Annotated in this window: 52 protein-coding genes (2 of these 52 running past the window's edge); 19 read left to right on the forward strand and 33 right to left on the reverse strand. The window is 64.0% G+C overall.

Features of this window, described 5'->3' with window-relative positions; translation table 11 throughout:
- Together ABFK29_RS22250 and ABFK29_RS22255 are read left to right on the forward strand one after the other, a co-directional pair.
- On the forward strand, positions 1-3 hold the 3' portion of the coding sequence (locus tag ABFK29_RS22250; protein ID WP_005861871.1) for a fumarylacetoacetate hydrolase family protein. Its footprint begins 915 nt before the window's first position; only the last 3 of its 918 coding nucleotides appear in the window; its start codon lies off the left edge, out of view; the stop codon is at positions 1-3.
- 10 nt (positions 4-13) lie between these two features.
- Positions 14-769 (forward strand): maleate cis-trans isomerase family protein, encoded by a 756-nt coding sequence (locus ABFK29_RS22255; RefSeq protein WP_005861870.1) that lies wholly within the window; start codon positions 14-16, stop codon positions 767-769.
- A gap of 296 nt (positions 770-1,065) precedes the next feature.
- On the opposite strand, the gene ABFK29_RS22260 is transcribed toward ABFK29_RS22255, so the two are convergent.
- The 3 genes from ABFK29_RS22260 to dctP form a co-directional block, all read right to left on the reverse strand.
- The gene (locus tag ABFK29_RS22260; protein ID WP_005861868.1) at positions 1,066-2,541 is read right to left on the reverse strand and encodes a TRAP transporter large permease; all 1,476 of its coding nucleotides are present in this window, start codon (positions 2,539-2,541) and stop codon (positions 1,066-1,068) included.
- A gap of 2 nt (positions 2,542-2,543) precedes the next feature.
- Complete coding sequence (locus ABFK29_RS22265; RefSeq protein ID WP_005861866.1) at positions 2,544-3,065, reverse strand: TRAP transporter small permease; 522 nt, start codon at positions 3,063-3,065, stop codon at positions 2,544-2,546.
- Between the two features lie 80 nt (positions 3,066-3,145).
- The gene (gene dctP, locus ABFK29_RS22270) at positions 3,146-4,144 is read right to left on the reverse strand and encodes a TRAP transporter substrate-binding protein DctP (RefSeq protein ID WP_005861864.1); all 999 of its coding nucleotides are present in this window, start codon (positions 4,142-4,144) and stop codon (positions 3,146-3,148) included.
- A gap of 412 nt (positions 4,145-4,556) precedes the next feature.
- Here dctP and ABFK29_RS22275 point away from each other — a divergent pair, with 412 nt between their 5' ends.
- Positions 4,557-5,114, forward strand: coding sequence for a YybH family protein (locus ABFK29_RS22275; RefSeq protein WP_005861862.1), 558 nt, complete (start codon positions 4,557-4,559; stop codon positions 5,112-5,114).
- A gap of 75 nt (positions 5,115-5,189) precedes the next feature.
- On the opposite strand, the gene ABFK29_RS22280 is transcribed toward ABFK29_RS22275, so the two are convergent.
- The 9 genes from ABFK29_RS22280 to ABFK29_RS22315 form a co-directional block, all read right to left on the reverse strand.
- Positions 5,190-5,963 (reverse strand): aspartate/glutamate racemase family protein, encoded by a 774-nt coding sequence (locus ABFK29_RS22280; protein WP_005861860.1) that lies wholly within the window; start codon positions 5,961-5,963, stop codon positions 5,190-5,192.
- A 90-nt stretch (positions 5,964-6,053) separates the two neighbouring features.
- Positions 6,054-6,845 (reverse strand): cyclase family protein, encoded by a 792-nt coding sequence (locus tag ABFK29_RS22285; protein ID WP_005861858.1) that lies wholly within the window; start codon positions 6,843-6,845, stop codon positions 6,054-6,056.
- Positions 6,842-8,080, reverse strand: a complete 1,239-nt coding sequence (locus ABFK29_RS22290) for an SDR family NAD(P)-dependent oxidoreductase (RefSeq protein WP_005861856.1) — start codon at positions 8,078-8,080, stop codon at positions 6,842-6,844. The genes ABFK29_RS22285 and ABFK29_RS22290 overlap by 4 nt, the downstream gene beginning before the upstream one ends.
- Entirely contained in the window at positions 8,077-9,252 is a 1,176-nt protein-coding gene (locus tag ABFK29_RS22295) for a thiolase family protein (protein ID WP_005861854.1), read from the reverse strand. Before ABFK29_RS22295 ends, ABFK29_RS22290 begins: the two co-directional genes overlap by 4 nt.
- Positions 9,252-10,865: an AMP-binding protein gene (locus tag ABFK29_RS22300; protein WP_005861852.1), complete on the reverse strand. Its 1,614-nt coding sequence runs from the start codon at positions 10,863-10,865 to the stop codon at positions 9,252-9,254. The genes ABFK29_RS22295 and ABFK29_RS22300 overlap by 1 nt, the downstream gene beginning before the upstream one ends.
- A 478-nt stretch (positions 10,866-11,343) precedes the next feature.
- Positions 11,344-11,556, reverse strand: coding sequence for a hypothetical protein (locus ABFK29_RS22305; RefSeq protein ID WP_005861848.1), 213 nt, complete (start codon positions 11,554-11,556; stop codon positions 11,344-11,346).
- Positions 11,557-11,752: 196 nt separating this feature from the next.
- Complete coding sequence (locus ABFK29_RS25190) at positions 11,753-11,875, reverse strand: hypothetical protein (RefSeq protein ID WP_415857464.1); 123 nt, start codon at positions 11,873-11,875, stop codon at positions 11,753-11,755.
- Positions 11,876-12,069: 194 nt separating this feature from the next.
- Positions 12,070-14,049, reverse strand: coding sequence for a tripartite tricarboxylate transporter permease (locus tag ABFK29_RS22310; RefSeq protein WP_040604922.1), 1,980 nt, complete (start codon positions 14,047-14,049; stop codon positions 12,070-12,072).
- 141 nt (positions 14,050-14,190) lie between these two features.
- Positions 14,191-15,303 carry a tripartite tricarboxylate transporter substrate-binding protein gene (locus tag ABFK29_RS22315; protein WP_005861842.1) on the reverse strand — a complete coding sequence of 371 codons (1,113 nt, stop codon included), beginning with the start codon at positions 15,301-15,303 and terminating at the stop codon, positions 14,191-14,193.
- A 179-nt stretch (positions 15,304-15,482) separates the two neighbouring features.
- Between ABFK29_RS22315 and ABFK29_RS22320 the strand changes: the two genes are divergently transcribed.
- Both ABFK29_RS22320 and ABFK29_RS22325 read left to right on the forward strand, forming a co-directional pair.
- Positions 15,483-16,154 carry a response regulator transcription factor gene (locus ABFK29_RS22320; protein ID WP_005861839.1) on the forward strand — a complete coding sequence of 224 codons (672 nt, stop codon included), beginning with the start codon at positions 15,483-15,485 and terminating at the stop codon, positions 16,152-16,154.
- Entirely contained in the window at positions 16,151-17,527 is a 1,377-nt protein-coding gene (locus ABFK29_RS22325; protein WP_005861837.1) for a sensor histidine kinase, read from the forward strand. The genes ABFK29_RS22320 and ABFK29_RS22325 overlap by 4 nt, the downstream gene beginning before the upstream one ends.
- A 165-nt stretch (positions 17,528-17,692) precedes the next feature.
- Here ABFK29_RS22325 and ABFK29_RS22330 read toward each other — a convergent pair whose 3' ends face one another.
- Positions 17,693-19,189: an MFS transporter gene (locus ABFK29_RS22330; protein WP_040604921.1), complete on the reverse strand. Its 1,497-nt coding sequence runs from the start codon at positions 19,187-19,189 to the stop codon at positions 17,693-17,695.
- A 101-nt stretch (positions 19,190-19,290) separates the two neighbouring features.
- On the opposite strand from ABFK29_RS22330, the gene ABFK29_RS22335 reads away from it, so the two are divergent.
- The 6 genes from ABFK29_RS22335 (at position 19,291) to ggt (ending at position 24,702) form a co-directional block, all read left to right on the forward strand.
- Positions 19,291-19,863: a TetR/AcrR family transcriptional regulator gene (locus ABFK29_RS22335; RefSeq protein WP_005861833.1), complete on the forward strand. Its 573-nt coding sequence runs from the start codon at positions 19,291-19,293 to the stop codon at positions 19,861-19,863.
- A 223-nt stretch (positions 19,864-20,086) separates the two neighbouring features.
- Positions 20,087-20,869, forward strand: coding sequence for a transporter substrate-binding domain-containing protein (locus ABFK29_RS22340; protein WP_040604920.1), 783 nt, complete (start codon positions 20,087-20,089; stop codon positions 20,867-20,869).
- Between the two features lie 71 nt (positions 20,870-20,940).
- Complete coding sequence (locus ABFK29_RS22345) at positions 20,941-21,636, forward strand: ABC transporter permease (RefSeq protein WP_005861829.1); 696 nt, start codon at positions 20,941-20,943, stop codon at positions 21,634-21,636.
- Entirely contained in the window at positions 21,633-22,349 is a 717-nt protein-coding gene (locus ABFK29_RS22350; RefSeq protein ID WP_005861827.1) for an ABC transporter permease, read from the forward strand. The genes ABFK29_RS22345 and ABFK29_RS22350 overlap by 4 nt, the downstream gene beginning before the upstream one ends.
- Positions 22,346-23,089, forward strand: coding sequence for a GntR family transcriptional regulator (locus ABFK29_RS22355; protein ID WP_005861825.1), 744 nt, complete (start codon positions 22,346-22,348; stop codon positions 23,087-23,089). The genes ABFK29_RS22350 and ABFK29_RS22355 overlap by 4 nt, the downstream gene beginning before the upstream one ends.
- A gap of 23 nt (positions 23,090-23,112) precedes the next feature.
- Positions 23,113-24,702, forward strand: coding sequence for a gamma-glutamyltransferase (gene ggt / locus ABFK29_RS22360; RefSeq protein WP_040604919.1), 1,590 nt, complete (start codon positions 23,113-23,115; stop codon positions 24,700-24,702).
- A 9-nt stretch (positions 24,703-24,711) separates the two neighbouring features.
- Here the strand turns inward: ggt and ABFK29_RS22365 are convergent, their stop codons facing one another.
- The 3 genes from ABFK29_RS22365 to ABFK29_RS22375 are packed head-to-tail and all read right to left on the reverse strand — an operon-like array spanning position 24,712 to position 28,723.
- On the reverse strand, positions 24,712-25,737 hold the full coding sequence (locus ABFK29_RS22365; RefSeq protein WP_040604918.1) for a histone deacetylase family protein: 1,026 nt from the start codon (positions 25,735-25,737) through the stop codon (positions 24,712-24,714).
- 12 nt (positions 25,738-25,749) lie between these two features.
- Positions 25,750-27,756, reverse strand: a complete 2,007-nt coding sequence (locus ABFK29_RS22370; protein WP_040604917.1) for an ABC transporter permease — start codon at positions 27,754-27,756, stop codon at positions 25,750-25,752.
- 10 nt (positions 27,757-27,766) lie between these two features.
- Positions 27,767-28,723 (reverse strand): ABC transporter substrate-binding protein, encoded by a 957-nt coding sequence (locus ABFK29_RS22375; RefSeq protein WP_005861817.1) that lies wholly within the window; start codon positions 28,721-28,723, stop codon positions 27,767-27,769.
- A gap of 243 nt (positions 28,724-28,966) precedes the next feature.
- Between ABFK29_RS22375 and ABFK29_RS22380 the strand changes: the two genes are divergently transcribed.
- The 4 genes from ABFK29_RS22380 (at position 28,967) to ABFK29_RS22395 (ending at position 32,909) form a co-directional block, all read left to right on the forward strand.
- Positions 28,967-29,653 (forward strand): GntR family transcriptional regulator, encoded by a 687-nt coding sequence (locus tag ABFK29_RS22380; RefSeq protein WP_005861815.1) that lies wholly within the window; start codon positions 28,967-28,969, stop codon positions 29,651-29,653.
- Positions 29,650-30,429 (forward strand): SDR family NAD(P)-dependent oxidoreductase, encoded by a 780-nt coding sequence (locus ABFK29_RS22385; RefSeq protein WP_005861814.1) that lies wholly within the window; start codon positions 29,650-29,652, stop codon positions 30,427-30,429. Before ABFK29_RS22380 ends, ABFK29_RS22385 begins: the two co-directional genes overlap by 4 nt.
- A 76-nt stretch (positions 30,430-30,505) precedes the next feature.
- Positions 30,506-31,510, forward strand: coding sequence for a quaternary amine ABC transporter ATP-binding protein (locus ABFK29_RS22390; protein ID WP_347100662.1), 1,005 nt, complete (start codon positions 30,506-30,508; stop codon positions 31,508-31,510).
- Positions 31,511-31,541: 31 nt separating this feature from the next.
- Positions 31,542-32,909, forward strand: a complete 1,368-nt coding sequence (locus ABFK29_RS22395; protein WP_005861810.1) for a transaminase — start codon at positions 31,542-31,544, stop codon at positions 32,907-32,909.
- A 50-nt stretch (positions 32,910-32,959) separates the two neighbouring features.
- On the opposite strand, the gene speB is transcribed toward ABFK29_RS22395, so the two are convergent.
- The 7 genes from speB to ABFK29_RS22430 form a co-directional block, all read right to left on the reverse strand.
- Positions 32,960-33,898 (reverse strand): agmatinase, encoded by a 939-nt coding sequence (gene speB / locus ABFK29_RS22400; protein WP_005861808.1) that lies wholly within the window; start codon positions 33,896-33,898, stop codon positions 32,960-32,962.
- Positions 33,899-33,971: 73 nt separating this feature from the next.
- Positions 33,972-34,442 carry a DUF3237 domain-containing protein gene (locus ABFK29_RS22405; RefSeq protein ID WP_005861804.1) on the reverse strand — a complete coding sequence of 157 codons (471 nt, stop codon included), beginning with the start codon at positions 34,440-34,442 and terminating at the stop codon, positions 33,972-33,974.
- Positions 34,443-34,681: 239 nt separating this feature from the next.
- A complete protein-coding gene (locus ABFK29_RS22410; RefSeq protein WP_005861800.1) occupies positions 34,682-36,097 on the reverse strand; it encodes an amidase in 1,416 nt (471 codons plus the stop codon).
- A gap of 155 nt (positions 36,098-36,252) precedes the next feature.
- On the reverse strand, positions 36,253-37,281 hold the full coding sequence (locus ABFK29_RS22415; protein ID WP_005861797.1) for an extracellular solute-binding protein: 1,029 nt from the start codon (positions 37,279-37,281) through the stop codon (positions 36,253-36,255).
- A gap of 19 nt (positions 37,282-37,300) precedes the next feature.
- Positions 37,301-38,104, reverse strand: a complete 804-nt coding sequence (locus ABFK29_RS22420; protein ID WP_005861795.1) for an ABC transporter permease — start codon at positions 38,102-38,104, stop codon at positions 37,301-37,303.
- Positions 38,097-39,008: an ABC transporter permease gene (locus ABFK29_RS22425; protein WP_005861793.1), complete on the reverse strand. Its 912-nt coding sequence runs from the start codon at positions 39,006-39,008 to the stop codon at positions 38,097-38,099. Before ABFK29_RS22425 ends, ABFK29_RS22420 begins: the two co-directional genes overlap by 8 nt.
- Before the next feature lies 1 nt (position 39,009).
- On the reverse strand, positions 39,010-40,071 hold the full coding sequence (locus ABFK29_RS22430; protein ID WP_005861791.1) for an ABC transporter ATP-binding protein: 1,062 nt from the start codon (positions 40,069-40,071) through the stop codon (positions 39,010-39,012).
- A gap of 91 nt (positions 40,072-40,162) precedes the next feature.
- Here ABFK29_RS22430 and ABFK29_RS22435 point away from each other — a divergent pair, with 91 nt between their 5' ends.
- Together ABFK29_RS22435 and ABFK29_RS22440 are read left to right on the forward strand one after the other, a co-directional pair.
- Entirely contained in the window at positions 40,163-40,843 is a 681-nt protein-coding gene (locus ABFK29_RS22435) for a TetR/AcrR family transcriptional regulator (protein WP_005861789.1), read from the forward strand.
- A gap of 509 nt (positions 40,844-41,352) precedes the next feature.
- Positions 41,353-42,006, forward strand: coding sequence for a GntR family transcriptional regulator (locus tag ABFK29_RS22440; RefSeq protein ID WP_005861787.1), 654 nt, complete (start codon positions 41,353-41,355; stop codon positions 42,004-42,006).
- 63 nt (positions 42,007-42,069) lie between these two features.
- Here the strand turns inward: ABFK29_RS22440 and ABFK29_RS22445 are convergent, their stop codons facing one another.
- From ABFK29_RS22445 to ABFK29_RS22480, 8 genes are all read right to left on the reverse strand, one after another.
- Positions 42,070-42,675 carry a glutathione S-transferase family protein gene (locus ABFK29_RS22445; protein WP_005861785.1) on the reverse strand — a complete coding sequence of 202 codons (606 nt, stop codon included), beginning with the start codon at positions 42,673-42,675 and terminating at the stop codon, positions 42,070-42,072.
- Between the two features lies 1 nt (position 42,676).
- A complete protein-coding gene (locus ABFK29_RS22450; RefSeq protein WP_005861783.1) occupies positions 42,677-44,053 on the reverse strand; it encodes an MmgE/PrpD family protein in 1,377 nt (458 codons plus the stop codon).
- A 5-nt stretch (positions 44,054-44,058) separates the two neighbouring features.
- Positions 44,059-45,426, reverse strand: coding sequence for an MmgE/PrpD family protein (locus ABFK29_RS22455; RefSeq protein WP_005861781.1), 1,368 nt, complete (start codon positions 45,424-45,426; stop codon positions 44,059-44,061).
- 20 nt (positions 45,427-45,446) lie between these two features.
- Entirely contained in the window at positions 45,447-46,805 is a 1,359-nt protein-coding gene (locus tag ABFK29_RS22460; protein WP_005861779.1) for an MmgE/PrpD family protein, read from the reverse strand.
- A 29-nt stretch (positions 46,806-46,834) separates the two neighbouring features.
- Entirely contained in the window at positions 46,835-47,563 is a 729-nt protein-coding gene (locus ABFK29_RS22465) for an ATP-binding cassette domain-containing protein (RefSeq protein ID WP_157136574.1), read from the reverse strand.
- A gap of 88 nt (positions 47,564-47,651) precedes the next feature.
- Positions 47,652-48,773 carry an amino acid ABC transporter permease gene (locus ABFK29_RS22470; protein ID WP_050772466.1) on the reverse strand — a complete coding sequence of 374 codons (1,122 nt, stop codon included), beginning with the start codon at positions 48,771-48,773 and terminating at the stop codon, positions 47,652-47,654.
- 5 nt (positions 48,774-48,778) lie between these two features.
- A complete protein-coding gene (locus ABFK29_RS22475; protein WP_005861773.1) occupies positions 48,779-49,978 on the reverse strand; it encodes an amino acid ABC transporter permease in 1,200 nt (399 codons plus the stop codon).
- Positions 49,979-50,060: 82 nt separating this feature from the next.
- Positions 50,061-51,095: an amino acid ABC transporter substrate-binding protein gene (locus tag ABFK29_RS22480; RefSeq protein WP_005861771.1), complete on the reverse strand. Its 1,035-nt coding sequence runs from the start codon at positions 51,093-51,095 to the stop codon at positions 50,061-50,063.
- A 147-nt stretch (positions 51,096-51,242) separates the two neighbouring features.
- Between ABFK29_RS22480 and metC the strand changes: the two genes are divergently transcribed.
- Positions 51,243-52,406: a cystathionine beta-lyase gene (metC, locus tag ABFK29_RS22485; protein ID WP_005861769.1), complete on the forward strand. Its 1,164-nt coding sequence runs from the start codon at positions 51,243-51,245 to the stop codon at positions 52,404-52,406.
- Between the two features lie 284 nt (positions 52,407-52,690).
- On the opposite strand, the gene ABFK29_RS22490 is transcribed toward metC, so the two are convergent.
- Both ABFK29_RS22490 and ABFK29_RS22495 read right to left on the reverse strand, forming a co-directional pair.
- The gene (locus ABFK29_RS22490) at positions 52,691-55,057 is read right to left on the reverse strand and encodes a YbcC family protein (RefSeq protein ID WP_005859861.1); all 2,367 of its coding nucleotides are present in this window, start codon (positions 55,055-55,057) and stop codon (positions 52,691-52,693) included.
- A complete protein-coding gene (locus ABFK29_RS22495; RefSeq protein WP_040604646.1) occupies positions 55,054-56,613 on the reverse strand; it encodes a proton-conducting transporter membrane subunit in 1,560 nt (519 codons plus the stop codon). The genes ABFK29_RS22490 and ABFK29_RS22495 overlap by 4 nt, the downstream gene beginning before the upstream one ends.
- Before the next feature lie 87 nt (positions 56,614-56,700).
- Between ABFK29_RS22495 and ABFK29_RS22500 the strand changes: the two genes are divergently transcribed.
- Positions 56,701-56,798, forward strand: partial view of a LysR family transcriptional regulator gene (locus ABFK29_RS22500; RefSeq protein WP_005859858.1) — the 5' end (the start) only. It continues 790 nt past the right edge of the window; 98 of the gene's 888 nt are visible here — the first part of the coding sequence; its start codon is at positions 56,701-56,703; its stop codon lies off the right edge, out of view.

The raw sequence follows: 56,798 nt of genomic DNA on the forward strand, positions 1-56,798 counted from the left end.
TGACGTGGACAACATGCACAAGACCCTGAAGATCGGGCAGATCGTGCCCTCGTCAAACCTGACGATGGAACGAGAGATCCCGGCGATGCTGCGCGCGCGGGAAACCCTCTATCCGGAGCGGTTTTCCTTTCATTCCAGTCGGATGCGGATGAAGAAGGTCACGAAAGAAGAGCTTGCCGCGATGGACAGGGATAGCGACCGCTGCGCGCTGGAACTCAGCGATGCGGCGGTCGACGTGATGGGCTATGCCTGTCTCGTCGCCATCATGTCGATGGGGCGGGGATACCACCGCGAAAGCCAGACGCGCCTGCATCAGGTGACGGTGGACAACGGCCATCCTGCGCCGGTCGTCAGCTCGGCTGGTGCGCTGGTCGACGGGTTGCACCTGATGGGGGCCAAGCGGGTGTCGATCGTGACGCCCTACATGCGCCCGCTGACCGACATGGTTGCGGATTACATCACGGCGGAGGGGATCGAGGTTTCCGACAGCATCGCGCTGGAGATCCCCGACAACCTTGAGGTCGCGGCGCAGGACCCGATGAACCTGACCGAGATCTACAAGAGCGCGGATCTCAGAAACATCGACGCGCTCGTGCTGTCGGCCTGCGTTCAGATGCCCTCGCTGGCGGCGATCCAGAAGGTCGAGGACGAATGCGGCATCCCGGTGGTCTCCGCCGCTGTGGCGACGACCCACCAGATGCTGACAAAGCTGAACCTCAAGCCGCATGTGCCGGGTTGTGGTGCCCTGCTGTCGGGCAAGTATGTCTGAACGACACTGACCGGATGCGGCCCGGCCGGATGACCGGCGGGCCGCGTTCGACTCCGGCCCGGCTGCGGGCAAGGACTGGCGTTCGACCGCGTGGCCCGCACTCTGCAATCCCCAAATCTCTGAAACGACGCCCCCCACCGCGCGAGATGACACTTTCGATCTCGCGCGATAGGGGTCTTGGCTTGTGCCCTACCAATACGACAATGGCGCGCTCGGGTCGGGCGGGCTGAACCCCGCCGCCGCAAGCCCACCGCCTTGCTGGCGGGCGCTTTCGGCGACGGGTCTCTTCAGCGGTGCTACTTGACCAGGCTCGGCAGCCAGGTGGCGACCGAGGGCACGAGGATCAAAAGCCCGAGAACGGCCAGTTCGATCAGGATGAAGGGAAGCGCAGAATTGATGATCTGGCCGATCCTGATCCCATCCGGGGCAACCCCACGCATGACGAAAAGCAACAACCCGAAGGGCGGCGTCAACAACCCGACCTCCATGGTGATGAGGATCAGCACCATGAGCCAGATCGGGTCGATGTCGTAGACCGCCTGAAGCGAGGACGGCCCCAGCAGGAAGAACGGCAAGGTAAGCAGCAGCATGCTGACCTGATCCATGAAGGCGCCGAGAAAGAGCAGGATGACGATCATGACCAGCACCACAGAGAGCGGCGAAAGATCGAGGGCGGTGACGGCTTTCAGCAATCCTTGCGTGGCGCCGGAAACGGCCATCGCCTGCGTGAAGACAAGCGACCCGGCGATGATGAAGATGATCATCGTGTTCACTTTCGCCGTTTCCATCAGTGCCTTGCCGATCTCGGCCCATCCGAAGTCGGCGCCTTCGATGCCGGTGATCGTGATCCTGTTCTTGAACAGCCGGAAGAACAGGCACGCGCCGAAAGCCGCGAGGCAGCCCATGGCCGCGGCCTCGGTCGGCGACGCAAAGTTCGTCAGGATGCTGCCCACGACAACAACGAAAATGCTGAACAGTGGAAAGATGTAGAGCAGCGTCGGCAGAAAACGGTTCACCGGTCGCAACCAACGGCCGGTGTATGTCCTCGACCACAGGGTGCGGCGCCGGCTGTTGATGGCGATGGTCAAAGGCCGGTCCAGGTAGCTGTAGTCGGTTTCGAACGGAGGAGCCAGATCGGGGTTGAGCCTGCACCGGATGATGACATAGGCGAAGAAGCTCATCGCCATCAGGAAACCCGGGATGATCCCTGCCACCAGCAGCAGGGCCACGGATTTCTGCGAGATGCTGGCCAGCAACACCGCCAAAGCCGAGGGCGGGATCAGCATGGCAATGCCGCCCACGGCCATGATCGGCCCCATGGCGATTGCCGGATGATACCCGCGCCTGAGCATGTCCGGCAAAAGCACCTTGCCCAGGATCGCGGTATTCGCAACGGTCGAGCCGGAGAGCGAGGAAAACACCGTGCCGCCGACGATGGAGACGATGGACAGCCGGCCCGGCACGCGCGAGATCAGGCGCTCGATGGCGCCGATGGCCTTGAAGGCCACGCCGGTCTCGAGCAGGATTTCCCCCATCAGAAGGAAGAGCGCGATGGTTGCAAGGGAATAGGATATCGCCTCGTGGAACTCCATCGGCATGCTCTGCAGCGAAAGAGAGGCAATCGTCCAGTCACCCATGACAGCGAGGCCGCCGATGAACAGGGCCGTGCCGAAGATGTTGGCCGCCATGAATGCAAAGGCGACGGGCAGGCCTAGGAAGAGAAAGAAGCAAACGACGCCAAGCAGCAGCGTCAGGGCCAGATACCATTCCATGATCAGAACCCTATATCAGACGTGGTTTTGTGGTCGGATTGCCCCGCCCGCCGAAAGCGGTAGAGGAACTCGATGGCGAGCATGACGAACGAGACCGTGAAGACGGCGAGGACAATCCAGTTGGGGACTTGCAGGTCCTTGTCGGGCAGCGATCCGAAGGCATAGGCGCTGAGCGTGCCGTTGGCGCCAAAGTAGGCCATGCAGAAGCACAGCAGCGCACCGAACAGATCCACCGCGCGCTCGACCTTCCTTGCCGCCCATTTCGGAAGCGCCGTCAGAAGGATGTCGACCCGCACATGGGCGCCCTTGTAAAGGACCCAGGAGGCCGAGAGGAACACGCCCGCGTAGAGGCCGTATTCCGCGCCTTCGTTCAGCCATTCCAGCCCGCGCAGGCCAAGCTTGCGCGAGAAGAAATCGAACGGGACGAGCACCGCAAACAGCCCGATGGAACCGGCTACACAGATGGCGACAAAGAGATTGAACTTTTCGAAGAGGATTTCGAATCTGTCGATGAGCGAGGCCATGAACGTCTCCGGCTCGTGTTGAAGGCGCAGCCGGCAAACCGCCGCGCGGACGGTCTGCCGGATTTCAGGATCGGATTGGCTCAGTCGGCGGCTGTGAAGAGCTCTTTCAGCTTCGGCCCGGTTTCGGGGTTCTGCTCGATGAACTCGTCCCAGGCGGTTTGACGCGCCATGCCGACCCATTTCTCGGCTTCCTCGCCCTCGAGCGTGATGGTCTCGATGCCGCTTTCCGCAAGCTTCTTGAAGGTTTCCTCGTCCAGCTGCTTTGCGTAGTCGCTGGTGCCCTCCATGCGCGTCTCCATGCCGATCACCACGTCATTGAGGATTGCGCGGGCCTCGTCGCTCAGGGAGTTCCACTTGTTCAGATTGGCGACCGTGTGGATCGAGGCGCGATAGACGCCGGGCTCTACCCGATACTTGGTGACCGGGATCCACGACGGAGAGATGCCGCGCACCGACCAGCCGTAACCGTCCACCGCGCCGCTTTCCATCAGCGTGTAGACCTCGGGCATTGAAGAGCGCTGAACCGTCGCGCCGAGGGCCTTGAAGAAGGCGGTGTAGACGGGCGAAACCCGCAGGTTGAGGCCGGTCAGGTCGGCTTTGTCGATGGCCTTGCCTTCAGCGAGGAACAGATTGAATGCGCCATCGTCGTGGTGGCGGCCAACGAACTTGACGTTCTTCTTGTCGGCAATCTCTTGAAAATAGTCTATGCCGCCGTTTTCGCGCAGCTCGGCAAAGGTCACCTCCTGAAGCCGAAGTGCCGGGGCTTCGGGGATGATGTTACCGAAGAAGGCTTCGGGGCAACCGGCGATGTCATAGGCCCCCTGGGCCATACGCTCCACGACCTGAAACGGGCTGCCAATGGCGGGCGCGCCGCCCAGCAGATTGATCTGAACGACACCTTTGCCCTTTTCGTTGATCTCGCTTACCATTTCTTCGAAGGGCACGCCCGGAGGGGCGCCGATCGGAAAGCAGCTCACGCCGCGCAGCGTGACTTCTTCGGCGGCCAATGGTGTGGCAAGGCAGGCGCCCGTCGCGATGGCTGCGGCGAAGCCTTTCAAGAATGCGTTTCTGGTCATCATCACTTTGTCTCCCTTTGGATGAGATCTTGAAGGGCCGATAGCGCTGCCGTTGTCTTTTTGAGCCTGAAACCAAGCTGTCCCGACGCGGCCTTTTTCATGTTCTTCTTGCGATTCCTTCTATGCCAGTAAGGACGGATCGAATGTATTTTACAAGTAAAAATATTGATTAGCATATTACATGCGAAGGGCATTCTTCCTTGCAGGGTTGGGTTACGGGGCTTTTCGACAGCCGGTATGCCGACATTTTTTTGGGCGTCAGACACAGGACTTGGTCCGACCGAAGTGTCGGGGCGGTAGGGCAGGTCGGTCTCCGGCTGACCGAATGCGCATGATAATCGGCCCAATCCGAAATGGACCGCGCTTTTGCCGGTGACTAGCCTTCTGGCTGGATATGCTCGGAGAGGTCAGAGAGATGTTGAATGCGATCAAGGACAGGGTCCACGAACGGCCTTCGGAGGTTGGTGAAACGCCGGCGACCGCGGCAGGCGGCCTGACCCGCGCGGGGTTTCTCCGCCTCCTCGGGACCGGGCTTTTCGCCGGCGGCGCGGGTCTCTCGGCTACGGGGCTCTTTGCGCAGACATCGAGCGACACAGCGCCTGTCACCGACATCGACAAGGTTTATGACGCGTGGCAAGACCGGTTCAATGCGGGCGACCTCGATGGGTTGATCGCGCTCTACGCCGAAGACGTCACCTACATCAATCCGGACGGAGCCGAATGGATCGGCAAGGCGGCGACAAAGGCCGATTACGCCGAGCTTCTGGCCCTGAAGCCCAGGATCGAGATCGGCGACCGCATCCACGTGGTCCATCAGGACATCGGGCTTTCGACCAATCACTGGACACTCGAACTGACGGACCCCGAGGGGAAAGTGCAGACGCTGACGGGCGGCGGTATCGAGGTTCTGCGCGATTTCGGCGACGCGGGTTGGCAGTTCATCATCGACGATGCCTCGCGCTCGGCTTCGTAGAGTCTGAGGGCGCGCCCCGGTCCTCATGCCGCCGATGGGGCGCAGGATCGGGGTGCAGCTGGAAATCCCTCCGGATTACAGCCCCTTGGGATGGGTCAGGAACTCTTCGATCACCTCCGGCGGCGCCTTCACGAAGTCTCCGGTGCGGCTGACCGACTGGCCGTTGAGCTGCTTCAGGCTGACGGCCATTTCCGCCATCTTCAGCGCGATGGGGATGCCGTTGATCACCGGGGCATCGCCAACGGTGTGATTGTGAAACTGCGAGAACAGCACCATCGGGATGCCGCCGCCCGGGATGACTACGTCGATACCCTGCGCCACCAGAGGCTCGGCCTGCGCGTCGAACAGCGCCTTCACCTCCTGAGCCTTGGCCGCGTCGCCATAGGCGCCAAGGATCTGACCCGGCTCGAAGTGCATCGCATGTACGCCCGTGACCCGTTCGCGCAGACCATATTTGCCGATCTGCTGATGAAACCAGGGGATGAACCGGCGATTGATCGTGACGATCCCTAGCCGCTGGCCCATCTGGCAACACCAGAGCATCGTCGCTTCGCCCAGACTAATCACCGGAATGTCGACGACACTGCGCGCCTCGTACAACCCGGCATCCTGGAAATGCCCGACCAGAACGGCGTCATAGCCCTCGCGCTCTGCCTTGATCGCATTGGCGATCATCTCGCGGGCGCAGCGGAATTCGACAAGCGGGTGCGCGTAGCTGTCGAAGGGGGTGATGCCGTGAATTTCGACGGTCGTCCCCGGAGACTTTGCCGCGTCCAGATTTTCCCGCAGGTGCTCCCAATAGGTGGCGCCGTTTTCGTGATCGACATAGCTTTGATAGAAGATCTTCATGTCAGCTGTTCCTTTTCAAATCGCGCAGGTCACGTCGTCAGGCCGCCAAAGCTGGTGCCGCCGCAGTTCCCCCGGTGATCGCCGACTTCGTCATCCGCGTGTGTCTTGCACCAGGGCGACCACGCGCAGTGGGCTGCCGGAGCCGCCTTCAATCTTGAGCGGGCAGGCGACGATCATCGCGCCGAAGGTCGGCAGCTTGTCGAGGTTGGTCAGGCATTGCAGACCGAACCGGCCGTTGCCGTGCAAAATCGAATGGGCGGGCAGCGGCGGGTTGAAGGCGAAAGCCTGTCCGGCGTCTGTACCCACCGTCTCGACCGCGAGGCCCACACAGTCGCGTTCGTGGACGAGGAATTCGACAGCTGCCGCGTCGGGCCCCGGAGAATGGGCACCGTCTTCGAGCAGGTTCAGATATTCCGGCGTTCCGACGCGCTTGTACCAGTCGGTGCGCAGGGCGATCCAATGGCCCTTGGGGATGGTGCCGTTTTCCGCCTCCCAGGCCTCAAGGAAGGCGCGGGTGAGCACGAAGTCGGCATCCGCCGCTGCCTCGGCCGAGATGTCGATCACAACTGCGGGGGCGACGAACCGCTGCGCCGGGATGGCATCCACAGTGTTTGAAGGCAGGTCCTTGCCCGTCACCCAATGCGCCGGGGCGTCGAAATGGGTACCGGTGTGCTCGTTCATAGAGATGTTGTTCCAGTACCAGGCCGGGCCGTTCTCGTCGTAGCGCGACAGGGTCTCCATCTTGAACGGGGGGCATTGGCCGAACTCGGCAGGCAGCACGATGACCGGAAAATCCGGGCTCAGGGTGTTGGTCAGATCGACGACGCGCACATCGCCCGAGGCGAGCGCCACGGCAAGGTCTGAAAGCACGGTATTGCTCATCTGTTTTCCTCTCGAATGGTCAGAAGCGGGTCGTCCAGCCAGCGCGACAGGACATCTTTCGCCACCTCGTCGGCGCAGATGGTTTCCTGCCCTTGCTGCAAGGCGGTGACGACGGCGCGGGCGATCTGTGCGGGCGCGGTCTTGGGCGGCGGCACGTTCTGGTGCCAGCCGTCGTCGACCGGCCCGGTCAGGACCGACATCACGCGGATGCCGGTCTGCGCCATCTCTCCCCGGAGGCTCGCAAGGAGCGTCAGCCGCGCGGCGGCCGCAGCCGAGGTTCCGGCAAAGCCCGCCCTCCCGGTCAGGCCGTGGACGGATGCGATATCGACGAAGGCGGCGGCAGAGCATTCGACATCGTCGGACCGCGCAGAGAGCGCCGGGGCAAAGCCCTGAGCCAGTCGCATGAGGCCGGTCACTTCGAGATCCAGCCCGGAGTGCAGGTCGCTGGGCTTGCCGCCAAAGCCGACGCCGCCCGGGCGGGCAAAGCCGACGGTGTTGACGACGATCTCCACCCGCCCGCCGAGCTGCCCGGCAAGCGTCTCGACGCTGCGGGTGTCGGTGAGGTTCAGCTTCACGGGCTCGATCCCGTCCATGGCCTCGATCCGCTCTTGCCCCGGATAGCGCATCAGCGGGTCGGCATTGCCAAGGAACACCGTCCGGGCGCCAGCCTTGAGCAGGGCCTCGGCCACCGCCTGTCCGGTCGCGGTGCGCCCGTCGGTGACGAGGATGCGCCGATATTTCGGGTCGGCGGTGAAGACCCGCAGTTGTGGATCGTCGGCCATATGCGGCGTCTCCTGTTCCGGCATGGCAAAAAGCGCCGGGGTTCCGGCCCTGTCGAGCTTCAGAGCGATCCTGACGCGGTCGCCCCGGCCCACATCGCGGTGCAGGTGAACGGTCGCCATCGGCCCCGCATCCAGCCGCGCGGCCCCGATGCGCCAGGGCAGGTGATGCTTGAAGAAGAGGTCGATCGAGCTGCGGATGGTCGTCTCCGCTTCGATCACCGCGCCGTCTGGCCGGTCTTTCCAGCTCAGCTCGCCCCAGCAGGCCGGGCACCGGTCGCGCTGGGGGTAGGTCGCCTGACCGCAGTCGCTACAGACCTGCAGCACGAACCGTCCCAGACCGGCGCGCGCCGCCATTGCCGTGGCTGCTCGGCTGCGCAGGGCAGGGGGCACATGGCCAGCGCGGGTGACGACAAGCGGATCTTTTTTCTTCGGCGGTGTCAGCGGATCGGTCATCGCAGCACCTCCTGCTCCAGCGCGGCAGCCCCGGTACAGACGCCGCGATCGTAGTTCACCAGGCCAAAGCCCGAGATCAGGGCGCGTCTGGCCTCGGGCACCTGTTCACCCAGAGGCTCGTGCAGGATCTGGCGCAGACCTTCGGTGAGGTTCTGAAAGCCGCCCGCCGCCCCGGCCTGACCGGCAGATAGCTGCCCGCCATTGGTGTTGAGCGGCAGCGTGCCGGCGATGGTAAAGTCGGTCTCGGCGATGAATCGCGACAGGGCCGCCTTGTCGCAGAACCCAAGATCCGCAAGCTGCATGGCCACGATCACCGGGTAATCGTCATAGACCTGCACCGTGTCGATTTCTTGCGGGCCGAACCCTGAGGCGGACCAGAGATGGTCGATGTCGCGGGCCCAGCCTCCCCGCACCTGAACCGGATCTTCGGCAAATGCATTGTGCCGCTCGATCGTCGCGGCAACCCGCGCGGTGGAGAGGCCCAGCTCTTCGGCCTTTTCCGGCGTTGTCACGATGAATGCCTCGGCCCCGGCGCACGGCATGACGCAATCGAACAGGTGGATCGGGTCCGCGATGGGGCGGGCCTCCATATATTGCGCGTGGGTCAGCGGCTTTTTCATCAATGCCAGCGGGTTGGAGAGCGCATTGCTGCGTTGCGCGACACAGAGCTTGGCGAAGTCCTCGCGCGTCACCCCGTAGGCCTGCATGAAGTGATCGGCGATTAGCGCGAAGGTCGCGTTGGGGCCGCCAAAGCCATAGGGGTATGTCGCATCCTGCGAAAAGCGCGAAAAGCCCTGCAAGGTCTGGCGGAAGCTGTCGATCTGGTTGGTGTCGGCGGCGACGCAGGCCACCACCTCGGCATCGCCCGCCTGGACAGCACGGGCCGCGCGCCGCAGGGCCATGACGCCGCTCGCGCCCCCTGTGGGAATGTGATCCATCCAGCGCGGGCTAAGCCCCAGATGCTGGACCATACCGACGACCGTTTCCGGCCCGGCCGAGAAGCTGGCAAAGCAGAAGCCGTCGAAGTCCGTCGGCCCCAGACCGGTCCGGCGCGACAGGGCCTTGAGGGCACCGCCAGTCCACCAATGCGCGGTCTTTTCGGAAAACCGAACATACGGAACGGTGACCGGGGCACAGACGGCAACGCCGTCATAGGGTTTTTGCCTGCCCATCAGGTCTTGCGCTTCTTCAGGTGCCGGGTGTCGATGAAACCATCCGCTTCGAAGGTCTTCACCAGGAGATCTTTCAACTGACCCCTTAGGATCTTCTGCGTGGCGGTCAGCGGCAGCGCATCGACGAAGGCGATCCAGCCCGGGGCCTTGTAATAGGCCATCTGGTCCAGCGCCCAGTTGACGATCTCTTCTGCCTTGGCACGGTTCCCCTTTGCGCCGTCGAGGATGACAAAGGCGGCCACTTCGTCGCCCCGCACGTCGTCGGGGGCGGCGGCCGCTGCGCAAGAGGCGATCTCGGGGTGGCGGCCAAGGATCGATTCAACCTCCACCGCCGAGATGTTCTCGCCCGAGCGGCGGATCACGTTCTTCTTGCGGTCGACGAAGTGCAGCGCGCCGTCCTCATCCTGCTGGACCACGTCGCCGGTGTGCAGCCATCCGCCCTGCCAGAGCGCGTCGGTGGCCTCCTGGTTCTTCAGATAGCCCGAGAAGAAGCCGTAGCGGGAATTGTCCCCGGCGCGCCGCACAAGCATTTCGCCACGAGAGCCCGGCGGGACGTCCTGGCCCGTGTCATCGACAACGCGCACCTCCACCTCGGCGGAAGGCCTGCCAAAGCAGGCGGTTCCGATCTTGCGAGGCTCTTCATTGGCGCAGATGACGCCGCCCGACCCGGTCTCGGTGCACGCCCATGCCTCGATCAGCGGAAAGCCGTAGCGCTCTTCGAAGGGCGCATGCAGCTTGGGTTCCACGCCCGCGCCAAAGCCGAAGCGGACGCTGTGGTTGCGGTCTTCCTCGGAGGGCTCGGCCCGCATCAGCATGGGCGGCATGACGCCAAGGTAATGCACCACAGTCGCGCCGCTGTCACGGACCGAGGCCCACCAGCTGCGTGGGTGGAAGCGGTCGAGCAGGATCAGGCAGCCGCCCACCGTGATCATCGCCATCACCGAGACAGCCATCGCATTCATGTGAAAGACGGGCAGGGGGGTGAGCATCCGCTCGCCAGACCGTCGCAGGCTGATGTGGCCCCCGGCCTCGGCGTACCAGTCACCGGAATAGAGGTAGTACTCGTTGGAAAGGATGCAGCCCTTGGGCTTGCCTGTGGTGCCCGACGTGTAGAGCAGGGCGCATTCGGTCTGCGTGTCCGGCTGCGCGTCAGCCGTTGCGGGGCGTATCGCCTGCGGCAGAGGCCCGTCCGGCGTTGTGACAAGGGTGCGAAGACCGGTTTTTTTCACGGCGGCCTCCATTTCGTCGAGCCGGGAAGGCAGGACGATGGCCAGGATCATTTCGGAGTGTTCGGCCAGATACTCCAGCTCGGCCAGCCGCAGATCGGGATTGATCGGCACCACCGAAGCGCCGAGGGCGTTCAGCGCCAGCCAGATCTCCAGAAAGACCGGGCGGTTTTCAAGCAGCAGACCGACGCGATGACCTGTGCCATATCCGGCCCCGGCAAGGCGTTCGCGCCAACGCTCCACCCGGTCCGCCATATCGGCGTAGCTGATTTCACCCGGCGGGATGTCATATGCCTTTGCGGTCTCATCCAGCACATGCAGGAAGGCTGCATCACCCTGCCGTGCGACCGTCTGGCTGAATCGGGTGAAGATCGTTTCGGTGTTCATGCGGGCCTCAATAGATGAGCTGACTGTGGCTGATGGGCGCTCGGGGTGGCGTTCATCTCTCAACCACGAACATCGGCGCCGAAGGCTTGACGTCGATCCGCTTGCCAACTTCGGCCTCCTTCGAACTGGAGGTCATTGGATGACCGATAGCGGACAGAGCGCACCTTGATCTTTCTATATGCATGAGCATATTTTTATACATGAAGAAAAGAGGCGTCAAGATAGTCTTTAGGGCGGATGCGTAGGCGCAGCGCTGTGAGATCAGGCCCACGTTTGGCGGACGCTCCACCAGTCCGGCCGTCACGGGCCTGCGCTATCGGAAAGTGACCAGCGCCTCAGCCTCTCCCAAGCGTTGAGACAAAGCCAGTTCGTCGGGGACAGGATCCGTCCAGACCGTCACCTCGTGACCGGATGGTCGCCCACAGGGCGGCATTCCGCGCGACGTATCGAACTCAGCTTCGAGGATATGGACCTTCGATCAAGGTTCCCTGGATGTGGGAATGTGAGGCTCGGACTCCAGGGCCTGTAATGCGGCGCTGACCTTTTGGCGCTGTGCAAGCAGATGGTTGAACTGGGCGTCACATCCGGAAATCGGCGTCGGGTAGCCGGAGATCTCTGCGGCGATCTGTTGTCTGGCGGCCTGAAGTTCGACTTTGGCGAGCGTGATGCATTCGGAGATGTCGGGGATCATGGAGGCGTCCTTTTCGGTATACTATGGTATACATACTATTGATCCGGTGCAATTCAAGTGCCGGAGCTGGTACTCTGGGGGCGAACACCTCGCCCTTTGCAAGGCGTCTTGCCGTGCGCAGCAAGACTGTGGATCGGCTCCATCCGGAAGTGCGAGGCACGGTTGGCATCAAGGTCGGCGCCGGTTTCGTGACCGGTCAGACCGAAGTCGGCGGCGCATGCGAGGACCATGGGTTTGAAGTCGACCTCCGGTCCTCGATCGACACTTGCGGAAAGAAGCAATCGACGTCGGCATCGGCCGGGCGCGGCAGCATGGCCACCTTGGTGGTCAGAGCCGCCCCGCCACCGATACCGCCGATGTTCGGCGAATGGCCGGAGACCAAGGACTGCCACCAAGCACCTCATCCAGGGTTTCGCGTCCCTGGGACAGATCGGCGGGCTTGAAGTAGGGCCCGCGCGACGTACCGCCGCGCAGGGAGTGGTAGGGGTCGCTGTTTGCGTCGCCACGGGGTTCTCACCGGATCGGCCAGGGCAGGTCGTAGGCACTCTGCAGCCAGCCCGACGGGAAGTTCAGGCTAAGCATGTAGGCCAGGCCCAGGATGAAGGCCGCGGCGCAGGCGGTCATCAGGATGGTCGTGGACCACGAAGCCTTGGCCCGCACTTGCAGGAAGGCCACGAAGAAGACGATCATCGCGATGTAGAAGCCCACAAGCGCCGTCATCACGACCAGCCCTGCGATCCAGGCAGGCCCGGTCCAGAACCAGCTGTTGCCCGCGTTGCCCACGTGATCGCCGACGATCTCGTAATCGAAGAAGGCCGGGTGGTCATCGTGACCGCGCCACAGGTGCACCAGCAGGATTGTGCCGTAGACCGCTCCGACGATGCCGACACCCATCGGGAAGACCGAGCCCAGCATCGAGTGCTGCGAGGCATCCCACAGCGCCATGCTGAAGAACGCTAGCATGGCGACCGCAAAGACGATCTGGATTCCACGGCTGGCGCGCGAGGTGACGACGGTTTCGTCAGTGGGACCGGTATCGTCCACTCGGTTCTTGAGGCCGAAGTAGATCGAGGCCAGCGTCAGCGCGCCGATGATCAGCACACCGGGACGGATCAGGAATTCCCAGCCGTTGAACTGGAGTGCCTGATAGAAGAACGTCTCGGCCTGCGGGGCCAGCACGTAGCCGATCAGCAGTGCGGGACGCGGCCAGCCGAACCGCTTCATCAGGATGCCGATCAGGCCGATGGCCAGCAGCGCCACGAGGTCCGCCAGATCGCGCGTCGCCTGGAAGGCGGCAAAGCAGATCAGAGCGATCATGCAGGGTGCGAGCAACTGGAACGGAATGGCAGTCAGGCGAGAGATCGGACGCGCCAGAGCAAGGCAGATGCCAGCGCCCATGATGTTGGCCAGCGCCAGCGACCAGATGATCGAATAGGTGATGTTGAGGTCGGGGCCGACCATCGACGGGCCGGGTTCGATCCCGATCAGGACCATGCCGCCCAGAAATACCGCCATCGACCCGGACCCCGGAATGCCGAACAGCATCGTCGGAAGTAGCGCACCGCCCTGCATCGCGTTGTTTGCGCTTTCGGGCGCGACCACGCCGCGCGGGTCGCCCTTGCCGAATTGCGAGGTGTCCTTGGCGGTCTGCACCGCGTGGCCGTAGGCAATCCAGTCCACCACAGACCCGCCCAGGCCGGGAATGGCGCCGATCATGCAGCCGAAGCCCGAACAGCGGATCGACAGGAAGATGTTGCGCCACCAGTCCCGAAAGCCCATGGCCCACCCGGAGCCCAACGTATTGCCCTCGGCGATAGAGCTGTTCTTGCGCAGAAGGTCCGAGATCTCCGGGATGGCGAACAGACCCAGGCCGATGATGACCAGCGGAATGCCGTCATAAAGGTATTCGGTGTTGAAGATCATGCGGAATTCGCCGGTCGCCGGAGCGCCACCGATGGAACCGATCAACAGGCCCACGGCGCAGGCGGCCAGGCCCTTCGGCAAGCTGCGCCCCGCCAACACGGCCACCATCGATAGGCCGAAAAGCGCAAGCATGAACAGTTCGGCTGAGCCGAAGAGCAGGATGAGTGGCCGGGCGATCAGCACGAACCCGGTCAGGATCACCGCGCCCACCACGCCCCCGAACAGTGAAGAGATGAAGGCCGCGGACAGTGCGCGCGCCGCCTGCCCCTGCTTGGCCATGGGAAAGCCGTCGAGCACGGTCGCTTGGCTGGCGCTCGACCCGGGTATTCCCATCAGCACCGACGAGAAAGTGTCAGAGGTGGGGATCACGGCAACGAGGCCGATCAGCATCCCAAGCGCCGAAATCGGGTCCATTCCATAAAGGAACGGCACCAGAAGAGAGAGACCGGCGATGCCCCCGAGGCCGGGGATGATGCCGATGACCAACCCCAGCGAGACGCCGAGCAGCATGTAGGCAAGGTGTTGAAGCGTAAGCAGGGCGGCCAATGCCGAAAGCAGGGTATCCATCATGACGAAAGTCTCCAACCCGGCGCGGCAACGCCCCGGGCGATGTGGGATGCGGACAAAGGGTTGGATGGTCGGGCTTCTGCGGCCCGCTCACCTGGAGCGGGCCGGATTGATTGAACCGATCCAGTCGGGGCCGATCAGGCCTCAGTCGTCGGTGCCGAGCTTGACGCCGTAATCGGTCGCCAGCATGTCGACCACCTGCTTGCGCAGCTCGGGGGTGATCTGCGTGCCCTTTTCGAAAAGCGCCTGCGCCGCCTGGCCGGTCACTTGCTCGTAGGTGCCAAGGACGGCTTCCTTGTTTTCCTGGTACTCCGGATCGGCCTTCATCGCCTCGACCGCTGCCTGATAGGCGTCGACGATCTCTTGCGGGGTGCCTTTAGGCAGGAAGACCATCTTCTGGGCCGGGAAACCGGCCGTGAAGAAAGCGAAGTAGGCGTCGTAGCCCGGGCCCTCCGGCGCCTTGCCGGTCACCATTTCATAGGCTTCGCCGAAATGCGGCAGGTCCGGGAAGGTCGGGTCGCGCATCAGGTTGCCGTTCTCGTCGAGAACGCCCCAGCTGAACAGCGGCACCGCGGTGCCCGCATCGACCAGCGGTTGGACGTTCTTGATGTAGGCGGACGAGGTCTGGTAATCGATGTTGGTTTCGCCGCGCTCGAACGCCAGACGTCCGTCGCCGCGGCCCTTGAAACCAAAGACGTGCTGCACGTCCAGGCCCATCAGCTCGAAGCCCAAGAGCGGCACGAGATCCAGCGAGGTCGCGCCCTGGCTGGCGTAGACCAGCTTTTGGCCGGCCAGCTTGGCGATCTCTTCCGGGCTGGTGACGCCGGTCGAAGGCGACGTGTATGCGACACCGCCGGTCGGCGAGGCCATCACGATTTCCCAATCGGCATATTCATAGCGCACGCGCGGGTCGCCCAGCAGGTAGGGGAACTGGGTGGAGCCGGAGGTGCCGAGGATGGTCAGACCATCGGGCTTGGCACGGGCGGCAAACAGGTTGGTCCCCTTGGTCGAGCCGCCGCCGGGCTCGTTCACGACGACCACTGTGGGCTCGCCGGGCAGGTACTTGCCCAGAAGAGGCGCGTTGAACCGCGCCCAGGTGTCCGACCCGCCACCGGCAGAGAATGGAATGATCCATTCGATGGTCTTGCCTTCGAACGACACCTCCGCCATGGCCGACCCGGCCAATGCAAGGGACGCGGCGGCACCGAAGGTCATGGCGATGGCGCCACGGCGGGTGGTATTGAGCAATGCTTTCATGCGGGTTCCTCCCTTTAAGCATAAACTGTTCGGATTTGCAGAAAGGGCGTCATCGCAGATGACCGCAGCTTCCCATGCTCCTCCCAGACACGAGACTTCCGGACGTCCTGACATCCGGGCGACTTGATAAGCTGCACATTAATGCCGCATCCTGTCCAAAACCTGTCCGGCTGGAAGAAATGCGAATTGTCCTGATCGAAGACAACGATAGTCTGGCCAAAGGCGTCGTGAACGCCTTGTCCGACCAAGGTCATGCTGTCGACTGGTTGTCGGACGGGTTCGAAGGCAGCCAGTTTCTGAAGTCAGAGGGCGCCGATCTCGCGATCATAGACGTCAATCTGCCCGGCCTCTCCGGTTTCGAGATCGTGCGCACGCTGCGAGAACAGGGAAGCACGGTACCGGTGATCCTGCTCACGGCGCGGACCGACCTCGACGACCGGATCACGGGGCTGGATGCCGGCGCCGACGATTACCTCGGCAAACCGTTCGAGATGGGCGAATTGGCTGCGCGGATACGGGCCCTTGCACGGCGAAAATCCGACCTGCGGACCGGCGTGGTGAAGATCGGCCACATGCGCTTCGACCGCACGGCGCGCGTCTTGATCGGCCCCGCAGGCCCGATCGACCTCCCCCGGCGCGAACTCGCCCTGTTCGAGTGCCTCCTGGACCACTCCGGCCGCATCGTGTCCAAGGACCGCATTTCCGACACGCTCTACGGGGTGGGAGCGGACGTCGAGGCGAATGCCGTGGAACTGCTGGTTTCTCGCCTGCGGCGCAAGCTGGCGGAAACAGGGGCGACGATACGCACGGCACGCGGGTTGGGATATCTCCTGGACGACGGCTCCAAATGAGCGGCTTGTCGCTGCGAAGCCGGCTATTCGTCCTGATCATCCTGCCGCTGACCGCCATCTCGGCGCTTGCCGGCGTTGCGCGCTTTGTCATGGCCGAAGAAACCTCTCAGCGGCTCTACGACAATACGTTGCTGGCGGTCGCCCTAACGATATCGCGCGACGTGGTCCTCAGCGAAGGGGACGTGCTGACAGAGCAACTGCTGGACTCTCTGACCCAGGCGCTCGGCGACCCGGTATACTACCGCATTGAAGGCCCGGAAGGGCGTTTCGTAACCGGCTATTCCGACGCTCCCAAACGCCCCGAGGGTGCCGAAGTCCTCTCGGGTATCCCGTTTTTTTACGATGCGATGAGCTTTGAAGAACCGGTTCGCGTCGTCACGTTGCGAGAATTCATCGCCGAGCCGCAATTCGGCGGCTGGGTCACTGTCGACGTCTGGCAGACCGTCAACCAGCGCAGTGCCCTGAGCCTGTCGCTGTTGATGCAATCCGTCATCCTTATGGCAATCGTGGTTGCGGCGGCAGCGCTTCTTGTCTGGTTCGGGATCAATCGCGGGCTCAGACCGCTCCTGAACCTGCGAGATGCCGTCGCCCAGCGATCGCCCGATGATCTCGGCCCTATCAGGCGAACGGTTCCGAAAGAGGTAAGAAGTCTCGTCGCGGCAATGAACTCGCTGTTCGCCCGGCTATCGGAAGCCTTCACGCTGCGCGATGCCTTCATCTCGGACGCGGCGCATCAATTGCGCAATCCGGTCGCTGCCATTCAGGCGCAAGCGGAGGCGGCCACAACCGCGCCGAGCGAGGAAGAACTCCGGGTCCGCGTCGAAGAACTGGCCGAGACGGCGCGGCGCACAGGTCGCCTGACACAGCAGCTCTTGTCGATGGAAAAAGCGCGTGGACGCGCTGCCATCAATAAATCGCAGGCGGTGAATGTCCGGGCGTTGTCGGAAACCCTCGTAAAGCGGTTTGCCGAACGGGAACTGCGGCGCGGTGTGTCCGTTTCGTTCCAGATGAGCGGCGAGGAACGTCCGGTTCTGGGCGATCCGGTCATGCTGTCCGAAGCTATCGAGAACCTTTTGGACAACGCCGGCAAGTACGGCTGCCCCGATGGGGGTGAAGTCGAGCTTTTGGTGGAATTTGACGATTCTGAAGTCGTTGTCCGTGTGTCGGATTCAGGACCAGGCATTCCCGAAGACCAGCGCGAACGCGTTTTCGACCGCTTCTTTCGAATGAGTGAAGATGCCTCGGGCGGGTGCGGTCTTGGCCTTGCCATCGTCCGGCAGGTCGCGGAAGTCCACGGCGGATCGGCCCGCGTTGCGGAGTCCACTGGCGGCGGGGCAGTTGAAATTCGCCTCCCGATCCCCCGGCACACCTAATTCCAGCGAAGGTAGGTGGCGGGGTGATCCGTCACCGTCTCCCGGAACATCGCGGGATTGGCAAGTTAGGCTGGAAGAGCCGTAGATGAAACATGGACCTGCTGCCCACACCCTGAAGACCGAAGACAAGATCGAACCGTGTTAAAAGGCCTAGGACGCCGCGCCTCAAACCTGCGGTTGCAGTTTCCTGCGATCGGTCACCAGAGCCATTCTCCAGATGCCGACGGCTGAAACAGTGACGAGCGCGGCGCTCACCAGGATAACGCCGGCGAACGCCTGATCGAAGGCACCCTGTGCGGCAGACCTGAGGAGGTCGCCCGCCGCGTCGTTCAGCCGATCTGCCGCCAGATAGGCCTGATCGATGCTGTCTGCCGCCATGGTAGGAACGCCATCGGGCAGGATCATGGTCCGGGTGTAGAGCGCCGTCATCAAGCTGCCGAGAATGGCGACTCCAAGCGCACCCCCCAGTTCAAACGAGACCTCTTCGATGGACGCCGCCATGCCCGCCCGGCTCTCAGGTGCGGATTGCATGATGACACTGGATGCCGCCGTCATTGCGGCACCGATGCCAAAGCCCATGACGGCCGTCACCGACAGCCAGATCCATGGTGCACCCTGGTACGTGACCAGCAGCAGAGCCAGAGCGACCGCTACAATCGCGAGAGATCCGGTCATGGTTCGGATCGCCCCAATACGCGGCATCGCCATGCCGGTCAGCGGCCCGGCGAAGAAAGACGCCAAGGGGATGGGCATGATTGCCAGGCCGGCCTGAAGCGGCGTCAGACCGACGACCAGCTGCAACCGCTGGGTGAAGACCAGCTCGACGCCGATCATGGCTGCGGCGGCCACCAGTGCTGCGACCACACCGGACGAGAAGCGCGTATTGCGGAAAAGACGAAAATCGACCAGAGGATCGGCGCTCTTGCTCTGGCGGATGGCAAAAGCCGTCAGGGCAATAACCCCCAGACCAAGCATGACCAGGCCAAGGATGGCCGAAGGGGTCCGCTTGGCCAGTTCCTTGATGGCGAAGATCAGACCGATCAGCCCCACCATGACCTGAACCGATCCGATCAGATCGAAGGGATGCGACCGGGCCGAGCGCTTGTCAGCCAGCATGAGCGATCCGGCGGCAAAGGCCGCCAGTGCGATGGGGATGTTGATCAGGAAGACCGAGCCCCACCAGAACCATTCCAGCAGAACCCCGCCGATGACTGGCCCCAACGCTGCACCGCCAGAGGCAATGGCGGCCCAGATGCCGATTGCAAAGGACCGCTCCGCATCATCGGTGAAGGTGACGCGGATGATCGATAGGGTTGCCGGCATCATCATGGCGGCACCCACTGCGAGCAATGCTCGCGCCGCGATCAGGACGGCGGCGGTCGGTGAGTATGCAGCCAGTATCGAGGCGAAGCCGAAGACCACCAGACCTGACAAAAACATGGGCTTGTGGCCCAGTCGGTCGCCCAGCCCACCCATGCCGATGAGCAGCCCCGCCGTCACCAGCGGATAGGTGTTAACGATCCAGATCTTCTCGGTCGCCGTGGCTTGCAAGGCGCGGGTCAGCTGCGGCAGCGCCGTGTAAAGCACGGTCATGTCAATGACGATGAGAAAGAGGGCGCTTGAAACAATGGCAAGCACGAGCCAGCGGTTTTGTAAAAACATGTCTTCTATCCTATGGTCGATGATGCCAGCGTCGCTTGATCTGGACGGCGGTGCCTTGGCTCGCCATATAAATACAGTCGTATCGTAATGAAAGAGTCAAAATGGCCGGACGCCCTCGGAGCATTGACCGTGACAAGGTGCTGGATGCAGCCGAGACACTGATTTCGTCCACCGGTGCAGGGGCCTTGAGCTTTGAGTCCGTGGCAAAGGCAGCGGGCATCACCAAGGGCGGTGTTCAGTATGCCTTTGGCACGCGGGACAAACTGATCCGCGCGATGATCGCCCGCTGGAATGAGACCTTCGATGCCGAGGTCGCGAGGCGCACGGGACCCGATCCGACACCGGCCGAGACCCTGCGCGCCATCGTCGAGGAAACCCGGGACGGCGACATCGAGGACCAGTCACGGATCGCCGTGTTCATGGCAACGGCATTGCAGCACCCCGACCAAATTGCGGAGTTTCGTGACTGGTATCGCGCCAAGCTGGAGCCGCTCGACCTTACGAAGTCCGGGGATCGGAAAGCCGCTTTGGCGTTCATGGCCAGCGAAGCCGCCTTCCTGCTAAGCGCTTTCGGTCTGGTCCATTTCGAGGACAGAGACTGGGCTGCCCTTTTTGACGACATCCTCTCTGAACCCGCCCTGTCCAAGCAGTCGACGGCCAACCAGAGCGACTGAAACGGATCATCTGACACTTTGACGACGCCGCCGATGTTCAGCGCACCCAAGGGACGCTGCTTGCAGCATGCGATCTGCCAAAGAAATGAACAAGTCGCCGTATCGGGCCAGGAAAAGCATGCCCGCGCGCAATATCCCAAACAACATACTTGATTGTATACTATCTGACGGCCCACGCTGAGTGCATGCGGAGAACCGCGCCAGCAACAGGGAACCAGAAAACATGCGAAACCTTCGTTCGACTCTCATCGGGGCTGCCTTCGTGGTGGCGACGGCAGGGGCGGTCATGGCACAGGACCTGCCCGACAGCCTGACTATTGGTACCGAAGGCGCCTATCCACCCTTCACCTATACTGAATCTGACGGCAGCCTTGCCGGCTTCGAAATCGACCTTGGCAATGCAATGTGCGCTCATCTCGAAATGACATGTGACTGGGTGGCGCAGGATTGGGACGGGCTGATTCCCGGCCTTCAGGCGCAGAAATACGATGCGATCATTGCCTCGCTTTACATCACGGATGAGCGGCGCAAGGTGATCGGCTTCTCCGAAGCCTACTACAAGGTGCCTGCCCGGTTCGCGGTGCCGGTGGACAGCGACTTCGAGATCTCAGCCGAAGGTCTGTCCGGCAAGATCGTCGGCACCCAGCGCGCAACAAGTTTCGAACGGTTCATGAACGCGACCATGCCAGACGTCGAGGTTAGGCTATACGGCACCATGGACGAAGCCTATCTCGACCTCGTCTCCGGCCGCGTCGATACGGTGATGGCCGATGTGGTCGCAATGCAGTCGAGCTTCCTGTCATCGCCGGAGGGTGAGGCCTACGAAATGCGAGGCCCCGAATTCACCGATCCGCAGTTCTTTGGCTATGGCGCAGGGGTCGCGGTCCGGCAGGATGACCAGTACATCGCCGACGCGTTCTCTGAGGCGATCAAGGCGCTGCGCGAAGACGGCACCTACCAGGAGCTTTCCGACAAGTGGTTCGGCCTTGATATCTACGGCGGCTGACGGCGCGGGGCCGGCACGACAGGCCGGCCCCAAGAGACCCCATGCCCGGCTGCAACCTGAGGAGATGAGCGATGCCCGATCTTGACGGGTTCGGATGGCTGTTGATTGATGGCCTCAAACTGACCCTGTTCGTGGCGATCGCGTCGATGGCCGGCGCGCTGGTCTTCGGGTTGCTGGCCGCCATTGGCAAGCTCTTTGCGCCACGCCCGGCACGCATCCTGATCGACACCTACACGACCTTCGTGCGCGGCGTGCCCGAACTGGTGCTTTTGCTGATCATCTACTACGGGGTGCCGACATTGGTCCAGAATGTCAGCCGGGACCTGGGCGTTCCCATCACTCTGTCGATCAACCCCTTCGTGGCGGGGATAGGCACGCTGACGCTGATCTACGCCGCCTTCGCCTGTGAAGTCTATCGCGCCGCCTATGCCGCCGTGCCGGTGGGGCAACGCGAGGCCGCCTATGCGCTGGGGCTGAGCAGGGCCGTGACGTTCCGCAAGGTCGAGCTGCCGCAGATGATGCGCTATGCGCTGCCGGGCCTTGGCAATGTCTGGATGGTGGTGGTCAAGGCGACCGCGCTGATCTCGATCATCCAGCTGCCCGAGCTGATGCGCAATGCAGACATCGCGGCGCGGTCGACTCGGCAGCCGTTCACCTTCTTTTTCGCCGCCTGCCTGCTCTATCTGGCAATCACGGCAATCTCGATGTGGGGGCAGGGAAGGCTGGAACGCTGGGCGGCACGCGGCACCACCGAAAGTCGCGCATGATGGATTTCGTTGTCGAGAACCTGCCGCGCTTTCTGGGGGGCGCCTGGCTGACGATCCAGCTGGCTGCTATAAGCTGCGGGCTTGGATTCCTGCTGGCCGTGCCGATCGCTCTTGCACGGCTGTCGCGGAACGAGGTGCTACGGGGGGTTGCGACCTCTTACATCTTCTTCTTCCGTGGTACGCCCCTGTTGGCGCAGCTTTTCCTGATATACTACGGCAGTGGCCAGTTTCGTCCGGCGCTTGATGCGGTCGGCCTCTGGACTTTTTTCCGCGACCCGTGGTTCTGCGCGATCCTGTCCCTGACCTTGAACAGCGCCGCCTATGCATCGGAAATCCTGCGCGGCGCGATACAGGCAATTCCGAAGGGGGAGATCGAGGCCGCAGAGGCTCTGGGCCTCACCCGTTTGCTGCGTCTGCGCCTGATTGTCCTGCCGCGCGCCTTGCGGATCGGCTGGCCGGCCTACAGCAACGAAGTCGTCTATCAGATCCAGGCGACATCTCTGGTCTCGATCATTACGGTTCTGGAGATTACCGGCGTCGCGCGCACGGTCGGCTCCCGCGACTTCACCTTCTTCGAAGCGTTCGGGCTGGCCGCTGTCCTGTACCTTATCCTTGTCTACGGGTTTCTCTACGTGTCCCGCCGTATAGAGATGCGTTTGAACAGGCATCTGGGCACGTCCGGACCCGGACTGGCAACTGGAGGACTCCGATGACAAGCGACACCGACGACCGGCCCCGCGCCGCCCCGAAGAAGCGCGGCATCCTGCGCGAGAAGGCGTTCGAAGATCTGAAGTCCGCGATCCTGAGCGGCACGTTGCAGCGTGGCGAAAGACTGTCGGAGGCCCGTCTGATGACCGATCTGGGGATTGGCCGCACGCCGCTCCGCGAGGCGTTGAACCGGCTGGAACGCGAGGGACTTGTCGTCAGCCAGCCCAACAGCGGATATTCGGTATCCAATCTCGACATCGACGCGGTCTGTCAGTTGCTTGTGGTGCGCGAGGGGCTGGACGCGATGGCCGCCGAGATCGCCTGCGAGACCGCCACCGCGGAAGACCTGTCCGAATTGGCAGGCGTCATGGCCGACATCGACGCGCTTGACGCCTGCCACTCCGAGGAACCCAAAGTGCTGGCGCGGGATCTGGAACTGGGCATCAAGGTGCACGAGGTGATCCTGGCGGCAACCCGCAATGAACCGCTGATCGAGATCACGCAGCGTGTTTACGACCAGCTGCGTCTTGCCCTCTGGGTCGAGGTGCGCTGGGTCAACCAGTGGACAAGGGCGGTCGCCGAACACAGGGCGATCGTCGACGCCATGTTGGCGCGGGACACACCCCGGGCGGTCGAGGCTGCCCGCGCGCACATTCGCGTATCGCGCGCCAATATGCTGACGATCCGCGACATCGCCAAGGCACGCCGCGAAGCTGGGGCGAAAAGAGCGGCACGACAAGATTGACACGAAGAACACAGAAGGCACTCATGCGAGATTTTCACTTTCCCGGCCGATCTGCGGCACTTGCCTGCAACGCGATGGTTGCCACCTCACATCCGCTTGCGACGGAGGCCGCACTGCATGTCCTGCGCGACGGCGGCAGTGCAATGGATGCAGGCATCGCGGGTTCAGCGGTCATGGCGGTGGTCGAGCCGCAGATGACGGGCATCGGCGGTGATTGTTTCGCCCTGGTCAGTGCCGCCAATGACGCAGGCCGGGTTACTGCCTTCAATGGCTCTGGCCGCTCTGCCAGCGCCGCGAGCGCGGAGCAGCTGCGCGCCGAAGGGCTGACCGAAGTGCCGGTCGATTCCATTCATTCCGTCACTTTGCCCGGGGCCATCGACGGCTGGTTCAAGCTGCACGCGCGTTATGGACGGCTTGATATGGAGCGCTTGCTGCGTCCGGCGATTGCGCTTGCGCGCGACGGATACCCGGTGCACGCCCGCGTCGCCTGGGACTGGCGGCAATCGGAACAGCTTCTGGCTTCGCGCGAGGCAAGCCGCGCCGTCTTCATGCCCGGTGGCGCCTGCCCGGCAGTGGGCGACGTCCATCGCCAGGAGGCTTTGGCGCAGACGCTCGAACGGGTTGCGAAGCAGGGACCAGCGGCTTTCTATACCGGCGAGATTGCCGCCGCGATGCTGCGCACTCTGCGCGCCAACGGCGGCGTGCACTGCGAGGACGATTTCGCGGCGGTCAGCGGCGATTTCGTCGATCCGATCTCGACCGAGTACCGTGGGCGCAGGGTGCATCAGGTGCCGCCCAACAACCAGGGCATGACAGCCCTTGTCATGCTGAACCTTTTGTCGGGTTTCGATCTGTCCGCGATGCCGATGATGTCCGCCGACCGGATGCACCTGGAGATCGAGGTGGCCCGGCTTGCCTTTGCAGTGCGCAACCGGCACATCACCGATCCGCATGCCCTGCAGGCCCGCCCCGAGGACCTGCTGTCAGAGGCCTACACCAGTGAGCTGCGGTCGCGGATCAACATGGAGCGGGCGATGCGCGATCCCGGTCCGGTGGAGGTGCGAAAGTCCGACACGGTCTACATGACGGTCGTGGACAAGGACATGAATGCCGTCAGCTTCATCAACTCGATCTTCCACGGGTTCGGCAGCGGCCTCCTGTGCCCTGAAACGGGCGTGCTGTTCCAGAACCGGGGGCATTCCTTCTCGCTTGATCCCGATCATCCGAACGTGCTGGCGCCGTCCAAGCGGCCTATGCACACGATCATGCCCGGCATGGTGACCGAAGACGGAAAGCCGGTGTTGAGCTTCGGGGTCATGGGGGGCGATTACCAGCCCATCGGACAGGCCCGGGTCGTGTCGGCGCTCTACGATCACGGAATGGAGTTGCAGGCCGCGTTGGACCTGCCACGTCTTTTCACCCTTGCCTCGGGCGTCGACATCGAGCGGAGCCTGCCGCCCGAGGTCATGTATGGCCTGATGGAGAAGGGCCATGCGTTGCAAGTGGTGGACGAACCCATCGGCGGGGCGCAGGCAATCGCGATCGATCACGCGCGGGGCGTTCTGATCGGCGCTTCGGATCCCAGAAAGGACGGCTATGCCGCAGGGTTCTGAAGCGGGTGGTCAGCCGCGAAACGGGTGCAAAACCATCGGCACGCAGGTTTCGAGCGCCTCTGTGGAATAGCCCCCCTCCATCGTGAAGACGGTGGGGAGGCCGAGGTCCGCCAGTGCATCGCCGATCCGGGCGAAGTCCTTTGTTGAGAGGGACATCTTGCCCACTGGATCGCCGACAAAGCCGTCGACGCCGAGCGGCACGATCAGATAATCGGGCGAGAACCGCCGAACGTCGGACAGCACCTCCGAGAGTGACGAGAGGAAGGCGTCCCCCTCGCTGCCGACCGCCAGTGGCGCGTTGAGATTAAGGCCCGCGCCAGCGCCTTCGCCACGCTCGTCTGCGTAGCCGGTGAAATAGGGATAATCATGGGCGGGGTCTATGTGCAGCGAGGTGGTCAGCACGTCGCCGCGCGCCCAGAAGACAGACTGCGTGCCATTGCCGTGGTGGGCGTCGATGTCCACTGTCGCTACCCGCGCACCCTGATTGGCCATCCAAGCCGCGGCGAGGGCTGCGTTGTTCAGATAACTCGTCCCGCCCATGAGATCGGCCGAGGCGTGGTGGCCTGGCGGCCGGCAGGCCGCAAAGGCGTGACCCTCGCCCGCCAGAACGGACCGGGCCGCCGCAAGGGCCGCGCCTGCAGCACCGACGCTCGCCATCCACATTCCGGGCGTCAACCCGCTGACGCCGTCGAAACAGAAATGGCCGATCTTGCCCTCTATGGCCTCTGGAATCCGGCCAAAGGCGTTGCGCGTCGGCCAGACGAAGCCGTAGCCGTCAAGCTCCGGGCCGAAGGCGGCTTCCCACTCGGTCCAGGCAGATTTCAGAAAAGCCAGAAAGGCCTCGGAATGGACAAGGCGCAGATCCTCGTGCGCGGCGGGGTCGGCCTCGATCGGGGCCGCGAACCCGTGCCGGTCGAGGCCGCGCAGCACTGCGTCGATGCGGTCGGGTGTCTCGATGGCCGGGACCATCTGCCCCGGCACGAATTCCATCCGTGCCCTGTGGCCAAGGTGAGCGTCGCTGGTGAATATGCGCATTTTTGCGTCCTGTCAGTGTGTTGGCGCCGCGGGCACGGTTGAGGCCTTGCGAGCGACGGCGGCCAGAAGCCGGTCGATGGTGATGGCTATCAGGCAGACCATGGCCCCCGCGACCAGCCCGCGGCCGGGATCGACCCGGGCAAGGGCGGTGATCGTTTCCTGCTCCAGCCCACGCGTGCCGACGAGTGCGGTGACGACGACCATGCTGATGCCCAGCATGATGGCCTGGTTCAGACCCAGCAGCAGACCCGGCACCGCAAAGGGCAGGCGGACGATCCGGAACACCTGGGCTTCAGTCGCCCCGGTGCTGCGCACCGCCTCGATCAGGCTGTCCGGCGCGGAGCGTAGCGCGTGGTCGCAGTAGCGGATGACCGCCCCGACGACATAGGCGGCAATGGCAAGCACGGCAGACACATCGCCCGGCCCCAGCAGCATGACGATGGGCACCAGATAGACCAGCGAAGGCAGGGTCTGGATCAGATCGACCGCCACGTCGATGACAGATTTCGCGCGCCGCGACAGCGCCGACCAGATGCCGAACGGAACGCCGATGGCGATGCCAAGCAGCACGCCAACAAGCACGAGGTGCACGGTGATCACGGCCCGCTCCCAATAGCCGGTCGCGGCGATGATCGCGATCACGGCAGCACTGGCGATGGCCAGACGCGGCCCGCTTGCCGCCCAGCCCACGAGGCACAGCGCGAGGGCGACGCTGGCCCAGCCCATACCCATGATTGCGCCGCGCAGGGGGATGAGCAGGTTCAGCGACAGAAACACCCGAAGCGCCTCTAGCTTTTCGCCCGAATGCAGGTTGACAAAGTCGATGGCCCCGGACCACAGCGGCTCTGACGTGATGGTCAGCGCTTCGGGATAGCGCTGCGCGACGGGCCAGAGAAGACCGGCGAGCGATGGCAAGGCGATCAGGGCGCCGACGATGGCAAGGTCCCGGCCCAGCGTGGATGTCGCATCGTGGCGGGGGCGGCGATGCGCAAGCGCGCTGCCGTAGCGGTAGAGGACGATGGCGAGCAGGGTGATGGCGAGACCGGACTCAAGGCCGCGCCCGAACCGCAGGATCTGAAGCGATTGCAGAACCTCGCCGCCCAGACCGCCGGCCCCGATCATCGAGGCGAGGATCACCATGGCGAGCGTCGTCATGATGAGCTGGTTCAGCCCGATCATAAGCCCCGTCTTCGCCGAAGGGATCAGCATCTTGAGGATGTACTGCCCCTGCGAGGCGCCCGTCATGTCACCCAGTTCCCGGATCTCGGGCGGCACTTGCCGTAGGGCGAGGACAGTGGCCCGCGCCATGGGCGGCAGCGAAAAGACAAGCGTGACGATGACGGCGGACAGCGGGCCGAAGCCGACCAGCAGGACCACGGGCACGAGGTAACTGAAGATCGGCAGCGTCTGCATGACGTCGAAGATCGGCGAAAACACCGTCTCGAGCCGGGGGTGGCGCCAGATCAGCGTGCCAAGCGCCAGACCGATCGCGAACCCCACGACGACGATGAAGGCCACCGAGGCGACGGTCAGCATCGCGTCTTCCCACAATCCGAAGACGGCGAAATAGGCAAGTGTCGCCGCGGTAAGGATCGCGAGGCCACGGCCTGATGCGCCGTACGTGAGAAAAACCGCCACGCCGGTCACGCTGAGCCAGGACAGCGACGGAATCCGCAGGGTTTCGGCGGCGGTTGCACCCGGGATCAGCCAGCCCTTGGTCAGCAGGGACTGGAGGAACTCTAGCGGGATGTTGACATAGGCGCTGAACTCGCGGGTCCAGGCGATCAGCGGCCTGCCTCCGATATCCGAACGGCGCAGGATGTAGGTCAGCCAGTCGGTTGCGGCCTCCTGAAGCGGCAGGACCCACCGCTCCGGCCAGTCATAAAGCGCAGCCGGCAGAACGCCCTGCATCAGGAAGCCCGCCAGCAAGAGGCCCGCCGCGCAGATCATAAGCAGGCGGCTGCGGCTGATGGACGGCCCGGAAACCCCGGCCCGCCCTTCCAGTGTCGATGTCAGCATCGTCCCCGGCCTATTTCAGCCAGCTTTGAACCAGGTCTTCATTCCCGGCCATCCACTTCTGCGCCGCCTCGGCCGCCGACATGCCGCCGTTTTCGATGTCATCGGTCGCTTGCGACACGGCCTCGGTCGTCGTGGTGAAGCGCCGGAAGATCTCTACCGCGTTCGGCGCCCACTCTGCGGTCGGCATGTAGGCGAGCTTGTAAATGGTGCCGGCCTGGAGGTCGCAGTCCCCGATCTCGTCGGGATTCTCGCCCCAGGACGCATCCGTCAGGCAGGCGTCGTCGTACGTCGGGAAATCGACGAACTGGCCGTTGCCCGCGCCATAGAGCCAGTGCGGAACAAAGCCGAAGCCGATCGCGGGCGCGCCGCGTTTGACGGCACCGTCCATCGTGGCAACCATCGCCGCAGCGGTGCCCGGCGGGACGATCTCCACCGGCAGGCCCAAAGACTTCACGCGCTCTTCGTCATAGGGCGACCAGTCCGGCGGCGCGCTGATGTAGCGGATCTTGCCCGGCGCTTCGGGTGACGAAAGCGCCTCGACACAGGCGTCTTCGAGCAGGGCCTTCCAGTCCGGCAGGCCCGGGCACAGCTCGGCGACGTAGTCCGGATACCACCAGCCTTCGCGGATATCGACGCCGACAGAGCCCAGATTCTCGACGTCGGGGCTGGCCAGCGCCGCTTCGGTCAGGTCGGGGGTCGAGGACCAGATTGCCGGCGACATGTGGATGTCACCGAACTCCAGCGCCGTGAAATGGGCGGTGTAATCGGCCTTGATGTATTCGACATTGTATCCGGCACGTTTCAACGCTTCGCCGTAGACATTGGTGATGAAATCGGCATCGGGGATGTTGAATTCGGCCAGTTTGATCGGCTGCTGCGTTTCGGCTTGCAACTCTGCCATGGCGGCGGTGCCGAAGCCGGCGAGCACGCAGGCCGCCGCTGTCAGCTTTGTCGGGATCTTGGGCATGGGAGGACTCCTGCTGGGGTTGTTCTTGTCTTTCTTCAATATCACAAAGCAATCACAGAATATCCGGTTCGGCAAGCGACGCGTAGGAAGCGCGTCCTGAATCCAATGGAGCACGGCGAATTTGCGCAATTAATGGGCGTTATTGGCCGGATTTGGCAGCGCACGCCCACGACTTCGGCCAAAAAACAGTCAGCTCGACCGATTCTGGCTTATTTTGTGATTTTAATGTGATAGAACAGAATCATGAGCATACGTGATGAAATTTTTGAATCGATCCGGCAGGATCTGCTTCGCGCGCGCTGGTCGCCCGGCGAAAAGTTGACGATCCGCGCGTTGGCGGCGGAACATGGTGTCAGCGAGATGCCGGTCCGCGAAGCGATCAAGCTGCTGACCGAGCGGGGATTGCTGGAAGCCGAGGCCAACCGTTCGGCCCGGGTCCCGCTGGTAACGCGCCAGCAGTTCAACGAATACTACGAGATCGCCCTGGAGCTTGAGGGGTTCGCCGTTCAAAAGGCGGCGCGGCGACTGACGGACGAAGACATCGCGGCGCTGCGCGCCTACGACAACAGGCTGCGGGAGGCCCTCCAGAACCGCAACGCCTCTGCCTACATCCAGCATTATAATGCCTTCCTGATGATGGTCTATGAAAAGGCCGGGTCGCGTGCATTGGTCGAGATGATCGAGCGCGCCTGGACCCATACCGCACCGCAGGCGGCGGTCCTGTTTCAAAGCAGCGAAGTGATCGACCTGCTCGACCGGTTCCACCTGAGGATGCTGGATGCTCTGGTTCGACGCGACGGTTCTGCTGCGCGCGATGCGCTGACGGCGGGGCTGGCGCAGATGCAGGGCATGGTGAATGTCCTGCTGGATACGACCGGCGGACCCCAGCAGACGGCGCGCATCCTCGAAACCGAAGGAAGAGAAGAATGACCGACACGACGTCCCCAATTGCACTTGTGACCGGCGGTTCCCGCGGGATCGGACGGGCGGTGGTGCGCCGCCTGCTGGCCGACGGATACGCGGTTCACGCGACCTATCGTTCGGACGAGGCCGCCATGCAGGCCGTGGTGGACGAAGCCGCAACGCAGGGCCAGTCCGTCATCCCCCATCACTTCGACGCGGCGTCGCGGGACAGCCAGTCGGCGCTGGTCGCGGCCTTGCAGGGCGTCCAGTTGCGCGCCGTGGTGCACAATGCTGGCGTGGTCCTTTTCGAGGATTTCAACAGCTTCGATCACGCCATCTGGGACCAGACCGTCGAGATCAACACAACCTCTGTCCTGCGGTTGACTCTCGCGCTGGCCGGTCAGCTTCGGCAGGGGAGTGCCGTGGTCAACGTGGCCTCGACCGACGCCTTCACCGGGGCCTACGCCAGCATGTCATATGCCGCCTCGAAGGCCGCTCTGGTCAACCTGACGAAAAGCCTCGCCTGCAATTTCGGACCCAAAGGCGTGCGGGTCAACGCCGTGGCGCCGGGCTGGATCAGCACCGACATGACGAATGAAGGATCCGCGGGCTCTGCTGCGGTCACGCCACTGGGGCGCGATGGCCGACCGGAAGAGGTCGCTTCCGCCGTCTCCTTCCTGCTGTCGGAGGATGCAAGTTTCGTCACTGGCGCCTGCCTGTCGGTGGATGGCGGCTACAGCTGTTCTGACCCAATCCTTCTGGAAGAGGCCCGTGCGACGCTTGAAAGCGCGGAGGGGGCCTGAGATGTTGGCCAACGCTCCTCTTGACGCAAGCACCGCCAAGATTTCCTGCCGCGGCTTGTGGAAGATCTTTGGTCCCTTGGATGCGTCCCACGTCACGGAGGCCAGATCGGTCGATGCGGCGTTGCAACGGATCGCCGAGACGGACGCGATTGCCGGTGTGGCAGGCGTAGATCTCGATATCCGCGAAGGCGAGGTGTTCACGCTGATGGGCTTGTCCGGTTCGGGCAAGTCGACCTTGCTGCGCTGTCTGGCCGGCCTCATCGAGCCGTCGGTGGGCACGCTCGAATACGACGGTCAGGACCTGATCCACATGGGGCGCGGCGCGCTGCGCACGCTGCGGCGAAACAAGACCAGCATGGTGTTTCAGAACTTTGCCCTGCTGCCCAACCGCACCGTTTTGGGAAACATCGAACTGCCGCTGGAAATCCAGGGTCTCGACAAGGCGCGGCGTCGCGCCCGGGCGCTGGAGATGATCGAGCTGGTGGGTCTTGCGGGGCGCGAAAGCCACTATCCCAGCGAATTGTCCGGTGGCCAGCAACAGCGCGTCGGCATCGCGCGCAGCCTGACGACCGACCCCGAACTGTGGTTCCTGGACGAACCGTTTTCCGCGCTCGACCCGCTCATCCGTCGCCAGATGCAGGACGAACTTCTGCGACTGCAGGCGCAGCTGCGCAAGACTGTGGTGTTTGTCACCCACGACTTCGACGAGGCGGTGAAAATCAGCGACCGGATCGCCATCATGCGCAACGGCCGGATCGAACAATGCGACACGGCCATCAACATCATCGCCAATCCCGCCAACGACTACATCCGCGAGTTCGTCTCGGACGTGGACTGGACGCGGGTTGTGACGGTGGGCGATGTGACCGCGCCGGGCCCGGCAGAGGGCGTTGCAACCACGATCCCCGCCGGCACCACGCTGCGCGATGCAGCGCGAAACCTGCTGGACAGCAATGGCCCCTGGGCTGTGACCGACGACGCCGGCCGAACGACCGGCGTCCTGACCAGACAGGCCCTGTCCGGGGCGCTGGAACGATCGGTGGCACAACAGACGCCCGAAAGGGGCCGTGCCTACGCCTGAGGCGGCGGACAGAGCATAGAAAGGATACGTCTTGGACAGGATAAACAGACCCGCTCTGACGGACCGGCTGCGCGAGGAAACCGCGCTTTTCGCGACGCGCCATCCGGGATCGGCCGCGCAGGCGCGCAATAGCGCCGCCCATCTGCTGACCGGCAACGGCATGAACTGGTGGCGCATGTGGCCCGGCGGCTTCCCGCTCTGCATCCGCGAGGGTCAGGGCGCCGAAGTCACCGATGTGGACGGCAACGTTCTGGTCGACCTGTGCCTTGGCGACACAGGCGCGATGACCGGCCATGCGCCCAAGGGTGCGACCGAAGCCATCGCGGCAAGCCTTTACAAGGGCAGCTCTTTCATGCTGCCGACCGAGGATCACCTCTGGGTCGCGGAAGAGCTGGAGCGGCGTTTTGGCTTCAGCCATTGGCAATACGCGCTGTCCGCCTCCGACGCCAACCGATTTGCCATCCGCTGGGCGCGCATGGCCACCGGGCGCAAGAAGGTGGCGATCTTCAACCACGCTTATCACGGCGCGGTGGACGAAGCGCTGGCCGAGCTGGACGAGAGCGGCGCGGTCGTGCCCAAGGCGGGCAACATCGGCTATGGCATCGCGCCGTCCGAGACCACGAAGGTCGTCGAATTCAACGATCTGGAGGGCGCGAAAGCGGCGCTTGCGGACGAAGACGTGGCGATCTTCCTGGTGGAACCCGCGTTGACCAACATGTCCATCGTGCTGCCCGACCCCGGATTTCTGGAGGCGCTGAGCGAAGCCTGCCGGGACCGCGGCACGGTGTTCCTGATGGACGAGACCCACACCATCTCCGAAGGATATCGCGGCTACACCGGCACCCATGGCATCCGCGCCGACATGATCGTCATCGGCAAGCCCATCGCCTCGGGCATCCCGGCGGCGGTCTATGGCTTTGCCTCGGACCTCGCCCAAACCATCGAAAGCCGCTATCCCGCGCCGGAGGACGAGGATGCATTGGGCATCGGCACGACCCTGACCGGGTCGGCCGTGACACTGGCCGCCATTCGCGGGACGCTGGAACATGTGCTGACCGAAGAGGCGCATCGGCACATGGACGCGCTGGCCGAACATTACGAGGCGGGGGTGAAGAGCCTGTTCGCGGACCTCGGGCTTGACTGGTCGGTGATCCGCATGGGCGCCCGGGTCGAGTTCCTCTACGACAACACCAACCCCCGGAACGGGTCGGACGTGCTGAATTCGTTCAAGGATTACGACCTCAACGCCTATCTGCACGTGGCGCTTCTGAACCGGGGATTCGTGCTGACGCCGTTCCACAACATGGCGCTGATGTGCCCCGCGACGACGCGGGCGCAGGTCGACGCGTTCCACGCCGCCTTCCGCGAGATTCTGGAGCCGGTCGTGGGCCGCGACTGAGCGTCCGCATCTGCCCGGGGCCGCCACTATGGCCCCGGGCGGCGCGCGTCTTACGTTTCGGGCAACACGCAGAGCATCTCGAAGAGATAGTTCGCCGCGATCACCGCGGTGTTGCCCGTGGTGTCGTAGGGCGGAGAGACCTCGACCAGATCGGTGCCGACGATGTTCAGCCCGGTGCAGCCCCGGATGATTTCAAGCCCCTGAATGGTGGTCAGCCCGCCGACCTCGACCGTGCCGGTGCCCGGCGCGAAAGCCGGATCGAGGCTGTCGATGTCGTAGCTCAGATAGACCGGGTGATCGCCGATCCGGGCGCGGATGTCGTCCATCAGCGGGGTCAGGCTCTTGTGCCAGCACGCTTCGGCCGGTGTCACCGTCCAGCCCTTTTCGCGGCCCCAGTCGAAATCCTCGGGACTGTAGCCGCTGCCGCGCAGGCCGATCTGAAAGACCATATCGTCGCGCAGAAGCCCCTCTTCGTGGGCGCGGCGGAAGGGGCAGCCATGGGCTGCCTCTTCGCCGAACATGTGCTCGTTGGTGTCGGAATGCGCGTCCACATGGATCAGCGCCACCGGCCCGTGCTTTTCCGCCATGGCGCGCAGGATCGGCCATGTCAGCGTATGATCGCCGCCAAGGGTCAGCGGCACGACATCGTGGCGCAGGATCTCGCGGTAGGTCTGTGCAATGATCTCGACGGATTTCTTCAGATCGAAGGTGTTGATCGGCACGTCGCCGATATCGGCCACCTGCATCCGCTCGAAGGGGGCGGCCCGCGTGGCCATGTTGTAGGGGCGGATCATCCGGCTTTCGTCGCGGATCTGACGCGGACCCAGCCGGGTGCCCGAGCGGTTCGAGGTACCGATATCCATCGGGATGCCAACGAAACAGGCGTCCAGCCCCTCGGCCGTGGGCTGGGAGGGCAGGCGCATCATGGTCGCGGGACCGCCCATGCGGGGCATCGTGTTGCCGCCAAGAGGTTGGTTGGTCTGGGACATGGTTTTCTCAGCCGAGGTTGGGGGCCACGCCATCGTGCGCCGTCTGGAAGTCAAGGTGATGAAGGGCGGGCGCTCAGTCCACTGTAAAGACGCGGATGACGACGGCTTCGGTCGTGAAGATGCAGGTCGCGACGAAGAGGCGGTCGTTCAGCCATTCATGCGGTCCGGTGGGCGCGTCGAACCGTGGCGCACAGCGGAAGTAGTATTCCCCGGTATCCACGGACTCGCCCCGGTCGAGACGGTCGTTGACCTCTTGCGACGCTTTGAAGAGGCCGATGTTGCAGATGTAGATCGGCGTGCCGTCCTCTGCCTCGAGCGTGTAATGCGCCTCGACCCGGCTGGTGCCGTCCGGGCGGATGTGTTCGAAATCGGCGCCCCCCGGCAGCACGCGGCCCGTCAGCCGGGGGCCGTCCACGCGCCCACCGGTGATGCCGGTGATCCGGCGCTGGCCGTTGGGGCCGGGCGCGCCCATGATGGGCGGGGCGATTTCGGCGGAGATGTCGAAAGCGTGGCTGAGGCCGATGGGGGCATCCGAAAGTGGCATGTGTCACCTGTCCGTTGTTGATGGTCAAAAGGCAGCGCGTGTCCCCCCCTCGGGGTCGGTCGCGGCAAGATCGCGGTCCGTCAGGATCATGTCCGCCAGAAAACCCTGTGTCAGCTCACCTTGCCGGTCTCCCCCGAACGCGGCGGGGGCGGCGAAGTGGACACACCCGTCAAGCCACTTGTTCGCGGTGAGGCGGTTGTCAGGTTTGTCCTCTTTCGGACTTGGCAAGAGGCCGCGCCCTACAGCGGTTTCGGTGTGACGGGGGCGAGCGGTCCGATGCGCGTCTCCAGCGCTTCGGCGGCGGTAAGGCAGCGCTCATCGTCGAACCAGCGCGCGATCAGCTGCACGCCGACCGGCAGCCCCTCGGCCTGGCCTGCGGGCACGGTCAGACCCGGCACGCCCAGCCCCGCCACAAGCGGCAGGGGTCGATAGGCACGGATGATCCGGGCCATCGTGTCCTGATCCACGGTGTCGTGGTCGATGGGCAACGGAGGCACGCAGGTGGTGGGCGTCAGCACCAGTGGATAGGTCCGCAAGAATTCGCCCCAGGCGCGGCGGATCGTCAGACGCCGGATATAGGCATTCTGCACGCCGACCCGATCGAAGGCCGGAAGACTGGCCTCGGTGAATTCGAAGGAGCGGCGGAACCTGTCGTCTCCCAATGCCATGAAGGTCTCTCGTGCCGGGCCGGTACAATCCGCATAGAGCATCGCCATCCAAAGCTCGGCCATCTCGGCGAGATGCGGGGGAGCCGCCTCTTCGACCACATAGCCCGCGTCATCGAGCCAATCGGCGGCTTGGCGTACCACGGCGACCACGGCGGGATCGACGGGCGTGTCGTCATCGCCCAGCCAGACTGCGACACGGCAGGGCTGTCGCGTCTCCAGTGAAACCGAGGGTGCCGGCACCTGATCGGGATCGCGTGGGTCGAGGCGGGACAGCACCGACATCCCCAACCGTAGGTCGCGGGCGGAGCGGGCGATCACCCCTTCGGAGGCACCCAGTTGCAGGGCAAGCCCCATGTCTTCGGTCTGAGACGGGTTGTAGCTGGGGATAAGACCCATGGTGCCCTTCATGGCATAGACGCCGCAGACAGACCCCGGCAAACGCAGCGAGCCCGCCACGTCGTTGCCATGGGCCAGTGCGCCGATCCCGGCGGCGACTGCAGACGCAGCACCACCCGAAGAACCGCCGGGAGATTTCGTCAGATCATGGGGGTTGGCGGTGGTGCCGTGCAGGTCGTTCGAGGCGAACCAGCGATAGCAGAAGGCCGGCACGTTGGTCTGACCGATGATGACCGCCCCGGCTTTCTTCAGGTTGCCAGTGGGAATGCCGTCCTCCTGGGCGCGGTTGTCCTTCAGTGAGAACAGACCGACGGTGGTAGCATGGCCCTTCAGATCGGTGTCGATCTTGGATGTGACCGGCACGCCATGCAGCGGGCCAAGCGGCTCGCCCGCCTTCACCGCCGCGTCAGCGGCATCGGCGGCGGCGAGCGCCTCGTCGTCGAAGCGGTTGACCACGGCATTCAGCGCCGGGTTGACGGCGTCCATCCGGGTAAGCGCAGCCTCGGTGGCTTCGCGGCTGGTGATGCGGCCCGCGCGGATGGCGGCAGCCGTGGCCGTTGCGTCGAGCGTGATGAGGTCGGTCTTGGCCATGGGAACCCTCGTGGCGTTGGGCAAAAGGAGGCGCCGTCCGGAACCGGTTCGGTCCGACAGAGCAGGTACGTCGAAGATGGTGCCCCTGCGCAGGGGTGAGCACAGGGGCAGAGCGGCCCGTCCAGGGGGAGGCGCCGGAATGGGCCGCTAAGGGATCACTTGGTGACGGTGGTCCAGATGCGGCTGTAAAGGTTTTGCACCTCGGGCGAGCAGTTGGTCTGGAACACCGCCTTGTCGGCGAATTCCTCCGGCAGAGTCAGCTCGGGCGCGGCCAGAAGGGCGGGGTCCATGAATTCCTCGCTGCCGGTGATGCCGTTGGTGTAGCCGGTGTAGTTGGACACCAGCGCGGCGTTTTCAGGATCCATGACGAAGTTCTGAAACAGCTTGGCGTTCTCGACATTGCGCGCATCCGCGAGGATGGCGATGTTGTCCTGCCACTTAAGGAAGCCTTCCTTGGGATACCCGTATTCGAAGCCGTCGTTTTCGGCGCGGATGCGGATCGCCGCGCCGTTCCAGAAGACCGTGGCCTGCACGTCCTCGTTAATCAGCTTCTCGAAGCTGACGTAGTCGATCGAAATCCAGTTGGGCTTGGCTTCGAGCAGTTTCTCCTGAGCCGCCTTGAGGATCGCCTTGTCCGATGTGCAGGGCTCTCCGCCGACGTACATGATCGCAAGATCCATGACTTCGGCCATCTGCGGCATGACGTTGATGGTGCCCTTCAGCTCTTCGGGCGGATCGAGGAAGATGGACGAGGTGTCGATGTCGCCGTCATAGACGTCGCGGTTGACCATGACGCCGGTGTAGCCTTCGACCCAAGGGGCGGTATAGGCCCGCTCGGGATCCCAAGGCACATTGGCCCAAGCCTCCGAGACATGCTTGAAGTTCTCCATCTTGCTGGGCTCGGAGCGCAAAAGCAGCTCCTTCTCCAGGTAGACCGGCATGATAGAGGCGCTGACCAGCACGATGTCGAAGCCGTGACCGCCGGCTTCGATCTTGGCCAGCGCCGTCTCGTTGGTGTCGAATTCCGTCACCGTCACCTCGACATCGTAGGTCTTTTCGAACTTCTCGATCAGGTCGGGCGGCGTGTAGAGGCCGAAATTGAAGATGTTCAACGTGCCTTCGGCGTAGGCGGGCAGCGCGTTGGCGGTCAGGGCGGCCGCGGCAAGGGTCAGCTTTGTTTTCATGTCGGTCTCCGGTGTTGGGTCAGTTTCTTTTTCGGGTCAGCAGCCATGACGACGCCACGATCAGAACGCTGATCAGCAGCAGGAGCGCGGAGATGGCGTAGATTTCCGACGTCAGGTTGCGTCTGAGATGCCCCAGAAGATACGTGGGCAAGGTGTCCTGGCCGGGAGATTTCAGGAATTCCGACATCACCACATTGTCCAGCGAAACCACGAAGGCCAGCATGAACCCCGCAAGGATCGCCGGTGCCAGAAGCGGCAGCGTCACCTTGCGGAACGTGTAGAACCGGCCCGCATAGAGATCGGCGGCGGCGGTTTCCAACGTCAAGTCCATGCCCTGCAGACGCGCCCGGATCGGCATGTAGGCAAAGGGGATGCAGAAGGTGCTGTGCGCCACGATCAGATAGGTCAGGCCGGTGTAGCCCGTGGCCTGCTTGATCTGCGCAAAGATGATCAGCAGCGCAATGGCCAGCACGATTTCGGGGACCATCAGCGGCTGGTTCAGGATCAGGTTCACGGTGCCCTCGCCGCGAAAGTCTCGGGTCCGGGTGGTGGCCAGCGCCGCCAGCGTGGCGCAGGCCGTGGCAATCAGCCCGGCAGTCGTCGCAAGGATCAGCGAATTGGTGGCCGCGTTGAGAAAGCTCTCGTTCTGCAGGGCGGCGGCGTACCAGCGCAGCGACACACCCTCCCAGACGCTGACCTGCTCACCTGCGTTGAGTGAGTTCACCACCAGCACGGCCATCGGGATATAGAGCAAAACAAAGCACAGGATGGCGAGCGGGCCGGCACCTGGCAGGCGGCGGATGTCGAACTTGCGGTCAGCCATTGTTGCTCTCCCGCGTCGTGAGGCGCGTGTACCAGACCAGCGCCAGCAGCACCAAGACCGTCAGGGTCAGGGACAGCGCCGCGCCCAGAGGCCAATTGCGGCCCTGCCCGAACTGCATCTCGATCAGGTTGCCCAGCATCATTGTCTTGCCGCCGCCCATGATGCGAGGCGTCACATACGCTCCCAGAGACGGCACAAAGACAAGGATGGAGCCCGCGATAATCCCCGACTTGACCTGCGGCAGCACCACCCGTCGAAAGCAGTAGGGACGCGAGGCGTAGAGGTCGTAGGCGGCTTCGGCCTGACCGAAATCGAACCGCTCGATGGCCGCATAGACCGGCAGCACCATCAGCGGCAGAAAGACATAGGCCATGCCCAGGAGCACCGCGAAATTGGTGAACATCATCTGGATCGGTGCCTCGATCAGACCCAGACCGATGAGCAGCCGGTTCACCAGCCCGTCCGACCGGATCATCTCCTGCACCGCGATGGTGCGCACCAGCAGGTTCGTCCAGAATGGAATAGTGATCAGCAAGAGCCAGACGGCACGCTGACGCAGCGGACGCGTCGCGATGAACCAGGCGGTGGGCACGCCCAGAACCAGCGTGATCAGCGTCGTAACAAGCGACAGCCCAACCGACCGGCCAAGGATCGTCAGGTGCGCCCCCGACAGGCTGACCGTGTCGTCGAAGATGTCACGCTCGAACAGGACCTGGAACCACCCCTGGAGCGAGGGGATCCACTTGACGTTGCCGTAATCGCCGGGCGTCAGGAAGGAATAGACCGCGACCACGCCAAGCGGCAGGATCGAGAACAGGACAATGATGGCGAGCGCCGGCAGGGCAAGGCCCCAGCGGCGCCGGGCATCGGCCCTTCTGGCATGGGTTTCTCCGCGCATCGCCATCTCAGGCTGCGTCTTTCGGCAACAGGTGAATGGCGTCGGAAGGGAGCGCCACCTCTATCCGGTCGCCGCTCTGCCAGGGCACGCCGTCGCGAAGTGCGTTCTGCACCCGCGCCACCAGCACGGAGCCGTCCGCCAGCCGGGTGTGCACATGCGTGTCGGTGCCGAAATAGACCAGCCGGTCCACCGTGGCCAGGAAAGTCAGCGCGCTGCCCTGGGCTTTGCCCAGAACGATATGTTCAGGGCGCACCATGACTGTCACCGCGCCGTCTGCGTGGGCAACGGGCATGGAATCCGAGGTCTGCGCCAGCACCAGCTTGCCGCCGTCGCAACGGGCGTCGAGCAGATTGCTTTCGCCGATGAAGCCCGCGACGAAACTGTTGGCCGGGTTGTCGTACAGATCGCGCGGGGTTGCGATCTGCTGGATATGGCCACCACTCATCACGGCGATCCGGTCGGACATGGTCAGCGCTTCTTCCTGGTCGTGGGTGACAAAGATGAAGGTCAGGCCGGTTTCCTGTTGCAGGCGTTTCAGTTCGACCTGCATTTCCTTGCGCAATTTCATGTCGAGCGCCGACAACGGTTCGTCCAGAAGCAGGATGCGCGGTTTTGGCGCCAAGGCACGGGCGAGGGCCACGCGCTGCTGCTGACCACCTGACAACTCGCCGCTCCTGCGGTGGGCGAGGTGGTCGAGCTGCACGAGCGCCAGCATGCGCGCGACCGTGTCGTCGATCTCGGCTCTGGGCCGGCCCTGCGCGCCGAGCGCAAATCCCACGTTCTCGGCCACCGTCATATGAGGGAACAGCGCGTAGTTCTGAAAGACGGTGTTCACAGGGCGCCGGTTGGGCGGCAATTGCGCAATGTCCTGACCGTCCAGCACCAGTTGCCCGCCGCTGGGTTGCTCGAAGCCCGCGATCATCCGCAGGAGGGTGGTCTTGCCGCATCCCGATGGCCCAAGAAGCGTGAAGAACTCGCCTTCGGCAATCGTGAAACTGACCTCGTGCAACGCCGTCACCTGGGTCGCGCCCTGACCGAAGGTCTTTGTCAGTTTTCGAATCTCAAGCATCGGGTGGTTCCCTGTCGGTTTCCATTATGCCTATTGACCAAAATTTTTTAGTCAATAAGATTTTTAATCGAGTACAAGAAGGTGCGATCAGTTGACGGAAAATGCGGCAGTCAGTGCCAAACCCAGCCTGCGCGACCGCAAGAAGGCGCGGCGCCGGGACGAAATCATCAAAGCTGCTCGCGAACTCTTTGCGCAGCAGGGGATCGACGCCACGACCATGGCGGAGATCGCGGCGGCGGCCGAAGTCTCGCCGCCGACGGTGTTCAACTACTTCGGATCAAAAGACGGCATCCTCGTCGCGATGATTACCGAAGGGACAAAGGACGCCCGCGAAATGGATCGCGGCAAACACCTGCGGCCCGGCGCCGATCTGACGACTCTCATCACCGAGCTGTTCCTGCGGGTGACGACCCGCACGCTGGAAGTCGCCGGCAAACGGGTCTGGCGCTACGCCGAAGCCGCCGCAATCCGCCACCCCGGAACCGACCTGGCGCGCGAATTTCACAACGTTTCCGTCGCCTTACATGAGGTGATCGTCGAAGTCCTGTCCGATATCGCGCTGGAGACCCGCGCCGGCACCGACTGCCCTAGGGACTATCTGGCAAGGATCCTGATCGACTTGTGGATGCCCCTCTTCATTCAGCTGATCACCGCCGAGGACATGTCTCCCGTCGAATATGAAACGACCGTTCGTGCGCGTTTCGAGCCGCTGATCGGCCTCATCTTCACAGACGCCTGCGCCACAGCCCCGACTCTTGTGCAGCACGGTTGATAACGACTGCTGCAGATTTCACGGGCATGTCGCGAACGCACCATTCCGCATGGCCCGCCCATCCTTGGCGTCCACGCTTTCCGTTTCGCTTTGTTCGGGTCTCGGCTCCCTCCTGACCGATGGCGATACCGCCACGGGGTGAGGCGACGAGCGCGGGCGATGATGGCCCAAGTCGTCGCCCAAGAGCCCGCGCGTGCAATCCTAAAGGGCCCACCAAGACGCAGGTGGTGATCGGTCGTCTTGCAGCCGTACGGCGCGCGGGCAGATACGATGACCCGTTCACGGAACGTCCATTCTTCGTCCGGCAACCCACCTCGTGCCGAGCAGGTCGCCACCGCGGAGACCAGCTTGAATCACGATCCGCGTGCCCTGCGTTTCCCTATAGCCAACATGTCCCAGGATCGGCTCCAAAGTGATAAGGCCGCGCGGGACTCGCAATCTCAATCAGGTTCGGGTACAGAAAAAAACAAATGTATGGTGTGTGACAATAGAATGCCGGAAAGAAGACAATGACGCAGAAATCAAAGACGCGGGACGTCAGTCACCGGATCTACGAAGCGGTGCGCGATGCCATCCACAACGGTGAGTTCGCGGTGGGCGAACGCCTGACCGAAGTCGCACTTGCGGAGAAATTCGGCGTCTCGCGCACACCCATCCGCGACGTGATCGCCAAACTCGAAGCGGACGGACTGCTGACCAACGTGCCGCGCCGTGGTCTGACCATCACCAACCTGAGCCATCAGCAGATCGGCGAACTCTACATGATGCGCGAAGTGCTGGAAGGCGCGACGGCACATCTTGCCGCCTACGCGGGCAGCGATGCGGAGATCGCCACGCTACGTGACCTTGTCCAGAGCGAGGAGGCCAGCTTTGGCGATCGCGCGGCCCTGTCGGTGATCAACAAGAAATTCCACCGCCTGCTCGCGCTCGCGGCGCACAACCGATACCTGCTGGCCGCGATCGAGCAGATGTCGATCACGATGTCGCTGCTGCCCAGCCTCCTGACCGAAGGCGAGCGGGCGCAAGTGGCGCATGCGCAGCATCTGGAAATCGTCGAGGCGCTGGAACGTCGCGATCCCGCAGCCGCCGAGAAGGCTGTCCGCGATCACATCCGTTCGTCGCATCAGCACCGGCTCTTGCTCATGCTGCCTGGAGAAGACTGAGCGCCGTCGCCGCGCCCGGAATGAGGGCCTGTCGCGCAGGCCCTCATTCGTCAACCGGGGTGGTCAGTTCAGTGCATCCTCGACATGCTGGCGATAGCCTGCGTGGGTCCGCAGGCGGTCGCGGTAGGCCAGCAGGTTCGGCACGTCGGGCAGAGGGTCCTGTGCGGAGCCTTCCCAAAGGCGCCAGCGAAAGACCGCAGGCGCGATGGCGATGTCTGCCAGCGTCAGGGTGTCTCCGACCAGATAGCTTCGGCCTGCAAGGTGCCGGTCGAGCAAGCCAAATGCCTGCAACGTCGCGGTCGCATCCGCCGTTTGCCCCGCCGCGCGAGCCTTGCGCAGGCGGCCCAGTGGCGGTGTCAGCGAGATGGAGGCCCAGTCCATCCAGCTGTCGATCGTACCGCGCGCAGCTGGGTCGGCGGGCCAAAGCGGGCTTGCAGGTGCCGAAGCTGCAAGGCAGCGAAGGATGGCGTTGGATTCCCAGACAACCTGATCGCCCATCTGGACGACCGGGACCGTGCCGGTGGGAGAAAGGCGGCGCACCGCCTCCGGATCGCGCGCATCGGCGCCCCGGCCCGCCGGTTCCAGCGTGAACGGCTGGTCCAGTTCGTCCATCAGCCAGAAGACCTTGGCGCAGTTGGACGAGTTGCGGCGCCCGTAGACCGTGACCATCTTACTGCCCCTTCCCGACGCCGGGCCCCTCGACCCCTCGCATGAGGTCGCTCAGCCCATCGCGGGGTTTCAGCCCGAGGATGACGGTGAAGGCCGCGTCCGCTGCCTCTTGCCCCAGCACATCGGACGCGCAATCGACGAACTTCCCGCGAAGCGTCTCGTCGCTCATCGGATTTGTCGGGCCGCGCCCGAACTTCGTCGAGGCGGTTGCAGAACGGACGCTACCGTTCCGCATGGTCACGGCGACCTCGCCCAGGTAGGCGTCGTCCTCCCGGTGCGCTTCGGACCGGACCTTGGGCAGGACTTTCGCCACCGGCGCAGTCAGAAAGGCGTCGTCGGCAAAGTCGCCCAGCCGGATCTGGCCCTCGGTCAGGGCCTTGGCGGTCAGAAACTGCACTGAGAACTTGGCATCCAGCCCGGACTTCGGCTCCGGGCGGTTGGTATGGGCAAGGCGCCGTTCGTGGGTGCGCGTGAGGACCGACTGGATCTCTTCCGGTGCAAAAAGCCCGTGCTCGTCGACCAGCGCAAGCGCCGCGTCGATGGCCGAATGCGCGCTGCCGCAGCAGGGGTGCTGCTTGATCGCGATGCCCGGATCGAGCAGTTCCAGCGGCCCGTCCCAGCCGTCGAGGATGGCGTCGGAGTCATAGGTCCCCGCGCCGTTGAACAGGTTGAAGAAGCCGTAGTTGTGCTCGAAGGCCTCGGGGTTGGCGGTCATGCCGTTCTGTGTGAGCAGGGCGGCCAGCACGCCGTTGTGCGCGGCCTGTCCGACGTGCATGGGCTTGACCGGCGTGCCGAAGTTCGACTTCAGCCCCGACGCCATCGAGACCGTCATCGCCAGCGTGTTGGCCATGCCATCGACACCAAGACCCAGCATTCGGGCAGAGGCTGCGGCCGCGCCGAAGACACCGAGTGTCGCGGTCGGGTGCCAGCCCTTTTCGTAGTGGTGAGGCAGCAGACCACGGGCCAGCCGGGTCTCGACCTCGACACCGGTGATATAGGCCTCGACCGTCTGAGCCATCGTCGCGCCCAGGGTTTCGGCAAGGGCGAGAACCGCAGGCACGACCGGTGCGGAGGGATGCCCGCCCATGGTCGTCGAACAATCGTCGAAATCGAGCGCATGGGCGGCGACGCCGTTGATCATCGCGGCATGAAGCACGGAGGCCTTGCGCCCGCCCGCGCCCCAGAGCGTCGCCTCGCCCGGGGCGGCATCGACCTCAAGCACTGTTTCCAGCGCGCGCAGGTACGGAGCCGAGCGACCGGCCAGCGCGACGCCGATCGTATCGGCGATGGCCCGCAGCGAGATATGGACCGCCTCGGACGGCAGGCTGTCCAGCGACAGGCCCATGGCTTTTTCGGAAAGGGACTTGGCAAAGCTCATGGGTCTTATCCTTGTGCCGGAATGGTGGCGGCGGCGATGGCCGCGGTCAGATCGGAGATGCCGTCGAGCCGGTCGAGCCGCATCAACAGGTCAAAGACCTCTGCGGCGCCTTCGGCGCTCAGGCTGCGGCTGGCGCAGTCGAGGAACTTGGCTTCCAGCATCTCCTTGGGCAGCGGCGCTTCGGGGCCGCGTCCCAACGGGCTTTCGATGTATTGGCGGTGCTCGACACCATCGGTCATGCGGACGACCACCTCTGCCCCGTAGTCGGGGAAGTCGTCGGACATCTCTTCCATGCGGATCAGGTTCATGACGCGGGTCACCTCGGGGTCATGCAGGGCGCTGTCTTCGAAATGCTCCAGCTTGACGGCGCCATTTACCAGGCCGCGCGCCACCACATACGGCAAGCTGAACTTGGCGTTGAGCGCGCTGGTGGCGGCGTTGCGCACATGCGGCAGCAGGCGGCGCGGGTGCATGCGCACAACCACGTCTTCGACGCCGGTACTGTCGGGCACGGCGCCGCCCTGCAACGCGATGACCGCGTCGATAGCGGCGTGAACGCTGTAGACGCAGGCGTATTTCTTGATCGAGATCCCGGGGTTCATCAGGTCGAGCGGTTCGCCCCAGCCATCCAGCATCTTGGCCGCGTCGTAGTGGCCCTTGCCGTTGAACACCTCAAGGAAGCCCTGTGGATGTTCCAGCGCGGCGGGGGCCGCATTGACACCTTCGGCGGCCATCAGCGCGGCAAAGAGACCATTGCGCGCGGCAAGCCCGGCGTGGAGCGGCTTGGTATCCGTGCCGAAATTGGCCTTGATTCCCGACGCCAGCGAGGCCGCCATGGAAATCGCATTGGCCATGCGGGTTGCGTCGAGCTTCAGCAGGACGCCCGCAGCGACGACTGCCCCGAAGATCCCAAGCGTCGCTGTCGGATGCCAGCCCTTCTCGTAATGGGCGAAGTTGACACCGCGAGCAAAGCGGGTCGCGGCCTCGACCCCGATCACGTAGGCGTCAAGGAAGTCGCGTCCGCTGCACCCCGTCGTTTCGGCAATCGGCAGGATCGCCGGGATGATGATGACGGTCGGATGCCCCGATAGCGACTTGCTGGTGTCATCGAAATCAAGCGCATGGCCGGACACGCCGTTCACGAAAGCGGCGTCGAGCCGTCCGAGCCGCTCATGCCGTCCCAGAATGTGGCAGGGGCCGGTGCCCTGAACGCCGGACAGAAGCGCGGACTGCGTGGTGGTGGATGGTGCCCCTAGCAGCGCGCACCCGATCATGTCCGCGATGGCGTCACGGGCAAATCCCAGCGCCTTGGGGTCAAAGGTCGCCGGATCGAGCGCCAGCGCGCGCGCGGCCAGCTCTTGTGAAAGTGACATGAGTGTCCTCCAGGGTTCGTCTAGGTCTTTGGCGCTTTGGCGGCGCGGGCCAGGGCGTCGGACAACGGCGCAAGGCTTGCGAGCCGGTCCAGCGAAATGAGGGTGTCGAAAAGCGCGCCTGCTTCGGCCTCGGTCAGGCAGGTCGAGACACAGTCGTCGAACTTCGTGCGGAACTCCGCGTCGCTCATCGGGTTGGCGGGATCGCGGCCCATGGCGACCGTGGCCGAGGCAGACAATTGCTGGCCGTCCTCAAGAGTGACGTGCACATGCCCGAGCGACAGGTCGTCGTTATGCGCCGCAAGCGTGACCTTGGCCGCCAGCGCCCGCGCTTGGGGATCCTGCACCCTTTCGGGCGTGAAATCGCCAAGGCTGACCGTGCCGTCCAGCAAGGCGCGTGCCGTCAGGTACTGTGTCGAAAATTTCGCATCCAGCCCGTCGGTGGGGTCGGGGCGGTCGATGTTGCGCAGGCGTCTGCCGTTCAGCACCACCTCGATCTTGGCGATGGGTGTCGTTCCAATGTGGTCGCGTAGCGCGACGGCCGCGTCGATGGCGCAATGCACGAAAGCGCAGCAGGGGTATTGCTTGACAGCGATGCCGGGTGAAAGCAGCGCAAAGTCCGTGGCCCAGCCCCGCGTCACCGGTTCAAGATCGCAGGCCTCGGTGCCGCCGAACGCCTTGAGAAAACCGAAGCGGTGTTCCAGCGCGGTCTCGCGCGCAGTATATCCGGCCTCGGCCAGCAGGGCCGCCTGCAGACCGTTGCGGTTGGCCTGTCCGGCGTGGAAGGGCTTTGTCATGGTGCCGGAATTGGCGCGCAGCCCGGCCGCACTGGAGGCCGCAATCGCGATGGCCACGGCCATGCGCTGTGGGTCGAGCCCAAGAAGCCGCCCGCAGGCCACGGCGCAACCTATCACGCCCAACGTCACCGTGGGATGCCAGCCACGATCCGCGTGGGCGGGATTGGCGACGCGCGCCAGTCGGATCTCCGTCTCCAGCCCCGCAACGAAAGCCGTGAGCACCTGCGCGCCCGAGGACCCGCGCGCCTCTGCGAGCGCAAAGAGGGCAGGGACGATGGAGACCGACGGATGCCCGTCCATTTCCAGATTGCAATCGTCGAAATCGAGCGCATGGGCGGCGATGCCGTTGCGCTGCGCCGCGTCGAGCGGATGCAGCCGCTGCGCAGACCCAAAGACCTGCGACGGACCCGGCGCGGCGGGAAACACCTCGTCCGAGATCCGGGTGACGGGCGTGTCGATGCCGGCCAGCGCGCAGGCCAGCGTGTCGGCAAAAGCGCGCGTGGCCCAGTTCGCGGCCGCCGGAGAAAGGTCGTCCGGGGTCAGCCCTGACGCGAGTTGCGCCAGAGTGAGTGTCAGTGAGGACACGGGGATTTCTCCTGTCTGGGAGGGGACTGTCAGTGCTTGAGGATCTGGTCGAGGAAGTTGCGGGTGCGCGAGCTTCTCGGGTTGTTGAAGAACTCTTCGGGCGTGCCGCTTTCGACGATCTGGCCGTCGGCCATCAGCACCACGTTGTCCGCGACGGTGCGGGCAAAGCCCATCTCGTGCGTGACGCAGACCATGGTCATGCCGCTTTCCGCCAGCTCGATCATCGTGTCGAGCACTTCCTTGATCATCTCAGGATCGAGCGCCGAAGTCGGCTCGTCGAAGAGCATGATCTCGGGCTGCATGCAGAGCGAGCGGGCGATGGCAACGCGCTGCTGCTGGCCGCCGGACAATTGCAGCGGGTACTTGTGGGCCTGCTCGGGGATGCGGACCTTTTCGAGGTAGTGCATTGCAAGCTCCTCGGCGGTCTTCTTTTTCATCTGACGCACCAAGGTCGGGCCAAGCGTGAGGTTGTCGATCACGCTCAGGTGCGGGAACAGGTTGAAGGACTGGAACACCATGCCGATGTTGCGGCGGATCGCCTCGATGTTCTTGATGTTCTCGGTCAACTCGATGCCGTCGACGATGATCTGGCCCTGCTGATGTTCTTCCAGCCGGTTGATGCAGCGGATCAGCGTGGATTTGCCCGAGCCTGAGGGACCGCAGATCACCACGCGCTCTCCCTTCGCGACGGAGAGGCTGACGTCCTGCAGCACTTTGAAGTTCCCGAACCATTTAGAAACGTTGCGAATTTCGATCATCGGCTCATCGGTTTGCGAAACATGGCGCTGAGCCGCTTGGGTGGTGTTCGTGTCGATTGCGGTCATGACGACAATCCTTTCCGGGGGCTCAGATGCGGCCCTGGTTGATCCATTTTTCGACTTGGCGCGCGTAGAGCGACAGGGCGTAGCCGAAGAAGAGGTAGATGGCGGCGACGAAGAGGTAGGCCTCGACGTAGTAGCGGCGCCACAGCGGGTCCTGCATCACGGCGGTGGTCGCCGTCAGGATGTCGAACAGGCCGATGATGATCACGAAGGAGGTGTTCTTCATCGCCGCGATGATGTGGTTGGTGATCGCGGGCAGGCTGATGCGCAGCGCCTGCGGCAGGATGATCCGCCGGGTGGTCTGCCAGTAGGTCAGGTTGAGCGAATCCGCCGCTTCGTACTGACCTGTCGGGATGGCCTGCAGACCGCCCCGGATGACCTCTGCCTGGTAACAGGCGAAGAAGACGGCGATGCCCACCGTGATCCGCAGCAGCTTGTTCACCTCGACACCCGCGGGCAGGAACAGCGGAAAGACGTTGACCGCGACGAAGAGGATCGTGATCAGCGGCACACCGCGCAGCGCCTCGATGAAGACCACCGACACGCCCTTGGCGACCGGCAGCGGCGAACGCCGGCCAAGCGCCAGCAGCACGGCCACGGGCATCCCGATCAGCACAGTCCCGGAGAAGAGGATCATGGTCAGCGGCAGGCCGCCCCAGTCGGTGCTTGGCACGAAGGGCATGCCGAAGACGCCGCCGAAGAGCAGGGTGAAGATCGAGACCACCGAGAAGATCCAGAGCGGCACCAGAAACTTGAGGTTCCAGAAACGCGGCATGAGCGAGACAACAACGGTCACGAGGTAGATCGCCATCATGATGACGAGCCGCCACTGCTCATCGTAGGGATAGAGGCCAAAGAGCATGGGCCGGTGTTTCTCGACGATCACCGCCCAGCAGGCGCCTGCAGCGGCCCGGCAGACGTCGGGATCATCGGTGTAGAAGACCGCATCCAGAACGCCCCAGTTCAGCACGAACCATGCGAAGCGGGCCAGGCACGCGGCCACGAAGACCGTCAGGATCCCTTGCGGGATCGAATTGAAGAGGTTCTTCTTCATCCATTGCCCGAAGGGCAGGGTGGCATTGGGGTCGAACTCGTCTGCGGTATGGATGACGGTGTCCACTTTGGGTGCGTCGGCTGAACTCGTCATGGTCGTCAGCGCTCCTTGATCGCCACGAGGCGGTTGTAGACATTCATGAAGGTCGAGGTGACGAGGCTGACGGTTAGATAGACCAGCATCATCACGGCAATCGCCTCGACGGCCTGCCCGGTCTGGTTCATGGCAGTGTTGCCGATGTTCACGAGGTCGGGATAACCCACGACGACCGCAATCGAGCTGTTCTTGATCAGACTCACGTACTGGCTGGTCAGCGGCGGGACGATGACGCGCAGGGCCTGCGGCAGCACGACAAAGCGCATCACGAAGCGCGGCCGGAGGCCAATCGAACGCGCGGCCTCGATCTGGCCTCGGGGCGTGGCCTGAAGGCCGGCGCGCACGATCTCGGCGATGAAGCCGGAGGCGTAGAGGGCGATCCCGATCAGCAGAGCGGTGAACTCGGGCGAGATGGTCACGCCACCCCGGAAGTTGAACCCCTTCAGCGCCGGAACGCTGAGGGCGGTGGGCGCGCCACCCAGAAGCCAGACAATGGCCGGAAGACCGAAGATCAGGCCGATCGAGGGCCAGAGCATCGAGATGTAGCGGCCCGTGTTCTCGCGATGGCGGCGTGCGAGGTAGCCGCCGAGGATGGCCAGAACGATCCCGGCGAAGCAGGCAAAGATCATCGGTCCGTGCACCGGATCGGTGGCCGGGACGGCGAAGGAGAGGCCCCGGTTGTTCAGGAACGCGAAGCCGCCGAAGTCGATGGCGTCGCGCGCCGCGGGCAGATTGCGCAGCACGACGGCCCAGAAGATCACCTGGAGGATCACCGGGATGTTCCGGACGATCTCGACATACCCGGTTGCGACCTTGGAAAGGAGCCAGTTGCTGGACACCCGTGCGAAGCCGACGGAAAAGCCGAGGATCGTCGCCAGCAGGATCCCGGCCGCAGAGACCCGCAGCGTGTTCAGCAGACCGACGAGGAAGGCACGCGCGTAAGTGTCGGTCGCGTTGAAGGGAATCGGCGTTTCACCGATGTCGAACTGGGCGTCCTGTTCGAGAAAGCCGAAACCGGTCGCAATACTTTGCGCCCGCAGGTTTTCGACGACATTGTTGTAAAGGAACAGCCCGGCCATGACGACGAACACCGCCATGACGACCTGTGTCGCAATCGTCCGGAATGTCTTGCTGTAGATGATCGTTCCAAGCGTTGCGCGCGGCTTCTGACCGCCTCGAATGCTGCCGTCGAGGTGAGACACGGGTCACTCCTGCCTGTGGGAAAGGAATCATTTTGCCCGTGCCGCCACCCGGGAGGAAGGCAAGGCGGCACGGGCCGGACGTTTACTTGATCGGGAAGCCGTAGAGCAGGCCGCCGTCAGTCCACTGCTTGTTCAGGTCACGATCCAGCTGCACCGGGCTGTCCGGACCGAAATGCCGGTCGTAGATCTCGCCGTAGTTGCCGACCTGCGTGATGACGTCATACGCCCAGTCCTCGGTCAGTCCCAGCTTGGAACCGTAATCCCCGGTGGTGCCCAGCAGCGACATGACGTCCACGTCGTCCGAGTTGCGCATCTCTTCGGCGTTCTCGGAGGTCACACCCAGTTCCTCGGCGTTGAAGGTGGCGTAGACCACCCACTTGACGATGTCGTACCACTGATCGTCACCCTGACGGACCGCCGGAGCAAGCGGCTCCTTCGAGAAGATCCCGGGCAGCAGCACGTGTTCTTTGGGGTCGGTCGTGTCATAGGCGCGGACGCCGGGCAGGGCGGCCTTGTCCTTCGTCAGGGCGTCGCAGCGGCCCGTCACGTAGGCGTCGACGAGCTGCTTGTTGTTCTCGATCACGACCGGCGTGTACTCCATGCCGCGCGATGCGAAGATCTGCGCCACGTTGCGTTCGGTGGTGGAACCGGGCGCGACGCAGATGGTTGCGCCATCGAGGTCTTCCACAGTTTCAACACCCGATCCCGCATGCACGAGGAAGCCGGTGCCGGTGTAGAAGATGGGCGGCGCGAAGTTCAGCCCCAGAGCGGTGTCACGGCCCAGCGTAGCGGTGACGTTGCGAACCAGCACGTCGACCTCGCCGGACTGGATCGCCGGGAAGCGCTGCTGAGAAGAAAGCGCGACAAAGCGCACCTTGTCCGCATCACCGAAAACCGCTGCGGCGAGGGCGTGGCAGTAGTCAACTTCTAGTCCCGCCCAGTTGCCCTGGCTGTCCGGCGCTGCAAAGCCGTGGCGTGCCGGGTGCACGCCGCACAGCAACTCGCCGCGGCTTTTGATGGACGCCAGCGTGTCGCCCGATTCGGCCTGGGCCGCTGTCGCTAGTGCGGCGGCGCCAATCAGCATGCCAGTGCTCAGGCTTTTGAAAATCTTCGTCATTTCGACCTCTCTCTGCGGTGCAATTGGCCGGGCTGGGTCCCGGCCTGCTTTTCATGATCGCGCATCATTGACGACCATTGAACTAATGTATACAGATGTTTTTTAAAGAATGCAATGATCGAAGTTACCGCAGCGAGGACGTAGACAATGACCTTCGAAGACTCAGGAGCCGATACGCGGCTGACCCATTGTGGCCGCGACCCGCAGCAGCACCACGGCGCCGTCAGCACGCCTGTCTACCGAGCATCTACGATCCTGTTCGACAACCTTGCAGCGCTCGATTCGAAGGAAGGAAAGCGGTTGCGGTACGGGCGGCGGGGCACTCCGACGACGCATTCGCTTGAAGACGCCATCTGCGCGCTCGAAGGCAGCGACAAGGCCCTTGCCACGCCGTCGGGGGTCAGCGCGATCTCGAACATCCTGATGTGCTTTGCCAAGCCGGGCGCACATTTCCTCGTCAGCGACAGTTCCTACGGGCCGACCCGGAAGTTCTGTGAACACGTTCTGCGCGACCTGGGCATCGAGACCACCTATTACGATCCCACCATCGGCGCGGGGATCGAGGCGTTGATCCGCCCCGAAACCGCGCTGATCTGGATGGAAAGCCCCGGCTCGCACACGTTCGAAGTGCAGGACGTCGATGCGATCGTGTCGGTTGCCCGCAGCCACGGCATCAAGACCGCCATCGACAACACCTGGAGCGGCGGCTTCTTCCTCCAACCGATGAAGCAGGGTGTCGATATCTCGATGCAGGCGGGCACCAAGTACATCTCGGGCCACTCCGACCTGATGCTGGGCACCATCGCCTGCACCGAAGAGGTCTATGGCCCGCTGCGCGAAACCTACCTGCGTCTGGGTCTCTGCCTTGGTGCGGACGATGCGTTCCTGGCCCTGCGCGGATTGCGGACGCTGCCGGTGCGGATGCGCCAGCACCACGCCAGCGGCCTTCAGGTGGCCGACTGGCTGGCGCAGCAACCCGAAGTCATCCGCGTCATGCATCCCGGTCGCCCGCAAGACCCCCACCATGCACAATGGAAACGGCAGTTCACCGGCGCGTCCGGATTGTTCGGCTTCGTCATTACAGAAACGGACCGCACCCGGCTGGCGCGCCTCTTCGACCACCTCGAACTCTTCGGCATGGGGTCAAGCTGGGGGGGCTTCGAAAGCCTTCTCGTGCCCAGCAACCCGGCCGTCTACCGCTCGGCGACGACATGGGCGCCCGCGGGCCAGACCGTGCGCATCCATGTCGGCCTCGAAGATCCCGTGGATTTGATCAAGGACCTGCGCGCAGGCTTCGACCGGCTGGCCTGAAACGAGGCGCACGTTCATAGGCCGGGGCCAACGTCTGTTTCGCCTTGGCCCCATTCGACAGCTCGGATGAGGGGCGTGGTCGAACCTTAACGTCGGCACGCCCCGGCGCTTGAGCGCTTCGTAACGGATCGGCCTGTTCCCGGTCCTGTCGTTCGGGTGGCCGGGTCTGCTCATGCAGCCCGGCCACCACGCTGGATTGAAAGGTTCGATCCCTCACAGCATGGGTCCAACAGCGTCCCGCATCTTGACCGGGCCACTGGACTGGCTGGCCAGGAGCGCCGTTCTCAGGCCGCGTCGGGCATGACGGCTTTTGGCATGGGGCGGTCGATCCATTTTCCCTTCTCGTAGCGGCAAGCGATCTTGCCGGACCGGTCCATCGTCACAAGCGTCAGCCAGCCGTTATCAAAAAGCGCCCGGACACCCGGTTGCCGATCCAGGACGTTCTCGATCATGTCCACGGGCGCCTCCACTGCCACGACAAGCCGACCGGGCACGTGGCGCGCAACCTGGCCGTCGTGCACGGACTGCCACGGCAACCCGGCCCGCAACGTACCGCCGTTGCCTTCCAGAACGCCGATGCCGCCAACGACGTTGTGCAACAGCTTGTTGCCAGCGCCGAAGGTCTCGGGCGCGACGGCAGAGCCGTGGTATTGCAGCGCGATCCAGCTCGCCACGACGACGGGTGCACTCAGGATCAGTTCGAGCGTCGCCGCCTGTTTGTCCTGCTGCCAATCGTAATCGTGCAGGAAGACGCGGCCGCCAAGGTCGCGTCCAGCCGTCCGGCAACGCGGTGCGACGATGAAGCCCTGACACCCGGCAAGGCCCCATTCCGGCCTGACCTCGGACCAGTCCCTTCCCCGCCGCGACAAGGAGTGGGCCGAAGCCCGCGGCAGCGCACGTGCGCGTTCGGTCCGGACGATCAAGCCCGCATGCGACAATGCGGTTTTCAGGCGCTCTATGTCCGCGCGGTGGTCGATGGTGGCACCGTCCTCGAACAACTGGACGTGGTCCGAAACGGTGTCATGCAGCCCGGCAATGAAGTGCGTATCTTCGGGGACGGTCACGCCCTTTGCGACGAGCCCCTCGCGCACAGCGGCGTCGTTGAGGAGCGCCGCCAAGAGCCGTGCGTTGACATCTCCCGCAAAGCCTCCGCACGCGCCGCATTGCAGGGCACTGGCATGGGGTGCGTTGGTGACCGATGCGCCGTGACCGCAGATCAGCACAAGACGGGCAAATCCGGAGGTCAGCGACATGGAACGCAATACGCCCTCCGCAGCCGCGATCCTGTCGCCAAGCGGCAGGTCGAGCGACGGCGCAGGATCCAGCGGCGGACGGGCGACCTGGCCAAGTGCGTCGCGCAGGAGCTTGCCGACATATAGCGGACCCGCCGCCTCTACGAAGGCGAAGGCAGAGACCGCAGCGCGTTTGAACCGGCCCCAGGCACGAACCGTGCGCAGGTGGACACGTTCCCGCGTGTCGGCAGCTTTGTCCCCGGTTGCCTGCGTCTTGATGCCGGGCGCCAACAGGATCGGCGCCCGCGCTTCCAGGGTGTCCGAAGCGTGACCGCGGTGCAGCACCGGCAGGCCGAAGAAGCCCGCGAAGCCCAATGTCTGAATTGACGCATCGGACGCTTCGAGCGCACGGCGCAGCCGCTCGGAGCGTACGTCGATGCAAAAGGTCGCCTGGATCGCGGGGCGCGCTTGCCGGTCCGCCGCCTCGCCGCCCGAAAGCGCCTCTGAAAGGCGCCGTTCCGCGCTGCGGTCCACCGCCTCTTGCAAGGCCGCGTCACGCCTGATGTCCGTGCCGGCGTCCAAACTCCGCGCATAGTCGTCTTTCGACCTGCCCCAGACCTCGGCGAGCGCGTCTCCGCCCGCTTGCAGAAGCGCCGCCTCCCAGACAAGGCGCACGGCCAGAAGCTCGAATAGCGTTTCGTCCCGTTCCCCGTCGCGTTCGGCGGTCCAGCTCAGGTGGCGTGCGTATTGCGACCAGCCGCCCAAGGTCACCAGCAGCCGGTGGAAATAGATCGGCGCGGCCTCCGGCGTGATACGCAGTTGCCGACAGGCTTCGGCAAAAGCGGCACGCGCTTCTGTCGGCATCGATGCCACAAGCGCTGCAAAGCCCGTCAGCCCGGCAAGCCCCGGCGTCAGATCGCGGCTTGCATAGGAACGCCAGGATTTCCACGCCCCTGCGTCGGGCGCTGGCCAGAATGCCTGCCCCCGGTCGAACTTTGCTGCGGCCCAGTGGCCGATCCGTTCTTCGATGAACGCGGGCCAGTCGACGCCGCTTTCGCGCTGTGCAAGGTCCGCGACCGTCGGCAACACCACGGGGGACGCGGCCTCTTGCATGGCGGAGCGGGCGAGCGGTTGCGGGTCCATCCCGTGGGCTGCCGCGGCTGCCGCAAGATCGTCGTCCGTGACCTCTCCCGCCGCGATCATCGCGGCGACAGAGTGCTGTGGGAGAAACATCCGCCCGCCGCCGACACGCGCCATCCGCGCGGCGGCAAGGGTGCGGTCCTCGCCGACCTGACCGAGCCAGGGATTGACGGCCACCGTCGCGTCGAGCGGGAAGGCCGGAGGGATCTGCTGCAATGCCGCATCCGCCGCGGCGAAAAGTTCCAGGGTCTGGCCGGGCCAGGACATGCAGGGGTTCATTGGGTCGCTCCGGATTTGGGGGTCCAGCGGCCCGAAAGCCGCTCGGTGATTGCGTTGAGGTAGAGGCCATTCATGAGGTGCACGCGCAGTCCCGTGGCCGCAGGATGTCCCGCCCAGATCGGAAAGGTGGTCTGCGCCACCGCGGCCATGGCAAAGCTTGCAAGGGCAAGGGCGATCGTCGCCCAGATCAGCCCGTCAGGCGGAGGAGGCGGGGGCAAAGTGCCCTGAGAGGCCCAGGTCGCCCCCTGTTGCAGGGCGAAGTAGGCGACAGTTGCGACCACCGAAAGCGCAACCGTGCGCCAGGTGAGCGCCCGTGGCGCGAGGTCCGCGATCCCCTGCGCGATCAGGTAGACGACGCCGAAGATCAGGATCGCGCCCAGGGCGACGGCCTGGGGCGGCTTCGCGCCGATCCCGAAGGCCAGCCCGACGACAACGTAGAGCGCGAGCGCCAAGACGAAGGCGCGCGCAACCGCTGCAAGGTCGGGCACGGCGACGGGGCCGGGACGCCGGATCGACGCGACGTCCTTCACCGCGCTGCCGGACGCGAGGAAGGCATGGGCCTTGTAGAGCGAATGGGCAACGATGTGCAGAAGCGCGAGCGGGAAGAGCGCCAGCCCGCATTGCAGCACCATGAAGCCCATCTGAGCGCAAGTCGACCAGGCCAGCGCGGTCTTTACAGCCGGCTGCGTCAGCGCGACAGCCGCGGCCAGCAGCGCGCTGAACCCCCCGACAAGCGCCAGCACCGCCAGCACCCCCGGTGCCGCGACGAGGACATCGGCAAAGCGGATCAACAGGAACCCGCCAGCGTTCACCACCCCCGCATGCAGCAGGGCGGAGACCGGCGTGGGTGCCTCCATCACCTCGGTCAGCCAGCCATGGGTCGGGACTAGTGCCGATTTGAAGATCGCCGCCAGAGCGAGCATGAGAGCGGCCAGCCAGAGGAGGTTTGGCGACACGCCCGTCCGCGCAGCCGCGTTGATCTCGGCGATGTCGGCCGTGCCGAACCCCGCGATCAAGATGCCGGCGGCGATCAGCAACGCCGCGCTGGCGACGCCACCGCTCAGCGCTTTCTTGCGCGCCGCCCTGCGGGCCCGTGGCCGCTCGGGATAGAAGAGCAGCAGACGATGGAGCGTGAAACCGGTGGCCATCCAGCCCAGAGTCATTTGGACGATATTCCCGGCGCTCACGAGCAACAACACGCAGGCGATGGTCGCGGCCATCCAGCCCATGAAGGCGGGTTGGCGCGCCTCTCCGTCGAGCGCCACGCGTGAAAAGCGCAGGACGACCCAGCCGACGAACGCGACCGTCAGGGTCAGAGCAACGCTCACCACATCTATCCGCGCCGACAGTCCGATCGGCCCGATCCCGAGAAGCGGGCCCGTCACCGGTCCGGAAATCGCAAGGTCGCATGCGACGAGTACGCCCAAGGTCAGGGCGACAAGTGCCCCGATCTCTGGCAGACGCAGACGCCAGTGCGCTCGGGCAGGAGGATAAAGGTGCATTGCGATTGCCGCTGCAAGAAGCGCAGCCGGGGCCAGCATGAGCAGTAAAGTCATCGATCATCTCCGAAAGGTGCCCGCAACGACCTAGAGAGATGATGAGATCAAGAAAAATACATTGTCTCGATGGTTCCGTTCTATTTAATGGAACATATGCGCCTCAATTACCATCATCTGCGGTACTTTCAGGAAGTTGCCCGCGAAGGTAACCTCACCCGCGCCGCGGAACGGCTGAACCTGTC

Source organism: Sagittula stellata E-37, from assembly GCF_039724765.1.
GTDB classification, from domain to species: domain Bacteria; phylum Pseudomonadota; class Alphaproteobacteria; order Rhodobacterales; family Rhodobacteraceae; genus Sagittula; species Sagittula stellata.

Bases quoted from the DNA above. Each gene is read 5' to 3' on its own strand.
- ABFK29_RS22420 (WP_005861795.1), bottom strand. From the start codon at position 38,104: ATGGCTGACCGCAAGTTCGACATCCGCCGCCTGCCAGGTGCCGGCCCG.
- ABFK29_RS22300 (WP_005861852.1), bottom strand. From the start codon at position 10,865: ATGAACACCGAAACGATCTTCACCCGATTCAGCCAGACGGTCGCACGG.
- ABFK29_RS22470 (WP_050772466.1), bottom strand. From the start codon at position 48,773: ATGACGAGTTCAGCCGACGCACCCAAAGTGGACACCGTCATCCATACC.
- ABFK29_RS22490 (WP_005859861.1), bottom strand. From the start codon at position 55,057: ATGAACCCCTGCATGTCCTGGCCCGGCCAGACCCTGGAACTTTTCGCC.
- ABFK29_RS22335 (WP_005861833.1), top strand. From the start codon at position 19,291: ATGGCCGGACGCCCTCGGAGCATTGACCGTGACAAGGTGCTGGATGCA.
- ABFK29_RS22450 (WP_005861783.1), bottom strand. From the start codon at position 44,053: ATGAGCTTTGCCAAGTCCCTTTCCGAAAAAGCCATGGGCCTGTCGCTG.
- ABFK29_RS22480 (WP_005861771.1), bottom strand. From the start codon at position 51,095: ATGACGAAGATTTTCAAAAGCCTGAGCACTGGCATGCTGATTGGCGCC.
- dctP (WP_005861864.1), bottom strand. From the start codon at position 4,144: ATGATGACCAGAAACGCATTCTTGAAAGGCTTCGCCGCAGCCATCGCG.
- metC (WP_005861769.1), top strand. From the start codon at position 51,243: ATGACCTTCGAAGACTCAGGAGCCGATACGCGGCTGACCCATTGTGGC.
- ABFK29_RS22380 (WP_005861815.1), top strand. From the start codon at position 28,967: ATGAGCATACGTGATGAAATTTTTGAATCGATCCGGCAGGATCTGCTT.
- ABFK29_RS22445 (WP_005861785.1), bottom strand. From the start codon at position 42,675: ATGGTCACGGTCTACGGGCGCCGCAACTCGTCCAACTGCGCCAAGGTC.
- ABFK29_RS22375 (WP_005861817.1), bottom strand. From the start codon at position 28,723: ATGCCCAAGATCCCGACAAAGCTGACAGCGGCGGCCTGCGTGCTCGCC.
- ABFK29_RS22425 (WP_005861793.1), bottom strand. From the start codon at position 39,008: ATGGCGATGCGCGGAGAAACCCATGCCAGAAGGGCCGATGCCCGGCGC.
- ABFK29_RS22465 (WP_157136574.1), bottom strand. From the start codon at position 47,563: ATGATCGAAATTCGCAACGTTTCTAAATGGTTCGGGAACTTCAAAGTG.
- ABFK29_RS22325 (WP_005861837.1), top strand. From the start codon at position 16,151: ATGAGCGGCTTGTCGCTGCGAAGCCGGCTATTCGTCCTGATCATCCTG.
- ABFK29_RS22495 (WP_040604646.1), bottom strand. From the start codon at position 56,613: ATGACTTTACTGCTCATGCTGGCCCCGGCTGCGCTTCTTGCAGCGGCA.
- ABFK29_RS22440 (WP_005861787.1), top strand. From the start codon at position 41,353: ATGACGCAGAAATCAAAGACGCGGGACGTCAGTCACCGGATCTACGAA.
- ABFK29_RS22405 (WP_005861804.1), bottom strand. From the start codon at position 34,442: ATGCCACTTTCGGATGCCCCCATCGGCCTCAGCCACGCTTTCGACATC.
- ABFK29_RS22365 (WP_040604918.1), bottom strand. From the start codon at position 25,737: ATGCGCATATTCACCAGCGACGCTCACCTTGGCCACAGGGCACGGATG.
- ABFK29_RS22355 (WP_005861825.1), top strand. From the start codon at position 22,346: ATGACAAGCGACACCGACGACCGGCCCCGCGCCGCCCCGAAGAAGCGC.
- ABFK29_RS22275 (WP_005861862.1), top strand. From the start codon at position 4,557: ATGTTGAATGCGATCAAGGACAGGGTCCACGAACGGCCTTCGGAGGTT.
- ABFK29_RS22345 (WP_005861829.1), top strand. From the start codon at position 20,941: ATGCCCGATCTTGACGGGTTCGGATGGCTGTTGATTGATGGCCTCAAA.
- ABFK29_RS22265 (WP_005861866.1), bottom strand. From the start codon at position 3,065: ATGGCCTCGCTCATCGACAGATTCGAAATCCTCTTCGAAAAGTTCAAT.
- ABFK29_RS22290 (WP_005861856.1), bottom strand. From the start codon at position 8,080: ATGACCGATCCGCTGACACCGCCGAAGAAAAAAGATCCGCTTGTCGTC.
- ABFK29_RS22310 (WP_040604922.1), bottom strand. From the start codon at position 14,049: ATGATGGATACCCTGCTTTCGGCATTGGCCGCCCTGCTTACGCTTCAA.
- ggt (WP_040604919.1), top strand. From the start codon at position 23,113: ATGCGAGATTTTCACTTTCCCGGCCGATCTGCGGCACTTGCCTGCAAC.
- ABFK29_RS22350 (WP_005861827.1), top strand. From the start codon at position 21,633: ATGATGGATTTCGTTGTCGAGAACCTGCCGCGCTTTCTGGGGGGCGCC.
- ABFK29_RS22255 (WP_005861870.1), top strand. From the start codon at position 14: ATGCACAAGACCCTGAAGATCGGGCAGATCGTGCCCTCGTCAAACCTG.
- ABFK29_RS22455 (WP_005861781.1), bottom strand. From the start codon at position 45,426: ATGTCACTTTCACAAGAGCTGGCCGCGCGCGCGCTGGCGCTCGATCCG.
- ABFK29_RS22295 (WP_005861854.1), bottom strand. From the start codon at position 9,252: ATGGGCAGGCAAAAACCCTATGACGGCGTTGCCGTCTGTGCCCCGGTC.
- ABFK29_RS22410 (WP_005861800.1), bottom strand. From the start codon at position 36,097: ATGGCCAAGACCGACCTCATCACGCTCGACGCAACGGCCACGGCTGCC.
- ABFK29_RS22260 (WP_005861868.1), bottom strand. From the start codon at position 2,541: ATGGAATGGTATCTGGCCCTGACGCTGCTGCTTGGCGTCGTTTGCTTC.
- ABFK29_RS22285 (WP_005861858.1), bottom strand. From the start codon at position 6,845: ATGAGCAATACCGTGCTTTCAGACCTTGCCGTGGCGCTCGCCTCGGGC.
- ABFK29_RS22340 (WP_040604920.1), top strand. From the start codon at position 20,087: ATGCGAAACCTTCGTTCGACTCTCATCGGGGCTGCCTTCGTGGTGGCG.
- ABFK29_RS22385 (WP_005861814.1), top strand. From the start codon at position 29,650: ATGACCGACACGACGTCCCCAATTGCACTTGTGACCGGCGGTTCCCGC.
- ABFK29_RS22370 (WP_040604917.1), bottom strand. From the start codon at position 27,756: ATGCTGACATCGACACTGGAAGGGCGGGCCGGGGTTTCCGGGCCGTCC.
- ABFK29_RS22305 (WP_005861848.1), bottom strand. From the start codon at position 11,556: ATGATCCCCGACATCTCCGAATGCATCACGCTCGCCAAAGTCGAACTT.
- ABFK29_RS22280 (WP_005861860.1), bottom strand. From the start codon at position 5,963: ATGAAGATCTTCTATCAAAGCTATGTCGATCACGAAAACGGCGCCACC.
- ABFK29_RS22315 (WP_005861842.1), bottom strand. From the start codon at position 15,303: ATGAAAGCATTGCTCAATACCACCCGCCGTGGCGCCATCGCCATGACC.
- ABFK29_RS22415 (WP_005861797.1), bottom strand. From the start codon at position 37,281: ATGAAAACAAAGCTGACCCTTGCCGCGGCCGCCCTGACCGCCAACGCG.
- ABFK29_RS22430 (WP_005861791.1), bottom strand. From the start codon at position 40,071: ATGCTTGAGATTCGAAAACTGACAAAGACCTTCGGTCAGGGCGCGACC.
- ABFK29_RS22330 (WP_040604921.1), bottom strand. From the start codon at position 19,189: ATGTTTTTACAAAACCGCTGGCTCGTGCTTGCCATTGTTTCAAGCGCC.
- speB (WP_005861808.1), bottom strand. From the start codon at position 33,898: ATGTCCCAGACCAACCAACCTCTTGGCGGCAACACGATGCCCCGCATG.
- ABFK29_RS22320 (WP_005861839.1), top strand. From the start codon at position 15,483: ATGCGAATTGTCCTGATCGAAGACAACGATAGTCTGGCCAAAGGCGTC.